Origin of the sequence: Micromonospora sp. SH-82 (assembly GCF_051132485.1) — a bacterium.
In the GTDB taxonomy this organism is placed as follows: domain Bacteria; phylum Actinomycetota; class Actinomycetes; order Mycobacteriales; family Micromonosporaceae; genus Micromonospora.
This window is the reverse complement of record NZ_CP148049.1, coordinates 1,026,083-1,083,753: the sequence shown is the minus strand read 5'-3', so window position 1 is coordinate 1,083,753 and position 57,671 is coordinate 1,026,083. Positions and strand designations below refer to the sequence as shown.

Sequence of the window (57,671 nt, the reverse complement as noted above, 5' to 3'; positions counted from 1 at the left end):
CGTCCCGGGGCTACCACGCGACGAGTGGGCGTCACGACGGCGGGCTGTTGCTGAGCGTGAAGGGTGCACCGGAGACGGTGCTGCCCCGGTGCGTGAACCGCCGTACCCGGACCGGGGTGGTGCCGCTGACCGAGGCCGACCGGAAGCGGGTCCAGCAGGAGCTGGACCGGCACGCCGGCTCCGGTCAGCGGATCCTCGCCGTGGCCGAACGCCCGGTCGACGGCGTCGACCCCGACGACGACCAGGTCCGGGAGCTGACCTTCGTCGGGCTGCTGGCCCTCGCCGACGGGGTACGCGCCAGCGCCACCCCGGCGGTGGCCGAGATCCGTCGGGCCGGTGTCCACACCATCATGATCACGGGGGACCACCCGGCCACCGCCGCGGCGATCGCCGGGCAGATCAGCCCCGGGGACGGCCAGCGGGTGGTGACCGCCACCGAGCTGGACGACCTCGACGACGCGGCGGTCGCCGCCCGCCTGGCCGCCACCGACGTGGTCGCCCGGTGCACCCCCGCCCACAAGGTACGGATCATCAAGGCGTTGCAGTCGCAGGGCCGGACGGTGGCGATGACCGGGGACGGGGCGAACGACGCCCCGGCGATCCGCCTCGCCGACGTCGGCATCGCCCTGGGTCAGCGCGGCACCCCTGCCGCCCGCGCCGCCGCGGACCTGGTGGTCACCGACGACCGGCTGGAGACGATCATCGCCACCCTGGCCGAGGGGCGGGCCATGTGGTCCTCGGTCCGGCACGGGTTGAGCATCCTCGTCGGCGGCAACCTGGGCGAGATCGCGTTCAGCATCGTCACCGCCGCCGCCACCGGTCGGTCCGCCCTCAACGGCCGCCAGCTGCTGCTGGTCAACCTGCTCACCGACCTGGCACCGGCGCTCGCCATCGCGGTCCGGCCCCCCGGTGCCGGGCACCGGGAGAACCTGCTCCGGGAGGGACCCGACACCTCCCTCGGCCGGACCCTGGACCAGGAGATCGCCCTCCGGGCCACCTCGACCGCGCTGGGCGCGACGGCCGGATGGACACTCGCCCGGTGGACCGGCACCCGCCGCCGGGCCGGGACCGTCGGGCTGGCGTCCCTGGTCGGCACCCAGCTCGGGCAGACGGTCCTGGCCGGCGGAACCAGCCCGGGGGTGCTCGTCGCCACCGCCGCCTCGGTCGGTGTCCTGGTGGTGGTGGTGCAGACCCCCGGCCTGAGCCAGTTCTTCGGGTGCACCCCGCTCGGCCCGGTCGGCTGGAGCATCGCCACCGGTTCGGCGATCGGCGCGACGGTGGCCAACGGGGCGCTGACCCGCCTCCTGGAACGCCTCCCCCCGCCCGGCAGCGACCGGGGCGACACCGCCCTGAACAGGCTCGTCGCACCCTTTCACCGGCCCTGACCGCCCGCGTACCGTCGACGGCACCGAGATCGAGGAGCAGTCGACATGCCGTGGGACGGTTCTTGGAACGATCGGCGAGGACGATCCTGGCCTCCCGACGCCGTGAGCGAGGGACTGGTCGAGTGGTTCTCCGACACCGAGCGGAAGAGGAACGCCAGGTTCACCGCGTACGACAGCACCGTGGAACTCTCCGACGGGAGTCGGTTCCCCGTCGGAGACTACGTCCGGGACCTGAACCAGGGGTTCGACCCGAACCGGGTGCCGCTCCTGGAACGCGGCACGATGCGCTCCCTCGAACTGCGGTTCGTCAGGCCCTACGCCGAGGTGTCCAGGCTCCACCTGCTCGACAACGGCGGCCGGGAGATCAGCCCCGACGACCGGACCCGCCCCCGGTTCGACACTCGATTCCAGCAGCTGGTGGACGTGGATGGCCGAGCGGCCCGCTGGCCCGCCGAACCGCCCGCCTACGTTCAGCACCAGGAGAGGTCGCACGCGCCCCCGGCGACGAGGCACGACACACAGCCACCGGGGTACGACGAGCCGCCGGGCACCCAGCAGCGCGGAGGACCGGAGGTGTCGGTCGCCGAGGTGGCGGCGATGCGCGCCCCGCAGTGGCGCGGGAACCGGAGTGAGCCCCGATCGCTCTCCCGGGCGATGCGGGACAGCTGGCAGGCGTTCCGCAGGCATCTGCCCGGCGGACAGCAGCCGGGCGCCGGGGTGCCGCAACAGCGCGGCCGGTGAGTGCCGGTCCTCCTCGGTTCAGCCGACCAGGCCGGCGCGGTGCACGAGCAGCGCGGCCTGCACCCGGTTCTCGCACCCCAGCTTGGTGAGGATCCGGCTGACGTGCGTCTTCACGGTGCCCTCCGTGATCCACAGCTGCTCGCCGATGGCGACGTTGGACAGCCCCTGGGCGACCAGGACGAGCACCTCCCGCTCCCTGTCGCTCAACACGGCGAGCCTCTCGCCGACGTCGGGCTCACTGTTCGTGGGCAACCGGTCGAGGATCTGCCTGGTGATCGACGGGGTCAGGAACGCCTCCCCGGCGGCGGCCACCCGTACCGCGCGTTCCAACTCGTCGACGGCCGAGTCCTTCAGCAGGAAACCGGCCGCCCCACCGGAGAGGGCCTCGGTGACGTACGCCGACTCGCCGAAGGTGGTGAGCATCAGCACCGTCGACGCCGGAGCCAGGACCCGGATCTCACGGAGTGCGGCGAGACCTGTCAGCACCGGCATCTGGATGTCCAGGAGGACGACGTCCGGTCGGAGCCGGACCGTCAGCTCGACCGCCTCCCGCCCGTTGCCCGCCTCCCCGACGATCTCGACATCCGCGAGCGGCTTGAGGATCAGTCCGATGCCGGCGCGGACCAGCCGGTCGTCGTCTGCGATCAACACCCGGATGGGTTCGGCCATGGCCAGACTCTAGGTGACTCCCGGCGTGCACCGAACCGGCGTCCGGCCACCGGCGGCGACGTCGGTGTCAACGAAAGTCGTAGTGACCACGTCTGCGGATACATCCGGGGCTGGTGTGCGGTCGGCGGAAGGTCTGTGAGTCTGGTGCGACACACGTCGGGCCGACACCTCGGTCCATCGTGTCCGGAACCCCTCGACCGAGTGAGTGAACGTGACCGACTCTTCCCCCTCGGCCCCGGTGGGGCCACGTGACCGACCCGTCGGACGGGTACGCCGAGTCGGCCGGGCCGTCGGCGTCCTGCGTACCGTGGCGGGACGGTGGCGTACCGAGGTCCGCTCGGCCGGTCCGCTTCGGCTGGCGTACGAGATCGCGCTGACCGTCGCGTTGTGCGTCATGGCCCCCCTGGGTCCGTACGTCTACGGAAGTACGTTGCTGCCCGTACCCGTGGCGGCGGTCCTCGCGGTGGTGACCGCCGCCGTCGTCGTACCGCTGCGCCTGGTGCATCCGCTGACCGCCCTGGTCTGCGCGGCGATCGTCGGGGTGTTCGCCGGCGACGGGGGCGGCCTGCTGGTGATGATGCTGTGCTTCTCGGCCGGCTACCGCCTGCGGCACCTCGGCCGTACCCTCCTGGCGCTCCTGGTGGTGGCGGGCTGCTGGATCGCCGCGGTCCTCCAGTTCGACGAGGCCCGGGACGTCCTCGGGCTGGCGGTGGCCGCCGCCTTCTTCGTCTCCGCCCACCTGTTCCTCGGGATCGTGGGCTGGACAGTGGGCCGACGTCGTCGGGTGGTCGGCGCGATGCACTGGCGCAACGTCCAACTCCACCACCAGCAGGTGGCGGTGGCCCGGCAGGCCCGGACCCGGGAACGGAACCGGATCGCCCGCGACCTGCACGACTCGTTGGGACACCGACTCACGTTGATCTCCCTGTACGCCGGGACGTTGAAGTCGGCCACCGGGCCGCAGCGGGACGAGAACGTGGCGTTGCTGCGGTCCACCGCGAGTGACGCGATGGCCGACCTCCGGCAGATCCTCGGCGTACTACGGCAGGAGGAGGACGGCGACGAGGTGGGCGTCGCCCAGCCGTTGGACAACCTGGACACCCTGGGCGAATCGGCACGGTCGGCGGGGGCCGAGTTCACCCTGACCCGCGAGGGAACGTCCCGTCCGCTGCCCCCGCTGATCGAACACGCGGCGTACCGGGTCGTCCAGGAGGGGCTGACGAACGCACTCCGGCACGCCCGGGGCGGCCCGATCGACGTCACCCTCCGGTACGAGCCGGACACCCTCGTCGTCGAGGTGGTCAACGGGCCGGGGAGCAGGCACACCTCGCCCACCACCGGGCAGGGTCTGATCGGGCTCGGTGAACGGATCCGCCTCGCCGGGGGGCTACTGCACCACGGCCCGACCCCCGACCTCGGGTTCCGCCTGGCGGCGATGCTGCCGTACCAGGTCACCCCGGCGGAGAACCCGGATCCGCACCCGGTTCCCGGGACCGTCCCGGGGGTGGACGCGGCAGGCGACTTCGACCTGCTGGTCCGCCGGTCGGCGCACCGTTCCCGGATCGCACTGGTCACCCTGACGGCAGCGATCGTGGCGGTGATCGGGGTCTGCGCAGCGGCGATGGTCTACGTCTCCGCCATACCGCCCGCGACGGTGCCGGCCGACCTGTTCGAGGCGGTCCGGCTGGGGCAGGACGAGGAGGAGGTCCGGAGACTGCTTCCCCCGCCCTCCTCCGCCGTCCTGAACTCGGCCACCGCCCCTCCCGCCGACGCCACCTGCGTCGACTACGCGGCGGGGCTGACCGAGCAGATCAAGGCCGGTGACGATCTGCTCGTCTACCGGTTCTGTTTCCGCGACGGGGTCCTGGTCGCCAAGAGGGAACTCCGTGAGTGACGGCATGCGACTTTCGCGTACGCCGGGGTCCTCTGACGCGTCATCGCCGGGCCGTACGGATGCGTCCCGTCGCAGACGCGCCAGGGGCGCCCGCGCTGCGATTCTTTCTCCCAGATCGGCCCACCGGGGCCGGAACGTCCAAGGGAGTCAGAAATGCAGTTCTCGGGTTGGTTCGTCCGCGCCGGTGCCTACCTCGTCGATTCCCTGGTCGCCGCCCCGTTCTTCCTCGCCGCAGGGCTGCTGCCCGACGGGAACACGCCCGCCTTCGTCGCCCTGGCCACCCTCGGCTTCGTCGTCTGGGGCGTCAACAGGTGGTGGCTGGCCGGGCGTACCGGGCAGAGCCTGGGCCGCAAGCTGCTCGGGATCCGGCTGGTGAGCGCCGGGACCGGCCGTCCGATCGGCCCCGTCAAGGCCGCCGCCCGGGACCTGGCGCACGTGCTCGACGGCGCGATCTTCTACATCGGATACCTGTTTCCGTTCTGGACCGCCAAGCGGCAGACCCTCGCCGACATGGTCACCCGCACCGTCGTCGCCCGCTGACGCTGAGTCGTCGAACAGTCGCCGGTCGACCCCCGATCTCGGGAGCCGACCGGCGACCGGCGTCCGGCAGATGGTTTCCGCCCGGCAAGTGTCGGGTACGTCAGCCACGACCCAGGCGGCCCGGCTCATCCCAAGGCGCGGTCGCCGAGACGGCACCGGATCGTCTCGACCGACGACCTGGGAGGACCGGATGCAACTGCTGGGAGGGCGTTACCAGCTCGTCGAGCCGGTCGGCGAGGGCGGCATGGCCGTCGTCTGGCGCGCCACCGACAAGGTGCTGCGCCGGACCGTCGCGGTCAAGCTCCTCGCCTCGCGGCTCGCCGCCGACGAGCGGTTCCGCAACCGGGTACGCCAGGAGGCGTACACCGCCGCCCAGCTCAACCACCCGCACATCGCCAACGTGTACGACTACGGCGAGACCCGCCACGGCCGGCAACGGCGCAAGGTCCCGTACCTGGTGATGGAGTTCGTCGAGGGCGGGACGCTCGCCCACCGGCTCCGCGAGTCGGGCGCGCTCGACTGGTCGGAGGCCGTCCTCATCGGTGCCGACGTGGCCGCCGCCCTCGCCGCCGCGCACGCCGCCGGACTGGTCCACCGGGACGTCAAACCCGCCAACATCATGCTCTCCCCGGCCGGGGTGAAGGTGGTGGACCTCGGCATCGCCGAGACGATCGGCGGCTCGACCACGGTGGGCACCGGAGAGGTCCTCGGCACCCCCCGCTACATGGCCCCCGAGCAGGCCCGTGGTGAGGCCGCCGGCCCCGGCAGTGACCTGTACGCCCTCGGACTGCTGCTGATCGAGTGCCTCACCGGTCGACCCCCGGCCCACGGATCGACCCCCACTGAACTGATCCGGCAACGCCAGGAGGGCGTCGGGCCGGAGGTGCCCACGGTGCCCGGCCTCCCGGAGTCGATCGCCGACCTCTGCCGACGCTGCCTGGCTCCGGCGGCGGCGGACCGCCCCGACGCCGTCGAGGCGTTCGAGGCGCTGGCCCGGGTCGTCGGCCCCCGGCCGTTGACGGTGAACGCCCACGTACCACCGGTCGCCGCCGTGCGGACCCCGAGCCCGCCGGGTGACCCGGCCGACGCCGACACCGGCGCGTTGACCGGCACCGGCGCGATGACCGGGACCGGGGCACTCACCGGCGCCGGTCCGGCCGACCGGGCAGGTGCTCCGGCACCGGTCCGGGCGGGCCGGGGCGGCGTACCGGTGGTCCGGACGGCGGCGGCCGACGGCGGTGCGGCGGACGGACCCCGTCGGAGACGGCCCCGGGCCGGTGGAGACGTCGGGCCGAGGCGCGGGACCGGACGACGGCCGCTGCGGCGACCCCTGTTGCTGGCCGCCGCCCCGATGGCGGTGCTGGTGACGGTCCTCGGCACCCAACTGCCCGGGAACTCGTCCGACGACCCCGGTGACGTCAACCGGGTGGAGGCCGCACCGGTCGCCCCCACCAGCGGCTGCGCCGCCAGGTACGTCGCCCGGCACGACCTCGACGGGAGCCTGACGGCGCAGGTCACCGTCACGAACGCCGGTACGGCGCCGCTGCCCACCTGGCAGCTCGGATTCGCCCTGCCCGCCGGGCAGCAGTACGCCGGCAGCACCGACGACGTCGAGGTCAGCCAGCAGAACCGGGACGTCGTCATCCGGGTCGACCGCCCCCTCGCCCCCGGTGAGACGACAGCGCTGTCGTTGCAGGGCACCCACGACCTGACCAGCGCCGCCGCCCCACGCGAGTTCAGCCTCAACGGGGCCACCTGCGAGCAGGCCTTCGCCACAGTGACCTCCGCCTCGGGCACCTCCGAGCCGACCTCCACGGTCGACAGCGGAGGCGTCGGTGCCGCCGACAGCCGGTCACCGGGCCGACCGGTCCCCGTGGAGCCCACCCCGACCGCCGGTGAGCCGTCGGTCAGCCCCTCCGAGTCCTCGACCGGCGACGACGACGGGGATCGGCCGTCGCCGACCGCCCCCAGCGCGTCCCCGTCCCCCAGCACCTCACCGTCGCCGATCACCTCCCCGTCGCCCCCCGAACCGAGCGCCTCCACCGACCCGGACGACGAGCCGACGCCGGAGCCGAGCAGGTCCGCCGACGCCTCGCCCAGCCGCGGCACCGAACCGGACGGCGACCGGTGAGCCCGGTCAGTCCTCCTCGGCCGGTGCTCCGGTGAGCACACCGTTGAGGTAGAGCGACTCACGGCAGGTGGTGGCGCGGGGTGCGTTCACCGGTTGACCCGGGCGACGGCAGACCACGGTCAGGGTCACCCGGCCCCGCTCGGGGACCCGGATCGGAGTGACCGAGTGGTAGTCCTGGTTGCGGAAGTTCTCCAGTGCGTAGGTGACCACCCGGACGCCGTTCGCGGTCACGGTGAGGGTGCCCTCGTCGCCCTGGACGTTGTCCACCAGGAAGTCGGTGAGCAGGAACGTCCGCCCCTCCGGGACCGTGTAACTCCGCTCGGCGGAACCGTTCGGGCTGGTCCGGAAGGTGATCGCGGCAGCGAACTGCTCCCCGCCGAGAGCCGGGCCGCCCGGCCCGCCCGGCGCACCCGGACCACCGGGCGGGACAGTCGATCCCGGGCCGGCACCCGGCGCCCCGTCACCCGGCGCCGACGGTGACGCACCCGGAGGAACCGGCTCGGCCGACGGGGACTGCGGACCGTCCTGCGCCACCCGGCGGGCGTTCTCCGCCTCCACCGCCTCCCGCGCCGCCGACTCCACCTGCGGACGCAGCAGCCCGAACCAGAGCGCGAGGAGCGCCAACAACAGGGCCAGCAACGCGGCGAGCAGCTTCAGGAGTCCGGGCGAGAAGATCGGCCGCTGGACGAAGAGGGCGTCGATCGTACGGCTCTGCCCGTCACCGGGCCGGACCTCGACGGTGAACGGGTACTCCCTCGGCGCGCCCCACCACAGGAGCCGACGGGCCCGGACCCGCAGTCGGGTCTCGACCCGGGTGCCGTTCGGGACGGACACCGGGGCGGCGGGCAGGGCGAACGTCACCTGGTCGGTGCCCTCGGTGACGGCGAAGGCGACCTGCTCGGTCACGTTACCCAGGTTGTCGAGGTCGACCCGGTAACGGGCACTGCGCAGCCCACCACGCGACGGGGGCTGCACCTGGGCGCCCAGCTCGGTGAAGGGCTCGACGGTGAGCACGCCCTCCTCCACCACCGCCGAGTCCGGGTACTCCGAGGGCACCACCCGTACGCCGAAGGTCCGGTCCCCGGCGTCGACCCGGGCCGACCGGGGCGGCCGGAACGCCACCACGACGGTGTCGGACCCGGCCGGATAGAGGGTGAGCGTCGGTGGCTGCACCGACACCCACTCGTCCGGCACCCCGAGGATCTCGATCTGGTACGCCTCGACCGTGTCCCCGGCGTTGCGCACCGTGACAGGGACCTCGACGGAACCGCCCGGGGCGACGCTCACGGAGGTGCTGGCCAGGTTCGCCGATGCCCGCATCTGCCCGAGCCTAGGCACGGGTCCACTCCGTGCCAGCGACCATCGGGGTACGCCGACGGGCACAGCTCACTGCCCCTCCAGGCGACGTTAAGTGAACGCGAAGACGTGGTGCGCATACTTGCCGCGCCGACGGCACGTGGGCCGACGGCCGGGCAGTGAGGAGTCGAGAATGCACCGGATACCGGTCTACGTGCACGCGACCGATCCGATCTCGTGGACGGGTGTGACAGGCCAGCTCGCGGGACGGCCGGAGATCAGGCTGCTGAGCGAATCGGACGCCGCCAACGCGGTGGTGACCCTCGTCGTCGCCGACGCCCTGACCGCCCAGACCGCCCAGACCCTCCGACGGCTCCGGCGCGAGCAGACCCGCCTGGTCCTGGTCCCGGCGACCATCGACGACAGCCAGCTCTCCACTGCCGTCGAATGCGGCGTGGTGGGGGTGGTCCGGCGTGGTGAGGCGTCCGGCAACCGCCTGGTGGAGGTGATCCTGGCCGCCTCCCGGGGTGAGGGCAGCGTCCCCGCCGACCTGCTCGGCCGGCTGCTGAACCAGATGCGCCGGCTCCAGCGGGAGGTCCTCGACCCCCGGGGGCTGACCCTCGGGGGCCTGAGCACCCGGGAGGTCGACGTGCTGCGCCTGGTCGCCGACGGGTTCGAGACCCGGGAGATCGCCACGAAGCTGTCCTACTCGGAGCGGACCGTCAAGAACGTCATGCACGGCATCACCACCCGGCTGCACCTGCGCAACCGGGCCCACGCCGTCGCCTACGCCCTCCGCCACGACCTCATCTGAGCGGCGAGGGGTGTCGGCCCGGGAGGGGACGGGATGCCCGTACCGGCGTCAAGGGTGCCCGTCTCCCTGCCCGGGTGTCCCTGTGCGGAGCCGTTCCGGGCGACGATGATGGGTTCCTGGCCCGTCCCGGCGACCACTGATCGCGTCCGAGGTGCCGATTGCGTTCCATCCGTAGGTTCCCGATTCCGCACAGCCCGGCCCGCACCGGGCTCGCCGTGTTGGCCGGTCTGGTCGTGCTGCTGGGCGGGGTGGCGGTGGCCGTCTCGCCCAGCGGGGTGTCGTACGCCGAGCCGTCCGCCCAGGAGGATCCGCCACCCCTGACCGAGCTGCGGGTCGGCTACCTGGCGACCGGGCACCGCAGCATCGGGCTGATCGAGGGCACCGGGGCGACGGCGGTCTCGGTGCCGTTCCTCGGCCCCGGACCGGCCCACTTCGACGACGAGGTCACCTCCACCGCCGGGGTGGTCGCCTGGGTGAGCCGACGCCAGTCCGAGCTGGCCCAGCTCTGGGTACGCCGCACCACCGGCGAGGTGACGGCGGTGACCGAGGACCCGGTGCAGGTGGCCGGTGAACCGGCGATCTCCCCCGACGGCACCCGGATCGCCTTCGAGCAGACCCGGACGGGGGTGAACAGTTGGCGGGACGTCTTCGTCGTCGGCGTCGACGGGACCGGGTTGCGGCAGGTCACCGATGGTGTCGGCGACTACCGTCACCCCACCTGGTCCCCGGACGGGACGGGGCTGGCGTTCGAGCGCAGCGACGGCGGCGTACCGCAGATCTGGCGGGTGCCCGTCGACGTCCCCGGCCCGGCGTTCCCGATCACCGGTCGTCCAGAGGGTGCCGGGGAGCCGGCCTGGGATCCGGATCCGGTCAACGACCGGATCGCGTACACGGTGGGGCCGGGGAGCGTCGACACCCGCCGGATCCACCTGATGAACAGCGTCGGCGGGGACGACCGGCCGCTCCTGGACGACCTGTGGGACAGTCACTCGCCGAGCTGGTCCCCGGACGGTGACACCCTGGTCTTCCTCAGTCGGACCACCGGGACCGACGGCACCCGAGGGCCGATCGACCTGGTCTACACCGGGCAGCCGCGCGACGACTGGTGTCCGTGCGAGGCGGTGCTGCGGCTCGCCGAGGACCGCCAGGTCGACCATCCCACCTGGTACGTCCCCACCCCCGGAGCCGAGCCGGAACTGCTCGTCGGCCGGACCACGGCCCCCGACCGGTACACGGTGACGTTGCAGGACATCCGCCCGGACGCCACGGATCCCCGGGACCTGGGGTTGACGGTGCTGCGTGAGGATCCCGGTGCCGAGACGAACCCGGACCTGCTCTGGCAGCCGGTGAACGGCGACCCGTGGAACGCCCGCCCCGACTATTCGCCGGACGGCCGGCGGATCGTGGTGAACAGGTTCGAGACGGTGGACGGTCAGCGGGTCTCCCGGCTGTGGATCGTCGGTGCCGACGGTGCCGACCCGACTCTGGTGCCGCTCGCCGACCGGGGCGCCACCGACGTGGAGACCGATCCGGCCTGGTCGCCGCAGGGTGACCGGGTGGCGTACGCGTCGGCCACCCCGGGGCAGCCCAGCCGGATCGTGGTGGCCGATCCGACCACCGGGGAGCGGCTGCTCACCGTGCCCGCGCAGGGGGATCTCTCCGACAGCCAGCCCGCCTGGTCCCCGGACGGGACCCGGCTCGCCTTCGTCCGTGGTCGGCCGGAGGGGGCGGGGGCGACGAGCCACGTCTGGACCGTCGACGCCTCCGACGGCGGTGATCCACTGGACCTGACCGACGTCGGTTGCCCGGACTGCACAGGTCCCGACTACGGGCCGACCTTCTCGCCGGACGGCACCCGGATCGCCTTCGGCCGGGGTACCGACGGGCTCCTGGTCACCGACGTGTCCGGCGCGGACTGCCAGGTGTTGGCCCCGCAGACGCCGGGTGCCACCTGTTCCGGCCCGCTGACCGGCCCGGACGACGGCCCGCACCGGCCCCGTGACGTGGCCTGGTCCCCGGACGGGAGCCGACTCGCCTACAACGCCCGCCGCTACGGTGAGGCCGCCAGCCCGGAGTACGTGAAGACGTACGACTTCGACACGGCCGAGCACGACGGGTTGACCTGGGAGTTGCCCCCGGGACGGCAACGGAAGCCCACCTGGCAGCGGGCCGTGGACGTGGCCACCGAGGTGTCGGCACCCCCCGCCCCGGTGCGGGTGGACGAGCGGACCTCGTTCACCCTCACCGTCACCGACCGGGGGCCGGTCGCTGCCGTCGAGGTCCGGCTCGACCTGCAGGTGCCGGCCGGGGTCCGGGTCACCGCCCTGGAGCCGGAGGTCGGTTCCTGCGACCTCGACCCGCCCGGCTGCTCGTTGGGGGCGATCGGGTTGGGCAACACGGTCGAGGTCCGGGTGGAGTTGACCGGGGTGGCTCCGGGGACGTACCCGCTGGAGTGGACGGTGGGCGGGTGGTCGGCGGACTCCCGGCCCTCCGACAACACCGCGACGACCCCGGTGACCGTCCTCCCCGCCCCGCCTCCGACCACGCCGCCCACCACACCACCCCCGACCACACCGCCGCCCACCACCCCGCCACCCACCACGCCCCCGCCGACCACACCGCCGCCGACAGTCTCCCCGCCGCCGTCGACCGGGCTGCGGATCACGGTCCGGGTCGAGCCCCGCCCCGGGTACGTGGGCGGCCGGATCACCGTCACCTACACCGTCCGCAACATCGGTGAGGTGCCCGCCACCGGGGTACGGATCACACCGTCCCTGCCGCCCGGAATCCCGGTACGCAGCCGACCCCCCGGGTGCGTCACCACCTGCCCGGTGGCCGACCTGCCCCCGGGGGCCACCCGGACCCTGACCTTCGTGCTGGTGCCGAGGACGGCGACGAGCACGACGGTACGCGGCTCCGTGGTCGGCGACGGCGGGCTCGACGACACCGACACGGCAGTCCTGCGGGTGCTCCAACCCCGGATCGTGGCGGTCCCGGAGATCGGGCCACCCGGCTTCGTCACCTCGATCCGGGGGGTCGACTTCCCCCCGGGCGTACGGGTCCGGCTGACCTGGGACGTCGGCATCACCGCCGCCGCCGACCCGGCCGTACCGGCGAGGAACGGCACTTTCGCCGCCCAGATGCTGGTGCTGCCCCGTGACGAACTCGGCCCCCGGGTGGTGTCGGCCACCGGTGCGGGTTTCGGGACGGTCCGTACCGACTTCCGGGTGGTCCTTCCCGCCCAGCAGCCCCCCGGCCTGGTGCGGCGCAGCTGGTGAGCGACCGGGCCGACAGGGGAGGACGGACGTGATCCACGAGGTGGACTCGATCCTGCACGCGCTGCTGACCGAGGAGGTCCTGGCCGGCGTGGACGTGCAGTTGGCCTTCGACGCGCCGACCCGGGAATGGGAGGCCAAGCGCAACGCACCGACGGTCAACCTGTTCCTCTACGACATCCGGGAGGAGTTGGCCCACCGGCGGGAGGGCCGGATCGAGGAGTACGACGCCGACGGGGTGGTCGTCGCCGAACGTTCCCCGCCCCGGTACTTCGCCCTGTCGTACCTGGTCACCGCCTGGACGGCCCGACCCGAGGACGAACACCGGCTGCTCTCCCTGCTGCTGACCGGGCTGCTCGGGTACGACGTCCTGCCCGGTCAGCGTCTGGTCGGCAGCCTCGCCGACCTGGGGCTGACGGTGCCGATGACCGTCGCGGTGCCGCCGAAGCGGGACCGGGGTTTGGCCGACATCTGGTCGGCCCTCGGTGGTTCGCTGAAGCCCTCGCTGGACCTGGTGGTGACCACTCCGATCGCCTCGGCCGCCGCCTTCGCCGCCCGGCCGGTCACCGACGGCCTGCTGCTGCGTACCGTCGACAGGTCCGGCGGTGACCCCACCGAGGCCCGGCGGCTGCGGTATCCGGATCCGGCGGACGGTGCCGACGCCACCCCGGTCGGGGTCCGCCGCATCAGGGGCACCGCCACCGACAGGCAGGGTCGCCCGGGCACCGGCGGGCCGATCCGGGACGGAAACCGGTGACCGCACCGCCGTACGTCCTTCCCGGGGCGGCCGATCCGGCGGAGCGTACCGGCCCGGGCACCGCGTACCTGCAGGCCCGACTCTTCCTGGTCGAGCAGCGGGTCCGGCGGGCTGTCGTGGCCACCCGGGCAGCCGACCCCACGCCCGACGACCACCTGCGCGGGCTGTACGTCTCCGACGAGGACGCCTGGCGGCTGGTGGCCGAAGCGTCGTCGGTCGGGCCGGACGACGTCGCGGCGGACGCGGTGCGAGCCGCCGACCGGTGGGCCGAGGACTCCCGGGCCGCCGGAGCCCGGATCCCCCTGCGTGACCTGGCCGAGGAGTTCGCCCTCACCCCGCTCGACGTGGAGCTGCTGCTGATCGCGCTCCTGCCCGACCTCGACCACCGCTACGAGAAGCTGTACGGCTATCTCAACGACGACGTGACCCGCCGCCGGGCGACGATCGGGCTGGCCCTGCGCCTGTGCGGACTCTCCCCGGTCGGCGCTGCCGGGCGGGCCGCGTTGAGCGCCGGTCCGCTCGTCGCCGACGGGTTGCTGCTGGTCGAGGAGGTGGACCGGCCCTTCCTGACCCGTTCCCTGCGGGTGCCGGACCGGGTCGCCGGGCACCTGCTCGGGGTGGCCGCCGTCGACCCCCGGCTCGACGGCCTGATCCGCCCGGACACCGACCCCGGTCCGGTTCCGGACGGGTCCCCGGCCGTGCCGGACCCTCCCCTCGACGGGTCCCGGGCCGTGCCGGATCGGGCACCGGAGGGGTTGGTGGCGGCGATCCGGGCCGGGGACGACCTCGTCTACCTGCGGGAGGAGCCGGGTGGCGCGGCGGACGAGCGGGCCGCCGACGCCCTGCACGCCGCCGACCTGTCGGTCCTCATCATCGACCTGCCGACGCTGCACGCCGACCCCGACCCGGTCCGGACCCTCGCCGTGGCGGTACGCGAGGCCCGGCTACGCCGGGCGGGGCTCGTCGTCGGGCCGGTCGACGCCCTGGACCCGCAGACCGAACCGGCCCACCTGCGGCTGCTGCGTCGGCTGACCACACTTCCCGTGCCGGTGCTGCTCACCGGGCGGATCCGGTGGGATCCGTACTGGTCGGACCGGTCGCCGGTGCTGGTGACCGCCCCGCCGACCGGGGCAGCCCGGCGGGTCCACCTGTGGCGGGAGGCCCTTGCCGCCCAGTCGGCGGTGCCGGCCGACGACGTCGATCCGGTACGCGAACTGTCGGCGTACGTCCTCACCCCGGGCCAGCTCCGGCGGGCGGCGGCCACCGCAGCCCAGCAGGCCCGGCTGGTCGGCTCCGACCGGGTCACCGTCGCACACGTACGGGCGGGCGTACGGGCGCAGAACGCGGCGGGTCTGGAGCGGCTGGCCCGTCGGGTGGAGCCCGCCGTCGGGTGGGACGACCTGGTGCTGCCGGACGCCGCCCGGGAACAGCTCACCGGGCTGGCCCTACGGGTCCGGCACCGGGAGCAGGTGCTCGGCCGGTGGCGGATGCGCCCCGGTGGCGGGCGGGGTCGAGGGGTGACGGCCCTGTTCGCCGGGGATTCCGGCACCGGGAAGACGATGTCCGCCGAGGTGGTCGCCGCCGACCTGGGCCTCGACCTGTACGTCGTCGACCTCTCCACAGTCGTCGACAAGTACGTGGGTCAGACCGAGAAGAACCTGGAACGGATCTTCACCGAGGCGGCCGGGGTGAACGGGGTCCTCCTCTTCGACGAGGCCGATGCGATCTTCGGCAAGCGGTCCGAGGTCAGCGACGCCCACGACAGGTACGCCAACCTGGAGAGCGCGTACCTGTTGCAGCGCATGGAGTCGTTCGACGGGGTGGCGGTGCTCACCACCAACCTGCGGGCCAACCTGGACGAGGCGTTCCTGCGCCGCCTCGACGTGATCGTGGACTTCCCGGTGCCGGACGTCGCGTTGCGGCTGGCGCTCTGGGACCGCTGCCTCGGCACGGTCCTGCCCCGCGCCGACGACCTGGACCTGGCCGCCTGTGCGCGGTCCTTCGAGCTGAGCGGAGGCGGGATCCGGGCGTGCGCGGTGAGCGCCGGCTATCTCGCCGCCGAGGCGGGTGGCCCGGTGACGATGGCGATGGTGGTCGCCGCCGCCGAGGCCGAGTACCGCAAGCTGGGCCGCCTGGTCCTGCCGACCGGCCCGACCCGACCCGGATCGCCGCCCCGACCGGGTTCTCCTCCCACAGCCGTCATGTCGACTTCCCGCTGACGAACTTCTTCCACCGCGCGAGCAGTTTGTCCGGATCCTTTTTCAGCCTCGCCGTCTCCACCGACTTCGGGTAGGCCACGCTGACCAGGTCGTAGTGGTGCTCGACGAGCATCTTCTGGTCATCCTCATTGTCGACCACGTTCAGGTCGAGCAGTTGCCACAGGTGGTTCTCCGCCTGGGACGGGGTGAGTTTCCCGTCCTGCTCGTGAGCCAGCAGGGCCTTGCGGGTCGTGCCCTCACCCTTGCCGCCGGTGTCGGCGGACTCCAGGGTGGCACCGGGGATGTAGTTCCACAGGGTCAGGAGCTCGTTGATCGCCGTCTGCAGCCGGATCGCCGCGAGTTGTCCGGTCGCTTCCTTGGCGTCGCTGACGGCCTCCTCCAGCCGATCTCTGGTCTCGCGCACCAGTTCCTTCAGTGGACCGGACTCCCCGAACTTGTCCTGGCGATCCACGTACGTGCCGACTGCCTCAGCGAACAGCGAGTCGATCCCGGCGGCGGCGTCGGGCACGGACTTGCCGACCACCTTCGCCCTGACGAGATCCAGGTAGACGGTCCAGGCGGTGGTGTGCGCCCCCATGGTCCCGCCGGGGAACGGTGACGGGGGACGTCCGGCGGACTCGTAGCCTTTGATCAGCTCCCCTTCGAGGGTGATCCTCGACGCGACCGGCGCGGCGCTCGTCTCCGCCATGATCGGATCGGCGTCGACTGTCGAACTCGCCCCGGCCGCCGTCTCCTCCACCGACTCGGCCACCCCGCCACCCTCAGCCGACGTCTCCCCGCCCGGGTCCTGCTCCGCTGAGAGCTTCACCGCTTCGAGGTCGGCAACCAGGTCCGCCGGGTCGGCCGACGTCGACTTCGCCTTGCTGCTCGCGCCGGACGACTTCGCCTTGCTGCTCTTGGCTGCCGACTTGGCTGCGCCGGTCCTGGCCGACGGCTCCGCTGCGCTCGGCTGCGAGGCCGGCTTGCGCTGCCTACGTCCCTCCAGCACACCCGTCGGCTCGGCGGGTGCCGTACCGCCGTTGCGTTCCAGCCCTTCCACCAACTCGGCGCGCTGCTCCCGCCACTCCGACCAGACCGCCTCTTTCTCCTTCTGGGTGGAGGTGCCCAGAAGTTTCAACTGGATCGTCTCGTCGACCTTCTTGAGCTTCTCCTCGTAGTGCACCCGATCCGCCGTCTTGCGTGCCTCGATCTTCGGCTGGAGCTGCTCTGTGAGCCAGGCCAGCGGCTCGGACAGCTCCGGCGAGTGGCCGGGCCAGGCGGTCGTCAGCGCGGTCGGGTACGCCTCCTCGATCGACTTCAGGTGTTGGAGCAGGATCAGCCGGACCCGCTCGTCGGACGACTCGTCCTTGAGGCCCGGGGCCATCTCGGGCAGTTGCGCCGACGAGGCGGTCGCCACCATGGTCACCGCCAGGTCACCGAGGAGCCCGAGGACTGCCTGCTGGATCTGGTCCGACGTGGCCGACGGATTCGTCAACACCCTGTGGTGGCCGGACTCACCCTGTCCCTTACCGGCCAGGCCCTGCGACCCCTCGTTGACCTTGATGGTGGTCAGCGGGACCAACTCGCGGTACTGGAGGAAGGTCTCCGCCATCGACTGGAGCGACAGCAGCCCTCCGTCACCCGTGGTGATCTCCTTGTGCTGCTCGTCGAGCTTCGTACGACTCTCGTCGAACCGCTCCTTGTGCTTGCCCTCCAGATTCGCGACCAGCTTCTGGCTCGGCAGCGCGTCGACGGTCTTGACCAGATCCATGATCGCCCCGGCCGCCTCGGTCGCCGACCTGCCCGCGACCGCCCGCCGCAGCGCCTCCTTGTGGACGACGAACCCGGTCGTGTGGTCCCCCATCGTCCCGCTGTAGGGGGAGTCCGGACGGCCGACGATGTTGAGGCCCTCCACCTGCGCCTCGGCGTTCGCGGTGACCTGGGCGATGAGCGCCCGTTGCACGGTCGGTCCGGCAGCGACGGGTGCCGGCGCGTCGGACGGCTCGGCGGTGGCCGCCCCGGTCGCCGACGTGGGAGTGGAGGCCAGGGCACGGTGGGCGTTCGCCTCGGCCTCCCGCTCGAACCGGTCACCCGGATCGCTGACCCGCAGCCCGGAGCCGTCGTCGGTGCCGGCCACCGGACCCAACCGCTGCTGGATGACGTGGGTCAGCTCGTGGGCCAGGGTGTGCCGGTCACCGCCACCCGCCCCGATCACCACGTGGTTGCCGGAGGTGTAGGCCCGTGCACCGACCCCGGTGGCCGACTCCCGGGCCGCCGCGTCGTCGTGGATGCGGACGTCGGAGAAGTCCGCCCCGAGCCGGGACTCCATGTCGGTACGGGTCGAGTCGTCCAACGGCCGCCCGGCCGAACCCAGCACCGAGGCGACCGACCGCTGCACGGGGTCGACCGACCGCTGCCCCGGATCGACCGTACGCTGCACCGGGTCGGCGGGGAGGTGCCCGCAGTCGGCACCGTGTTCGTGCTGGTCCCGGTCGCGCTGGAGGGTCAGCCCGACGGCACGGTTACCCACCGCTCGTTGCAGGGCGAGGAGTTCCCCCGGACTCCGGTCCACACCGGTGGCCCGCGGTGCGGCCTCCTCCCGGTCGGTGGTCGGGCCGGACCGGACCTGCTCGGGACGGTCCTGGCGCTGCGACCCCCGGTCGGATCCCTGTACACGCACGACCGGCCACCTCCTCGGCATCGACCCACAGGGTAGGTCCGTGGGAGCCGACCGACCGAGGTTCGTCCGGCCAGGATCACGGGCTCCACTGCCCCTGCGGTACGCAACAGTGCCCCGGCACTGGCCCGTAGGGACCTTCCCGCCGGTTCGAGGCCGCGCGAGGCTGGCCAGCGTCCGCCGACCTGGCAGAGGAGCTTGCATGCCGACGTACCTGTCCCCAGGCGTGTACGTGGAGGAGGTCCCGAGCGGTTCGCGTCCCATCGAGGGCGTCGGAACCGCCGTCGCGGCCTTCGTGGGGTTCGCCGAGAAGGGTCCCTTCCACACTCCGACCCTGGTCACCAACTGGAGCCAGTACGTCCAGCTGTTCGGTGGCATGGTCGAGGGCGCGTACCTGGCACAGGCGGTGTACGGGTACTTCGCCAACGGCGGCGGCATCTGCCACATCGTCCGCATCGGCGACCCCTCCACCAGTCGTAAGGGTGGCGGACGGGGCGGGCAGAAGGAACTGCCCGCCGGTGAGCCTTCCCAGCTGGGGACCTTCCGGGTGGCCGCCCTGCCCACCGCCGGGGGCGAGGTGACCGTCGAGGTCACCGACGTCGAGGGGGAGGGTGTCGGCGAGGACCGGTTCCGGTTGGTCGTCCGGGCGGACGGGCAGCCGACCGAGGAGTACGACGCCTCGTTCCGTAAGAGCAACAAGAGCTACGTGGTCAACCAGGTCCGGGAGCGGTCCAAGCTGATCGCCATGGAGGAGGCCACGGCGGCCAACGCGTTGGCCCGTCCGGCCAAGCAGACGGTCACCCTGGCGCCGCCGACCGCACCGGGTGAGGCCGTACCGGCCACCCTCTCGGCCGACGAGTTCACCGGGGACGTCGACTCCCGTACCGGCCTGGCCGGATTGGAGGCGATCGACGAGATCACCATGGTCGCCGCGCCCGACCTGATGGGGGCGTACCAGGCGGGGGTGATCGACCTGACCGCGGTGAAGGCCGGCCAACTCGCGTTGATCTCGCACTGCGAGCAGATGGGCGACCGGATCGCCCTGCTCGACCCGCCACCGGAGCTGACCGCCCAGCAGGTGCGCGCCTGGCGGCAGGACGAGGCCGGTTACGACTCCCGGTTCGCCGCGCTCTACTACCCCTGGATCAAGATCTTCGACCCGGCCACCGGTCGCGGCGTGTTCATGCCGCCCAGCGGTCACCTGGCGGGCCTGTGGTCGCGCAACGACACCGAACGGGGCGTCCACAAGGCCCCGGCCAACGAGGTGATCCGGGGCGTCGTCGACCTCCAGAACAACGTCACCAAGGGGGAGCAGGACCTGCTCAACCCGATCGGGGTGAACTGCATCCGGGCCTTCCCCGGCCGGGGCATCCGGGTCTGGGGGGCACGGACCCTCTCCTCCGACCCGGCCTGGCGCTACATCAACGTCCGGCGGCTGTTCAACTACGTCGAGGAGTCCATCCTCCTCGGCACCCAGTGGGTGGTCTTCGAGCCGAACGACCAGCGACTGTGGGGCACTATCCGGCGCAACATCACCGCCTTCCTCACCGAGGAGTGGCGGCGGGGTGCCCTGTTCGGGGCGACAGCGGCGGAGGCCTTCTACGTCAAGTGCGACCGCGAGACCAACCCGCCGGAGGTGGTCGACCGGGGTCAGGTGGTCTGCGAGATCGGCATCTGCCCGGTCAAGCCCGCCGAGTTCGTCGTCTTCCGCCTGTCGCAGTTCTCCGACAGCACCAGCCTGGTCAACGACTGACCAGCCGAAGGCGACGGGGTGGGCGACCGCCCCGACCCGGGTACGACGAACCGACGATGACGAGAGGCGGCCACGATGGCCACTGGTGACAGCTTTGTCGTGCACACCTTCCAGGTGGAGCTGGGCGGCATCCAGGTGGAGTTGGTGGAGGAGGTCAGCGGGCTGACCGTCGAGTTGGACTCGATCGAGGTCAAGCAGGTCACCCCGACCGGTGAGCTGATCATCCGCAAGATCCCCGGGGCCCGGAAGGCGGGCGAGGTGACGATCACCCGAGGGCTGGACCAGAGCAGCTCCTTCACCGAGTGGATCAAGGAGACGTTCCTCAAGGGCGCCGTCGAGGCCGCCCGGCAGAACATCAGCATCATCATCACCAACGCCGACAAGTCGCAGAACCGGCGGTTCGACCTGACCAACGCGTGGGTCAGCCGGTGGGAGGGACCGGCCCTGAAGGCCGGCGACACCACGGCGGCGACCGAGAAGGTCACCGTCGTGTACGAGGAGATCAGCACTTCATGAGGCGTCGTGGCGTCTCCGCCGGGACCCTCGACGTCCCCTCGGCCGACCCCGGCGGGCCGTCGGACGCGCCCGCGCAGCCGCTGCCCACTCCACCCGCGCCGGTCCGGCTCCAGACCGAGTTCACCTTCCACCTACCCCGGGGGTACGTCGACGAGGACGGCACCGTGCACCGGGAGGGGACGATGCGGCTCGCCACGGCACGCGACGAGTTGGCACCCCTCGTCGACCTGCGGGTCAAGCAGAACCCGGCGTACCTGTCGATCGTCCTGCTCAGCCTGGTGGTGACCCGACTGGGCACGATCACCCAGGTCCGGGCGGAGGTGGTCGAACGGCTCTTCGCCTCCGACCTGGCGTTCCTCCAGGACATGTACCGGCGGATCAACGCCGAGGGGCACACCCTCGCCGAGGTCACCTGCCCGTCCTGCGAGACGGTCTTCGAGGTGGACCTGGCCGGTGGTGTACCGGGGGAATCGTGACGTACGGGACCGACCGGCTCCACGAGGAGGTCTCGTACGTCGCCTACCACTTCCACTGGCCCCGAGCGGAGATCCTCGACCTCACCCACGCCGACCGGGCCCGGTACGTCTCGGAGATCGCCCGCATCAACACCCGGATGAACGAAGGTCAGTGAGGCGCGATGGGGCTACGCGACAGGCTGCGGCACCTGGCCACCCGTACCCCCCGCCGCCCCGCCTCCACCCCTGACCCCTCCACCCCTGCCGCTGCCGCTGGCTCCTTGGAGATCTTGGACAGTTCCGGTTCGCTACGAACGGAAAGTGTCCAAGATTCACCGAACGACGCCGTCGGCGGCGGGGGTGAGGGTGGTTGGCGGGAGGTGGTGCCGATCCAGCGGACCCTGGGGGACGGATCACCGCTCGTCAGCGAGGTGGCCCGGTTCACCGACCGGCTCGCCACCCACCAGGATCCGACCCTGCGTACCCCCCTCGACCACCTGGTCACCGACCAGGCCCCGCTCGGGGTCATCAGGGACCTGGTCCGTCCCACGTCCCGGGCACCGCAGCACCCGAGGTCCACCTCGACACCACCCACCCCCCAGCACCGGTCCGCCACCTCGGCAACACCGCCCACCTCCCCGCGCCAGTCCGCCACCTCGACACCACCCACCCCCGGCTCAGGTCGACGGGTCGACCGGCGACCCCAGCGCCCATCCGCCACCACGGAACCACCGGCCACCTCCCCGCGGTCCGCCACTTCGGCAACACCGCCGCCCACCCTCCCGCGACGAGCCGCCACCGACCCGTCCCCCGGTGCCGACCCGTCCCCCGGTGCCGACCCTGCCCCCGGTGCCGAACCCGGTCGGCCGCCCCGGAACACCCTCCACCCCCCGACCTCCACGGGGCGCCTGGTCACCGCCCGCCCGCCCGCACCGATCCGGCGACTGACCGGAACAGCGCGGACACCCCCTCCTGCCCGGCGTCCCGTACCCCCCGGTGACCGGTCCGGCGGGGCGGCCCCGACCACCGGCGTCCGCCCCGGTCCGGCCGAGGACCCGTCCCCAGTACGGCCCGACCCGGTCGAAGACCCGCCTCCGGTACGGCCCGACCTCCCGACGTTGCAGCGAGCCACCTCGACGCACCCCGGTGATCAGCCGTCGGGCCGGGAGATTCCCTCGACGCACCCCGGTGACCCGTCCCCGGGCCGGACCGCCCCCCGGACGCCCCCTGGTGACCCGTCCTCGGGCGGGGCGGACCGCCCGACGGGTTCCGGTGACCAGGCGTCGGGCCGGGCGGACCGCCCGACGGGTGCCGGGCCGGAGCACCGCCCACCTCTGCCGAGCCCCGGTGAACCGGCATCGGGCCGACGCCTGGCCGGGGCGGATCCCGGCACGGCACCTCCGGTCCGCCGCCGTCCCCGCCTCGGGCTGGGGGAACCGCTGACCGGGATGCCCGACACCGCTCGCCCCCCGGGGTCCACCGGCCGCAGTGGTTCACCGCCCCCGGTCTGGGCACCCGCCAGCTCTCCGCGCCGGACCCCATCGGATAAGCCGCGGGTCGATGGCGGGCAGCACTCCTCCACACCGGCTGTGCAGCGCACACCCAGCACAGCGTCCCCCGGACCGCATCGCCCCACCCAGCCGCGCCCGGCCGCCCCGACGGCACCGCCACCCTCCGGACGGGCGGGCGGACCGGTGACCGGCGGCGACGGCGTACCGGAAGCAGGTGACACGCCTCGACGAGGTGGCCTCGGCGCACCACTACCCACCGGTACCACTCCGCCGGTGGTCACGCCGCGCCCTCCCGCCCGGCCCGGTTCCGCAGGTGGTGGGATCGCGGGTGATGGTTCCGCCGACCGGTCCACGTCCGGGCGGTCCAACTCGGACCGGTCTCCGTCCGGGCGGTCCGACACCGACCGGCCCACGTCCGGGAGGGCGACCGACGACCAGCTGACGTCCAGGCGGGCGACCGACGACCGACTGACGTCCAGGTCTGTCACGCCCGGGCCGGTCATCAGTCGAGCCGCCGCCGGATCGGGCGACACGCGTTTTCCCCCGCAACCGGTGGTCCGGCGGCCCGTCGCGGATCCCGTGGTGCAACGATCGGAATCGACCACCTCCGAGCCCGTGGTGCAGCGGTCGGAGGTTCGACGGCCCGCTCCCGATCCGGTCACCGGCCGACCGGGTGCCGTCCGCGCCGACAGTCGAGAGGGCGGTGGCCCACCGAGTACGGGGCCGGAGCCGTCACCCGGGGCAGCCCGGTCCTCGGCAACAGCGGTGTCCCGGCCGGTCCGACTCGACAGGGTGTGGACTCGACCGACCTCGCCTGCTGCCCCTCCTCCGGTTCCTCCGACCGGGCCGGCGCATCCTCATGCCGGACCGGCGCATCCTCCGACCGGGCCTACGGATCGTCCGGCTCAGCGTGCGACCGGTGCGGTGGGGCTGGTGGCGGGGGGACTGGTGGCGGTCCAGCGTCTCCGCTGGCGTACCCGTCCGACGTCGACGGCAGGCGATCCTGCTGAGACGTTCACCGGATCGAACACCCGGCTCGGGTCAAGGGCGGACGCACCTCCCGGGTCAGGGTCGACTGCGGCTCCGGCTGCGGGGTGGGGCACGCCGACTGCGGCTCCGGCGTCGGGCACGCCGACTATCGCAGGCCGACCGGTCGACGGGCCGGACCCGGGAGGTCGATCGGTCGACACCGCCCCTACGCCGCTCCAGCGACGGGTCCCGCTCCTGGCCGAACGAGGGATTCCCCGCCGGATCGAGGTACGGCCGACAAGCCTCGGGTCCCCCGCCACCGCCGACGCCCGGCCCGGCCGACCGGGCGCCACCGCCCGACCCGCCGCCACTCGACCCGCCACTGCCCGACAGGCCGCCACCGACCGACTCGCTCCGGCGACCGGGTCGATCCTCCAGCGGACGGCTGCCACGCCACCGATCAGCCCGTCCCAGGCCGGACCGCTACTGGCCGGACCAGCCCAAAGCGGACCGCGTCCGGGCGGGCCGACAACGGGCAAAGGACCCGTGCCCGGAAGACAGTCGGTCGGGGCAGAGTCGGCGGGGTCGTCTCGGGTCGTGAGGCTGCCGGTTGACTCCGGGTCCCGGGTCCGACCGGACGCGCCGTCGGTCCGAGCACGGACAGCGGACGCGCCGTCGGTCCGAGCACGGACAGCGGACGCGCCGTCGGTCCGAGCACGGACAGCGGACGCGCCGTCGATCCAACGGGGGACAGCGGATGCGTCGGGCCGACGGGGGGCGGCGGGCACGCCGTCGATCCAGCGGCAGCCGGAGGGTGTCGGGACCTCCACCGGTACGTCGGCCAAGGCCCCGAACCAGGGCGGGGCCAACCAGGGCGGGGCCAAGAAGGACGGGGCCGGACAGGACGGCGGCCGGGAAGCACCGGACCTGGATGTGGCGGCCCTGATCAAGAGCTTCGACAGGCGACACCTGGACGCCCTGGCGTACCAGCTCGTCGAGCCGATCAGCCGGCTGGTCCGGGCGGACCTGCGGGCCAGCCGGGAGCGGTCCGGCCGGTGGCGGGACGGTACGCGGTGAGCCGGACGAAGGCGTACGAGAGGGGAGACCGGGATGGCGAGCGGTGACCCGGGGACCAGCGTCCACTTCCGGCTCCAGATCGACGGGATCGACCTGGGGGACTGGAACACCTGTGACGGGCTCGGCTGTGAGGTGGAGGTCGAGCAGTACCAGGAGGGCGGCAACAACGACTTCGTCTGGCAGCTGCCGTCCCGGCTGCGCTACTCGAACGTCACGTTGAGCCGACCGTTGACCCGGGACACCGCGAAGGTCTCCACCTATCTGGCGCAGCTGCCCAAGGGGGTACGCCGGGGCACCGCCCAGATCGCGGCCCTCCGCCCCGACCTGGCGCTGCTGGTCCAGTGGGGGCTCGCCGACGTGGTGCTGGTCCGCTGGTCCGGCCCCTCGTTCGACCCGAACCGCTCCGAGGTGGCCGGGGAGAGCATCGAGCTGGCGTACCACGGATTCCTGGAGGTGGGGTGATGCCCCGAGGTCAGAAGGTTCCCGCGCACATCCAGCGGTACCAGCCGCCCACCTCGGGCGGCAGCCAGCCGGGAGGTGCGCTGGGCGGGCCGATCACCTTCATGTTCAATCCCCAGCAGTTGGCCCTGACCAAGTCGGCGAACTGGATCCCGCACGTCGTACGCGGCGCGGAGAACGTCGGTGTCGCCGAGTTCACCGGCTCCGGCCCCCGTACGTTGAGCCTCGATGTCTTCCTCGACACCACCGACAACCACTCCCGGAGTGTGCAGGAGCGGGTGGAGGCGCTGCTGACCTGCTGCGTACCGACGAAGGCGAGCATCGCGGCGAAGGCCCCCTCCCCACCGTGGGTGAAGTTCGCGTGGGGGCAGTTCCAGACCGTCTCCTTCTACTCGTACGTCAGTCAGATCAACGCCACGTACCGGCTCTTCGACCCCGACGGCACCCCCCTGCGGGCCACCTGCTCGATGACGCTGAACGAGATCAGCGGCTCCACTCCGGGGCAGAACCCGACCTCGGGGAGCCGGACCGCCCGCCGGGTCCACCGCCTCGTCGCCGGGGACTCCCTGGAGCTGCTCGCCTATCGGGAGTACGGCGACCCGACGGTGTGGCGGGTGATCGCCGAGGCCAACGACATCGACGATCCGGTCCGGTTGCCAGTGGGTCGGCAGTTGCTGCTGCCCGCACCGGAGGAGCTGCGCGACGGGAGGGTCGACGATGCCCAGCGGTGACCACACCAACAATCTCGTCGTCGACCTGCCCGGCCGGTTGTCACGGAAGTGGACCGGACGGATCGTCTCGGCGGTGGTGGAGGACAGCACCAACCTGGCGGCCACCGCGACCCTGCGGGTCCGGGACCAGCAGAGCCGTTTCCTGAAGGAGACGGGCGCCACCATCGGCACCGAGATGATCGTGCAGGTCCGCACCGGGGAGCATCCGGCACCGCTGCCGTTGTTCACCGGCGAGGTGGTCACCGTGGAGTCGGAGTTCGACGGGTTGGGCACCTTCACCACCGTCCGTGCCCTGGACCGCTCGCACCGGCTGATGCGCGGTCAACGGGTCCGCAGCTTCCTCAACCGCAAGGCCTCCGACATCGCCCGGGAACTCGCATCCGCCGCCGGCATCCCGGTCGGCCGGGTCGACCCCACCCCCACCGTGTACGAGACGGTCACCCAGCCCAACGTCAGCGACTGGGAGTTCCTGAAGATGCTGGCGACGGAGAACGACGCCGAGGTGGTGGTGGTCGACGGGCGGTTCGAGTTCCGTCGGTCGGTACGGGCCGCCGCCGCCCCCGGGGCCGGGGTGACCGCCGAGCAGAGCCCGTACGTGGTGGAGATGGACGCCAACCTCCTCGCCGTACGGTCCACTGTCACCTCCGTCGGCCAGGTCGCCGGGGTGACGGTCCGGGGGTGGGACGTCCGGGCCAAACGGGCGGTCCAGACCGAGGTGCCCACCGACGCCAGTGACGAGGTGCAGATCGGCACCACCCCGGCGAAGGCCGCCGACCCGTTCGCCCCGGCCCGGATCTGCGTGGCCGACGTGCCGTACCGGACGGCGGCCGAGACCCGGGCGGTGGCCGGGGCGGTGGCCGCCGACGTGACGGCCGCCTTCGCCGAGCTGGAGGTCGGCATCCTGGGCAATCCCCGCCTGCGGGCCGGGGTGCCGCTGTCGTTGCAGCGGCTGGGGAAACCGTTCGAGGGCAAGTACACGACCACTTCCAGTCGGCACGTGTTCGCCCCCGGCGAGCACTACGAGACCTGGTTGACGGTGAGCGGCAGGCAGGACCGGTCGACCTGGGGGTTGAGCACCGCCACCGCCGCACCCGCCCGGGCGGTACGGATCCCGGGGCTGGCCGTCGGGATCGTCACCAACGTCAAGGCCGACGTCGACCGTCGACATCCGGAACGGGTCGGTCAGGGGTGGGTGAAGCTGCGCTTCCCGTGGCTCACCGACCGCAGCGAGTACGAGACGGACTGGGTACGCACGGTGCAGCTCGGTGGGGTCGGCGGCGGCGGGGTGTTCTGTCCGGAGGTCGACGACGAGGTGCTCGTCGGTTTCGAGCAGGGGCTGCTGGACCGGCCGTACGTCATCGGCGGGCTCTACAACGGGGTGGACCGACCGTCGACGCACGAGGGCGCCCTGGTGGACTCGTCGTCGGGGCGGGTCAACCGCCGTTCGTTCGCCTCCCGAAGCGGGGACCGGATCGAGTTCCTGGAGTCGCAGCTGCCGTCCGGCCCGAAGGGGATCCGACTGACCACCGCCCGGGACCGGCTCACCGTCCACCTGGACGAGCGGAAGACCTCGGTGGTCATCCACAGCGACGGCAAGATCGAGATCGACGCCCGGGACGAGATCAGTGTGAAGGGTCGGGGGATCACCCTCGACGCCGGCACCGGGGCGCTCCGGCTCGCCGGTCGGACCGTCGAGGTCGACGGCGGTTCCCTGGTCGACATCCACGCCACGCTCGTCAAGCTCAACTGAGGGGAGGGCACCATCATGCCGGCGGCCGCCCGGGTCGGGGACCAGATCAGTCACCTGGCCGTCAAGCCCCCGCCCGTCCCGGCCGGGTCGGTTCCGGTCGCCCTGCCGTCCGGGCCGCCCACCGGCACCGTCGGTCCCCCCTCCGGGCGGGCCCTGCCACCAGGTACGCCGACAGTCACCCCGATGCTCGGCGTCGCCAGCGTCCAGATCGCCGGACGACCCGCGGCCGTCGTCGGCACCGTCTGTGTCTGCCCGCTGCACGTCCCACTGCTGATGACGAACGTGGTGATCCCCGCACCCGTCCCACCGGTGCGACGGGTGCTGATCGGCGGGTTCCCGGCCGCCAGGCAGGGCGACTCGATCACCTGCCGGGCGACGGTCAGCAGCGGGGCCGCATCCGTACAGATCGGGGGTTGACCACCGATGGCCGAGCAGTTCATCGGACGCGGGTGGGCGTTCCCGCTGCGTACCGACGCGACCGGGGGGATCGCCCTGGTCGAGCGGGATCGGGAGATCGTCGAGGCGATCCGGCTGATCCTCGGCACCGCCCCCGGGGAACGGCCGATGCGACCGGAGTTCGGGTGCGGGGTGCACGACCACGTCTTCGCCCCGGCCGACGAGAACACCGCAGGTCGGATCGCCTTCGAGGTACGCCGGGCGCTGGACCGGTGGGAGCCGCGCATCGACGTCACCGACGTGGTGGTCGGCTTCGACGCCGAGGAGGCCGGTCTGCTCTACATCGACGTCCGGTACTCGATCCGGGGCACGAACGACCCCCGCAACCTGGTCTTCCCGTTCTACGTCATCCCGTCCCACGAGGACGGCACCGCCCCCGAGGACACCGCCACCATGTCGTCGTACCTGGAAAGCACCGCCTGATGCCGCTGCCCGCACCGAACCTGGACGACCGCCGTTTCCAGCACCTGGTCGACGAGGCGAAACGGTTCATCCAGCAGCGCTGCCCCGAGTGGAGCGACCACAACGTCTCCGACCCCGGGGTGACCCTGGTGGAGACCTTCGCGCACATGGTCGACCAGATGCTCTACCGGCTCAACCGGGTGCCGGAGAAGAACTACCTGGCCTTCCTCGACCTGATCGGGATCCGGCCGTTCCCGCCCACCGCCGCCCGGGGCGACGTCACGTTCTGGCTGTCCGGGCCGCAGACCCAGCCGGTGGTCCTGCGGGCCGGGACGGAGGTCGGCACCGAGCGGACCCAGACCGACGAGGCGATCGTCTTCACCACCTCGACCGACCTGACAGTGGTGCCCTGCGAGCTGACCCGGTTGCGCACCCACCCGGCGCAGGGGCCGCCGGTGGACCGGACCGAGGAACTGCTGGACGGGCGGGACGTGTCGTGCTTCCCGGCCGGCCCGTCGGTCGGTGACGCCATGCTCCTCGGGCTCTCGGCCGCCGTACCGTCCTGCGCGGTCCTGCTGAACATGGACAGCCGGGTGGAGGGGGTCGGCGTCGACCCCCGCCAGCCACCGCTGGTCTGGGAGGCCTGGACCGGGGAGGGCTGGTCGGCGTGCGTCGTCGACCACGACGACACCGGTGGGCTGAACAAGCCGGGCGAGGTGGTGCTGCACGTCCCCGCCGACCACGTCGGCTCGGTGGTGGCCGGGCAGCGGGCCGGGTGGCTGCGGTGCCGACTGGTCGAGGCCGCGCCGGGTCAGCCCTTCTACGCCGCCTCACCCACGGTACGGGCGATCGAGGCGGTGACCATCGGCGGGACCGTCGCAGCGGTGCACGCCGAGACGATCCTCGGTGAGCAGGTCGGGGAGGCGGAGGGGGTGCCCGGCCAACGGTTCGGGGTGGCCCGCCCGCCGATAGTGCCGGACGAGCATCCGCTGGTGGTGGAGAGCACCGACGGGGCGGGTTGGCTGGAGTGGACCGAGGTGGACACGTTCAGCGGCTCCGGCCCGGACGACCGCCACGTGCTGGTGGACCGGACCGCAGGGGAGATCCTGTTCGGCCCGGCCGTCCGGCAACCCGACGGGACCCTGCGTCGCTACGGGGCCGTACCGTCCGCCGGGTCGCGGGTCCGGGTCCGCCGTTACCGCACCGGTGGCGGACGCGCCGGCAACGTCGCCCGGGGTGCCCTCGCCGTCCTGCGCAGCTCGATGCCGTACGTGGCCCGGGTGGAGAACCGGGAACCGGCAGGTGGCGGGGTCGACGGGGAGACCGTCGCGGAGGCCCGGCTCCGGGGTCCGGTGCAGCTGCGGGCGCAGGACCGGGCGGTGACCGCCCGGGACTACGAGCTGCTCGCCCGACAGGCCTCCCCGGCCGCGGCCCGGGTCCGGTGCCTACCCGCCGGGGACGGCAGCGCGGCGGGCGGGGTCCGGCTGCTGGTGGTGCCGGAGGTGGTCGCCGACGCCGAGGGCCGACTGCACTTCGAGGACCTGGTCCCGCCGGACTCGATGCTCGCCACCATCGCCGAACACCTCGACGCCCGCCGCCCGGTCGGCACCCGGCTGGTCGTGGAGCCGCCGTTCTACCAGGGGGTGACGGTGGTGGCCCGGCTGGTCCCCCGCCCGGACGTGGCCGCCGGTCAGCTCCGGGCCGAGGCCACCGCTGCCCTGTACCGGTTCCTCGACCCGGTGCACGGCGGCCCGGAGGGCCGCGGGTGGCCGTTCGGCAGGCAGGTGCACTCCGGGGAGATCTTCGGGGTCCTGCAACGGATGCCCGGGGTCGAGGTGGTGGAGGAGGTACGGATGTTCCCCGCCGACCCGCTCACCGGACGTCGGGGCGACCAGGTCACCCGGATCGAGCTGGACCGGCACGCCCTCGTCTTCTCCCACCAACACCAGATCCGGGTCGACGACCGCCTGTCGGGCCGGTAGAGAACAGGAGGGTACGCCGATGCGCGCCGCAGTCGACGACGTGGCCACCCCGGACCCGCTGGGTCGGCGGCTGCCCGGCATCTACGCCGACGACGATCTCGCCCAGCGCCTCACCGGCGCGTACGACCAGGTGTTGGCACCTGTGCACGCCACCCTGGACAGCCTGTGGGCGTACTTCGATCCGGCGCTGGCCCCGCCGGACTTCGTGGACTGGCTGGGCTCCTGGGTGGCGGCCGGAGCGAGCCCCGACCGACCCGTCGACGAGCGCCGTCGGGTGGTCGCCGCCGCCGTCACCCGCCACCGGGTACGCGGCACCGCCGCCGGGATCGCCGAGGAGGTACGCCTCACCGTCGGGGTCCTCCCGGAGGTCGTGGAGAGCGGCGGGACCACCTGGTCGGCCACGCCGGGCAGCCCGCTGCCGGGGGCCGCCGAGCCGAGCCTGACCGTCCGGGTACGCGTACCGGAGCCCACCCCGGAGTTGGCCGCCCGGGTCCGGGCGGTCGTCGAGGCGAACCGGCCGGCGCACGTGCCGTACACGGTCGAGGTGTTGCCGTCGTCGGCCGACGATGTGGACGGTCCCCGATGAGGTTCTGCGACAACTGTGGTGCCCAGGTGACCCCTGGCGACGACTTCTGCGGCACCTGCGGTGCCTTCCTGGACTGGTCCACCGCGACCGACACCCCCGCCCCGGCCCCCCGCCCGACACCGGCACCGCCGAAGGAGGCCACCGCCACCCCGGCCCCCCGCCCCGAGCCCACGGACCCGGACGAGCCGACCGGCCCCCCGGCCCCACAGCCTAGGACGGCACGGCCGGACGGGACAGGCCTGCGGCCGACATCGGCACCGCCGGACGAGCCGACGGACACCCCGGCACCCCGCCCGGAGCCGACGGAGCCGGAACCGGCGACCGACACCTCGGCGCCCGGCCCGGAGCCGGCGGAGCCGGACGGGTCGACCGCCGGGAAGCCGGTCGACCCTGTCGAGCAGGCGCGGAGTCTGGGGCGGGCGGCGGCCCTGGTGGTGCCGGTCCGCCCGGCCGAGGAGGCGGACCCACAGGTGGGGCCGACCGTCGACGAGCCACCAGTCGAGGAGTCCCGCCCCGACCAGCCGGGTGCGGTGCAGCCGGGACGTCCGGTGGCACCCGCCCCGGTGGTCCGGGACTTCACCGGTGACCGGGTCGACGACCCCACCGACGTGACCTGCCTGGCCTGTGCCGCGCGCAATCCGTACGGCAGATCGTTCTGTCGCCGGTGTGGTCGGCCGCTCGCCGCCGACGCGGCGCCGACCACAGCCGTGCCCTGGTGGCGACGGATCCGGTGGCCCCGTCGGCGCTCCGGTGGTGGCCTGGTACGCCGCCTCCTGGCGGTCCTGCTCGTCCTGGCCCTGGTCGCCGGGCTGATCTGGGCCGGGGTCCGGTTCCTGCCGCCCCTGATCGAGACGATCCGGGACCGGACGGCGACGCCGGAGGCGATCCTGCCGGACGAGGTGACCGCCTCCAGCGCGGCCCGAAACCATCCGGCCGCCTCGGCTGTCGACGGTCTCAACAACCGTTACTGGGCACCGGCCACCGACCGACCTGCCGTCGGCGAGTACGTGGAGCTGGCCTTCGACCGGCCGATCCGCCTGTTGGACCTGATCGTGCACACCGGGGCGTCCCCCCGGCAGGACGACTTCGTCGAACAGCCGAGGCCGGCGGAGCTGACCCTGACCCTGGTCACCTCGGACGGGACGTCCAGCACCGTTCCGTTGCGGCTGACCGACCGGCCCGGCCCGCAGGCCTTCCACCACGTGGCGGGGGACGTGACCCGGATGCGGTTGACGATCGCCTCGGTCTACGGGCAGCGGGAGGCGGGACGGGTCGCGTTGGCCGAGGTCGAGGTGTTCAGGCGGCCGTGACCTGCACGGGCCGGGCCGGGGTGGACCTGTCGACGCCGAGGGAGCAGAGCACCCGCTCGTACGTCTGCTGGGTGCGTCGGGCCGCGGCGAGTTCTCCGGCCCGGCGCTGGGCGGTGATCAGCAGACGCCATCCGTCGTCGTGGTATCCGTCCAGCTCCAACGCCCGGCGGGCCACCGTCGCGGCGGGCCGCGACCGTCCCCGGGCGAGTTCCAGACCGGCCAGCAGGACCGCCGCCTCGGCGGCCCGGCACCGGTGCCGGTCCCGCAGGGCGAGGACCCACTCGGCGGCACCGTCCTCCGGGAGGAGGTCGCCGGTGTACTGGTCGAGGGCGTGACGCAGCGCCCGGATCGCCGTCACGTCCTCACCGTCGGCGCGGGCCTGCCGGGCGGTGGCCAGCGCCGTGCCGAAGGTGGTCACGTCGCTGCTCCCACCGATCCCCAGATCCAGCCGGTACGACGAGCCGTCCCGCAGGACGAACCGGGACGCGCCCCGGGCCACCCCCGGCTCCAGGAAGGTCCGCAGGGTCGAGATCCCGACGTGCAGGTTGTTGACCGCGGACCGGTCGGGTAGCTCCGGCCAGAGCGCGGCGGTGATCTGTTCCCGGTGCACGGACCGCCCACCGTGGACGGCCAGGAACCGCATGAGGGCACGGACCCGGGGGCGGATGCCGGACCAGTCGACGGGGGCGCCGTCCACCTGTACACGGAAACCACCGAAGCACCACAACCGCAGGTGCCGGGGACCCACCGATGCCACACGATCGTTCGAAGTCATGTGATTCGTCTCCCTTGTCGCCACGACCACGTGGACTGTCGGGGTCCACGTCCAACGTCCCGCATCAGGCTGCGTCGCGGGCATCGATGCCGGACGACGCAGGCGGGACGGCCTGTGCTGGGGAGAGGTGGGCGACTGGACGCCGCAGGGGGAATTCTTTCCCCGACTCGGGGGACACCGACAGCCGTTATTTCGGGGACACGTCGGAGACTTACTATTCGGTGGCGCCCGATGCACACCGTGGGGGTTGAGCGCCGAGCTATTCGGGAGCATTTCGATGCCGACGGCCGATCCGTCCGAATCCAGCGCATTGATGCTGGTATTGGTCTATTGGGACCGACTGGTCGGTGACCCCTGGGCGCACCTGGCCCAACTCGCCACCGACCGGCTGGTGCTGCTCGTCCTGCCCCCACAGGTGACGGTCGACCCTTTGGCGCTGCTGATGGCGGGGATCCGCGCCGTGGTCCGGGACGGCGACGGGAGCAAGGAACTCGCCCTGGCCCGCGCCGCAGTCCTCTCCGGCGGCTCCTACCTGTCGCCGAGCGTGTCCGCGCTGGTCGGCACCGGAGCACCAGGGGTGAGCCGGCGGGCGTCGGCGGCCCTCGGCCCCCGCGAGGTGGAGACCCTGCGGTGCATCGCCCAGGGGCTCACCCACCGGCAGGCCGCCCACCGCCTCGGCGTCACCGAACAGACCGTCAACACGTACGCCAAACGACTGCGGCGCAAACTCGGTGCGACGAACAAGGCCGAACTCACCCAACGGGCCGTCGAACTCGGCTACTTCCCGGCGTGACCCATTCTTGCCGGTCTTCTTGCCTCGCGTTCCGACAGGGACGATAGTTGACTGCTCACCGAGAGGTGGGCGATGTTCGACGTGTGCGTGGTGGTCGCCGAGCCGCTGGCCCGGCGTGGGGTGCACCAGCTGATCGCGGGAGACCCGCGGATCCGGCGCTGCGTCACCGTCGACGCGGTCGACCAGATGGCCGCTGCCGGTGCCGGTCCGGAGACCGTCGTCGTCCTGGTGGATCCGCTGCCCCACGCTGTGCACTGGTCCTGTGTCCGACATCCGACCCTGGTGATGGTGCCGGAGTCGGCGACGACCGCGACGTACGACGCCATCCACGCTGGAGCCCGCTCGGTGGTCAGCACCGCCACCGAGCGCACCCAGCTACGCATCGCCCTCGCCGTCGCGGCCGCCGGGGGCTTCTACCTCTGTCCGATGCTCTCCGCCCGGCTCCGGGAGGCGGCACCGCCCCGGTGCCCGGCGTCCGGCGGTGCACCGGCCGAGACCGAGACTCCCCCACCCTGCACGCCCGGACCCGGCCCGATCCGGGACCGGACCCGGGCTCGCCCCTTCCGGCGACCGGCACTCGCCCCTCGGGAGGCGCAGACCCTGGCACTGATCGCCGGCGGGCTCACCCACGCCCAGACCGCCCGTCGCCTCGGCATCACCGAGGCCACCGTCAACACCTACCTGACCCGGATCCGCACCAAACTGGACGCCGGGAACAAGGCCGAGCTGACCCGCCAGGCGATCACCCTCGGACTGGTCCACCGCCGTGACGGTGCCGGCCCACTCAGCTGACCTGCTCGTCCAGGATCGTCCGGACCCGCTGCGCGTGCTGCGTCGACGAGAGGTCGTGAGCCGCGGCGAGGATCTCGGTCGCCCGGTCCAGCATCGACCGGGCCCGTCCGGGATCACCCCGACGCAGCAGCACCTCCGCCAGACTCAGATAGACCCGACCTGTCGCGTTCGGGTCGTCCCCGGTCACGAAGTCGTCTATCGCCTCGGTCAGCGTGGCCTCGGCGTCGTCGAACCGGCCGAGGTCGGCCTGGAGCACCCCCAGGCGTACCCGCATCCAGCCGCGTAGCGGCCGACTGGAGAGCCGGTCCGGCAACGCCGTCGACCACCCGGCGTACGCCTCGGTCACCAGGTGCAGCGCCTCGTCGAACCTGCCCAGCGACCGCAACTGGTCCGACAGGGAGTACGACGCCACTATCCAGCCGAGCTTGTCACCGGCCTCGGCCAGCAGCTCCCGGCCGGCACGCAGGTGCTCCGCCGCCTGCTCCGCGCTCCCCGGATCGGACCGGCACCGCACCAGCCCGGCCAGATAGCACCGGGACCACCCGACGGTCCGCAGGTCACCGGCCGCCTCCCCGAGCGCCAGGGCGGTCCGGTACTCGGCGTACGCCTCGTCGACCCGCCCCTCGACCAGGTGCAGTGCCCAGCCACGGCTGTTGCGGTGGGTCGCCTCGGCGACCGGGTCCGCCACTGCCTGAGCGGCCCGGACCGCGAGACCGAACAGCTCCGCCCACGGCACCGCCAGGTGTCGACGGTCCGAATACCAGTACAGCTGCCCGGCTGCGGCCATCACCCGGCGGTGGCAGCCCCGGGCGGCCGCGTACCGGATCGCCCACCACCAGCCGGGACGGTCGGTGTCCAACCAGCTCAACGCCGAGGTGGCGGTGGGGAACCCGGGGGGCGGTTCGGCGCAGGTCGGATCGAGCCACCCCTCCGCCTGCGCCAGCCGCCCGAACAGGTGACGGGCGAGCCGGTCCCGGGCCGCACCCTGTTCCGACGTCGACTCCTCGCCGGTGAACCGCTCGGCGGCGAAGAGCGCCAACAGGTCGTGCAGGACGTAGCGGCCGGCGGTGGTGGCGACGGTCAGCAGACCCGCGTCGGCCAACGCGTCGAGCCGGTCCTCGGTGACCCCCACCGGTTCACCGGTGAGCGCCGCGACGACGGGGGCTGAGTACTGCGGCAGGCAGACCGCGCCGAGCATCCGGAAGGCCCGCCGGGTCGATCCGTCGAGCAACCGGTACGACAACTCGAAGGCGCTGCGCACCTCGATGTCCCCGGCCCGCAGCAGATCCAGTCGGCGCTGTTCGTCACGGAGCCGGTCGACGAGCGCCTGCACACTCCACTCGGGTCGGACCGCCAGCCGGTTCGCCGCCACCCGCAGGGCCAGCGGCAGCCGGCCGCAGAGCCGACCCAGCTCCGCCGCCGCCGCACTCTCGTCGGCGATCCGCCCGACCCCGACCGCCTCGGTGAGCAGGGTGTGCGCCTCGGCGTCGGAGAGCACCCGCAGCGGCAACCGGTGCGCGCCGGCCAGCCCGGCGAGGACACTGCGGCTGGAGACCAGCACCAGCCAACCCGGTCCGCTCGGCAACAGCGGTCGTACCTGGGTCTCGTCCCGGGCGTTGTCCAGCACCAGGAGACCGCGCCGGTCGGCGGTGAGCGCCCGGTAGAGGGTGAGCCGGGCGTCGGTGGACGAGGGCGGCTGCGCCACGCCCAGAGTGGTCAGCAACTGGTCGAGGGCCTGCGCCAGGGTGGTCGGCTCGTCGTCCATCCCCCGCAGGTCGACGAAGAGCGGCCCGCGCGGGAACCGCCCCGCCTGCTCGTACGCCGAGTGCACCACCAGGCTCGTCTTGCCCACCCCGGGTGGTCCGCTGACCACCACGACCCGGCCGGTGCCGTTGCGCCCGGCGAGTTCGGCCTGCTCGCCGAGGCGGGCCAGTTCGTGGGTGCGACCGGCGAAGTCCGCCAGGTCCCCCGGGAGCGAGCCGGCCGGCGGTCCGTCGGGGTCGTCCACGTCCCCGCCGCCCCGGGCGACGGCGAGCAGGTGGGACCGGTCCGGCTCGGACAACCCGAGCCGGTCGGCCAACTCCACCACCGTCCGACGCTGGGGCCGGGCGACCCGGTTCAGTTCGAGATTGCGGACGGTACGCACGGCGACCCCGGCGAGGTCGGCGAGCTCCTCCTGGGTCAGGCCGGCAGCCGTACGGTGCCGCCGCAGCAGGGCACCCAACCGCCCGGTCATCCCCGGCTCCCCCGACCTGCGTGGCGTGAGGTCAACTGCACGACACGGATGGTTACAGACCCGTCGTTCGATCCCCAAACCCCGAGGTCAGTACGGAACCATCCCGTTCTGGTACGCCCACACCACCGTCTGCAACCGGTCCCGTGTCCCGATCTTGGCCATCGCCCGACCCAGGTGCGACTTGACGGTGCTGGTCTCGATGAACAGCTCGGACGCGATCTCCACGTTCGCTCGCCCCGGACTCCAACGCCGGGTCCACCGGGACGGCGTCACGAGCGCCGCCGGCAACCGGGCGGTACGGGAGGTGAAGCGTCTGGCTGCGTCGTCGTGGGTCATGTCGTGCTGCCGCCTTCCGACGCCGTCGGATGTCCGGAGGGGGTCCGGTCTGCGGCACCCGAGGCATGGCACCAGCCTTCCGATTCCACCTTCCCGGGACATCTGACGCAGGACGGCAATCGACCTCCGACCTAGGTCGGAGACTCCCTCCGGTCGGCGGTCGGTACCCCGGCGAGGAGGTCTGCGGTGGTGTGGGCCCGGACCTCGGGTGACGCCCCCTCGGCGAACCGGGCGACGACGGCTCGGACGTGCCGTTCGGCGGTGGGGGCGAGCCCGTCGTACACAGCGACGAACGTCTCCCGGGCGGGCTCCCGGAGCCATCCGGCCGGGAGGAGCCGGAGGGGGAGCTGCGGATCGAGGGTGGGGAAGCGCCGGAAGGTGTCCATCACCTCCGTCCGCGTCCGCACCGCCTCCGCCCCGCCCACCTCCCCGGATGCGATCCTCGGCAGCACCGGCCGCCACCGGTCGAGGAAGTTCTCGTACCGCTCGGCCAGCCCCGCGACGTCCCAGGCGGCCAGGGGGTCACGGTCGGAGGCCGCGTCGAGTCCGACCCACCGGCCTCGGAACACCGCGACGGCGCCGAGGTCGAACTGGGCCAGGTGAGCCCGGGCCTCGACGGTCAACTCGTGCGGCGAGATCCACATTCCGTCGAACAGGGGGGCGAATCCCAGCCACCGGAGCTGACCGCGCAGGGCTCGACGCTGGGTGCTTCGCTCCTGGGGCAGCGAGAAGGCGACGACAGTCCAGGACTCGTCCCAGGAGCGGGTCGTGGCGGTGGCGGTGAGGATCCACCCACCCCCGACGGACAGGTTGACGGCCGCCGACCGGCTGAGCCGGTAGAAGCTGTGGCGCCCCTCTCGACGTCCCTCCAGGACGCCCCGGCGAGCGAGTCGGCTGATCGCGGTGCGGGCGCTGGCGTTGCTCACCTCCGACTCGGCGAGCAACGCGACGATGGCTCCGGAGGGCAGCCACGCCCGGGTCCGCAGGGTGTAGTCGGCCAGCAGGGTCACCGCCGTCCCCTGGGGCGACCTTCCGGTCTGCTGCCGAGGCAGCCGCACCGGATCGTCCCCGTCGTCGGGAAAGATCTCCTCGATATCGAACGGGCTGTTCACCGCAGGCGCTCCGGGTTCGACTCGGGGGCGGGGAGAACGACTGTAGACCGGCCCGGCGCCGAGTCACCGGGAACACCACGGAACCCGCTCCGCTTAATCGAAGTTCGTCGATTGACACTTGTGTGACCGAGGAGAACACTAAGTGCTACACGAAGCCGGTCCGGCCCTGACGTACCAGCGAAGGAGCAACATCGATGAGGACCACACGAAGACTCACCCTCGCCCTGGCGGCAGCCCTCACGGCAGCGGTCGGCCTCGTCGTACCCGCGCTCAGCCCCGCGCACGCGGCGTCACTGGTCGAGGTGACCAGCTTCGGCGACAACCCGGGTCGGATGCGGATGCACGTCTACGTCCCGGACGCCCGCCCGCCCAGTCCCGCGATCGTGGTGGCGATGCACGGCTGCGGCGGATCGGGTCCCGGGTTCCACGCCGGCAGCGAGTTCGCCGCCCTGGCCGACCGGCACGGGTTCGTGGTGGTCTACCCGACCGCCACTCAGCAGGCCGGCTTCGGCAACTGCTTCGACACCTGGTCCGACGTGGCCAAACGGCGTGGGGGCGGCAGCGACCCGGTGTCCATCGTCTCGATGGTCGACCACGTCAAGCGCCAGTACGGCGGCGACCCCCGCCGGGTCTACGCCACCGGCAGTTCCTCCGGCGGAATGATGACCAACCACCTGCTCGCCGTCTACCCCGACGTGTTCGCCGCGGGCGCCGCCTTCATGGGGGTCCCCTACAACTGCTTCTCCGGCGCGGCCGACTACCCGCCCGGCACCAGCCAGTGCACCGGCGGAAACATGAACCGCACCCCTCAACAGTGGGGCGACGCGGTCCGCCAGGCGTACCCCGGCCACTCCGGTCCCCGCCCCCGGGTGCAGCTCTGGCACGGCACCAACGACACCCTCGTGCCGTACACACTCCTTCAGGAGTCGATCGAGCAGTGGACCAACGTGTTCGGGCTCAGCCAGACACCCACCTCGACCGACACTCCACAGCCCACGTGGAACCGCCGCCGGTACGCCGACGCCACCGGCACCGTCCAGGTCGAGGCGTACGCCGTCCAGGGTGCCGGCCACAGCCTGCCCTCGACCGGCATGGCCGCCGCCGCCATCCAGTTCTTCGGCCTGACCAACCCCTCGGTCCCCACCACCCCGCCCACCCCGACGACGCCCCCACCGACCCCGACGACGCCCCCACCGACCCCGACGACCCCGCCACCGGTCCCGACCACGCCACCGGCGTCGGGCGCCTGCCACGTCGCTGTCACCGTCAACGCCTGGAACAACGGACTGACCGCGAACCTCGCCGTCACGAACACCGGGTCCGCTCCCGTCAACGGCTGGTCGTTGGCCTTCACCCTGCCCACGGGGCAGACCCTCACCTCCGGCTGGAACGCCTCCTACACGCCCTCGTCCGGACAGGTGACGGCCCGCAACGTCGCCTACAACGCCGCGATCCCCGCCAACGGAACGATCACCATAGGATTCCAGGCCACCCACACCGGCAACTCCGGCCGACCGACCTCGTTCACCCTCAACGGCGTACCCTGCACGGCCGCCTGACCACCAGTCGACGACGAAGGAGCAGAGCCGTGCAGGCTCTGCTCCTTCGTCGTACGCCCGGGGCACCGTGAAGTTCAGGTACCCCGGGATGTCGGCGTCGAGTTCGAGTCGACCGCCGCGCACCGACTGCATGGCGGCGCTGACAGTGGCCGGCTTCGACACCGACCCCACGCGGGAACACCGTCGGCCCACACCCCGACGACGGATAGCCGACACGTGTCGCCATTTACGTCACTTTGACAAAAAGCTACGGTGAATCCATGTCCGACGATCAGTGGGTGCCACCCACAGTGCTCCTCGCCGTGGACCTCGTCATCCTGACCCTGCGGGAGTCCCGCCTCCAGGTGCTCCTGGTCGAGCGGGGCATCGAGCCGTACCAGGGGGCACTCGCCCTGCCCGGCGGATTCCTCAACCACGCCGAGGAGGACCTGCCGGCGGCGGCGCACCGGGAGTTGGCGGAGGAGGCCGGACTGGACGCCGACCACCTCCACCTCGAACAACTCGGCGTGTACGGCACCCCCGGACGGGACCCCCGAGGACGCGTCGTCTCCGTCGCCTACCTGGCGATCGCACCCCGGCTCCCCGAACCCGTGGCAGGCACCGACGCCGCCCACGCCCGGTGGACTCCGACCGAACAGGTGCTGCCGGACCCGACCCGCCTCGCCTTCGACCACCACCGGATCGTCACCGACGGGGTCGAGCGAGCCCGCACCAAGCTGGAGAGCTCCGCCCTCGCCACCGCCTTCTGCGGGCCGACCTTCACCATCACCGAGCTTCAGGCCGTGTACGAAGCGGTCTGGGGCACCCCCCTCGATCCACGCAACTTCTACCGCAAGGTCCAGGGCGTCGCCGGATTCATCGTGCCTACCGGCCGTACCCGCAGGACCGAGACCGGACGCCCCGCCAAGTTGTTCCGCCCCGGCCCACGCCAGGCACTCCACCCCGCGATGACCCGCCCCACCGTCCTGTCGAACGAGGAGAAGCCACAGACATGAGCAGCGAGGTCGTCGTGATCCTCACGGCACTCAACCTGGAGTACGCAGCCGTCCGTGAACGGCTCACCGATCTGAGAGTCCACCGGCACCCCGCCGGCACCCGCTTCGAGGTCGGACGCCTCGGCCACCGGGGATGTCGCGTGGCGTTGGGACTGGTGGGGAAGGGGAACAATCCGGCGGCGGTGCTCGCCGAACGCGCCATGGCCGAGTTCTCCCCGGCGGCGGTGCTCTTCGTCGGAGTCGCCGGAGCCCTGTGGCCGGACATCGGGCTCGGCGACGTGGTGGTGGCCTCCAAGGTGTACGCGTACCACGGCGGGACAGGTGAGGACGACGGCCTGAAGGCGCGGCCCCACGCCTGGGAGATCGCCCACGGTGCCGGTCAACTCGCCCAGCACCTCTCCCGTACCGGTGACTGGGCTCGCGGTCTCGGTCCGGGCGACGTGCCGCAGGTGCACTTCGGTGCGATCGCCGCCGGAGAGGTCGTCCAGGACTCGGCCGTCTCCGACCAGGCACGGTGGCTGCGTCAGCACTACAACGACGCCCTCGCCATCGAGATGGAAGCCGCCGGGGTGGCCCAGGCCGCGCACCTCAACCGAGCCCTCCCCGTGGTCGTGGTCCGGGGTATCAGCGACCGCGCCGACGGCACCAAGACCAGCACCGACGGACAGAACTGGCAGTCCCGGGCGGTGGCCCACGCCGCCGCGTTCGCGGTGGCACTCGCCCAGGAGTTGGCGGACGACGCCACCACCGAGAACCCGGCTCCGCTGCGCCGAGACGGAAGGAACACAGGTATGACCACCTACAACACGGCGAACGGCAACGCGCGGATCGGCGTCCAGGCCGGACAGATCCACGGCAACGTCACAGTCGGGGCCGAACCGCGGGACCGCCCGGTCGACCTCGCCGCCGCCCTGGCCGAACTCCGCAGCCAGCTCAAGCAGGCCCACCGCGACGGTCACCTCGACGAGGTCACGTACGCGGCGGCCGAGACGGAACTCGACGCGGCAGGCGACTGCCTCCGGGAGGACACGCCCCGCAGTCGCAGCACCCTGGTGGTGACCCTCAAACGGCTGGGCGGCCTGGTAGCCGACGTCGCCGAGTTGGCCACTCGGCTGGCTGCGCTGACAGCCTTGGCAAAGGAGCTGTCATGACGGGACCGGTCACCAACACCGCCGGCGACAATTCCCAGGTCAACGTCCAGGCCGGGGTCGTTCACGGCGACGTCGTCTACTACCAGCTGGCGGCGGACGCCACCCCGGAGAAGAAATTCCGGGTCGGAGTCAGGTACCTCGATGCCAACGTGCTGAAAAGGGCCGGTGCGCTGATCGAGGAAGCCGCCGCCGAGGGCTACCAGACCGACGAGGTGCAGTTCCATCGGCTGCTGGCGCTCCTGAGCAAGCGTCCCCTCAGCCAACTCGAAGGCAAGGACTTCGACCGCCTCGACGCGATCCGCGCCGGCATCTCCAGATTCGACGGCAACGGCCGGTGGACTCTCGGACTACGGGCCGTGGAGAAGCTGCTGACCTCGACCCACAGCCCCGGGGCCGATCCGCTCGACACCACGCTCGACGCCCTGGACCCGGAGGTCCGATTCAAAATCGACTACCACCTCGGGGTACTCCTCGACGGGCCGCAACAGGACCGGCTCTGGTCTCGGTCGATCGAGCAGGCCACCGCCGGCCGGCAGGCCGGTGGCCGGAACGACCGGATATGGATGTTCTTCGAACCCGAGCCGGCCGCCCCACGCGTCGGCGCGGTACGGCCCGCCGCCGTACCGCCCGGCGACTGGCTACGGACGACCGTCGGCGCGATCGGAACCGTCCTCGCCACCGGATACCTCGGGTGGCTCCTCGTCCGGCACGGTGACCCCTTGGCGATGCTCGCCGGGCTGGCCTGCGTCGCCGGGCTCGTCGCCGTCACCGTCGGCGGTGCCGACCGCCACTTCCGGCGGGTACGGCGGCAAGCCAAGGACGCCGCACTGGTACCGCCCGCCAGATCGGGTCGGCGCGCACCGGCCGGAGGGTTCGTCCGCACCGTCGACAGGCACTTCGACCACTACTTCCGGCGGTACGTGCCGCAGCACACCGACCGTGCCCGGTGGATCGACCAGACCGCCGGGATCCGTCGACAGCTCCGCGACGAACTCGTCGACCTCTATCGGGAGCAGCGCATCGACGCCGGGCGGATCCGCTGGCTCGTCCGGCACACCGTCGCCGACGTACGGCACCGGTGGGAGCACGACACCCTGACCGCGTACCGCCGTCAGCTCCGCACGCCACCACGGATCCTGGCCCAGTACCTGGGCGGGCTCGCAGCCATCGCCCTCGGCGCCTGGTCGGCGGTCCCCGCCGCCGTCCGCGAAACCCCTCTCCACGGCACCTTGTGCCTCCTACTCGCAGTGGTCTGCGCGCCGATCGGGATACGAGCCTGGTTCCGGGTCACCGCCGAACGTCGCCGGGTGGAAGCCGACGAGGCCGAGGAGGTCCAGAAGTACAGCGCCCGACGCGAGGCGTACGACAGGTGGCAGGTGAAGCTGCGAACCCGGCCCACCGACGTGGAGGTCGCCGGATGGCTCGAATGCGACCGACGGATCCTCGTCGACGACGCCATGCGCCACTACCGGCTCAAGCCCAGTCAGGTGATCGCGCACGCCTTCATCGAAGCCCCCGCCGAAGGCGCCAAGAAGGCCCGAGTCCCACACGGCCCCCCGCGCTACTCCCGCTACCAGCTGCTGCTGTTCCTGCTCACCACGGACGGGGTACGTCAGGTCGACATCGACCTCGACTTCGAGGCGTGCAACGCCTCGGTCGCACAACGACTCAACTACCGGTTCGACGCCGTTACCTCCGTACGCATGACCGGGATCGCCACCCGGCAGCAGACCTTCGAACTGACGCTGGTCAACGGCGCCCCCATCACGGTCGACGTCACCGAGTCCAGCGACGAGAACCTCCAGCCGGGAGAGGATTCGAAAACCCTCTCCGACGTCGCGCTCGACGCCTCCGGGCTGTCGCCGACCCTCCACGTTCTCGAAGGCATCGCGGCCGAGGGCAAGGAGTGGATCAGACACCAGCGCAAACGGGCCGACGAGCGGTTGGCCACACCGAACCCGTCGGGCAACCAGCGAGAGCACCCCCGGGCGACCAAACCTTCGCCGCCGCCCCAGCGGGACAGGAACCGTCGACCGAAGCCGCACCGCCGTACCGAGAGCGGCGGCAGCGGCCCGCACCCGAGGAAGACCCGGGAGACCCCACCGGAATGACGCCCGCCGACCCGTTTCGGGGACGTCGATCGGCTGCTCGACGAGGAGTGGTCGACCGGTCGGATGCTGTGCCCGGACCAGGATCAGCCGGAAAAGTGCTGGTGGAGCCCAGGGGACTCGAACCCCTAACCCCTGCCTTGCAAAGGCAGTGCTCTGCCAGTTGAGCTAGGGCCCCGTCGGGCGGCGGACGCGCCGCCCGGAATCACCGCAGGTCGGGGGCGGTGGTCGCCTCGTGCCAGAGGGCACGCTCGTCACTGGCGTCCTTGACCTTCTTGGCCACCAAAGCCGCCACACCCACGATGCCGACCAGGAACAGAACCTTCTTCACCATGGGGTTACCCCTAGCGCTCGACTGAAGTCGGACGACGTGCGGTGGGGCTAGCTGGAATCGAACCAGCGACCTCAGAGTTATCAGCTCTGCGCTCTAACCGACTGAGCTATAGCCCCGCAAGCGACGAGCAAGATTAACCCATCTGCCCACCGCTTCCCAAACCGGGGGTGGCGGTGGCGCCCGTCGTCCACGAACCTACCCGGCGGGCCGGGGCGGCGACCACCGCTTTGCCACCCGGGCACCCGGCGGACACCGGGACAGGACCCGCTCGACCAGCACCGGAACCGGGTCCGGGACGGACGATGCCGGGGCCGCACTGGGCGGCCCCGGCATCGTTCGACGGAAGATCAGTCGCGCTCGGCGAGGGTGAGCTCGATGCCGCCGACCAGGTCGGCGCAGACGTTGTAGACGAACGCCGAGAGCGTGGCCAGAGCCGTGAACAGCACCATGTTCACCAGGCCGATCAGGGCCGAGGTGATGATCACGCCCCCTGCGGTGATCTGGAAGCCCTCCTGCCCACCACCGACGTTGACCAGGTCGGTGAGGCTGTCGTTGACGCTGGCGAACACGCCCATCGCGTCCAACGCCAGATAGAGCACCGACGTGGCCACCACCACGACGATCAACAGGACGAAGGAGACCGCGAAGGCGAACTTCATCACCGACCACGGGTCGATCCGCTTGAGGTTCAGCCGGGCCCGACGCGGTCCACGCGACGCGGCCGAGCTGACCGACGTACGCGCGGAGCGAACAGCCTCACCGACCCGGGCGGCACCGACTGCCGACGCCCCACCACCGACGCCCGCCGGCAGTCCACCGCCGTTGGCCGGCCGGGCGTTCGGACCCGGACGGGCCTCTCCGGGCTTCGTGCCGGTACCGGGCGCGCTCACCCGGGGCAGGGTGCCGGTCGCCGCCGTGGAGGGGCTCGGACGGTTCGGTGTGGCGGTGCCTGTGCTCGGCTTGGCTCCGGTGCCGGTGCCGGTGCCGACCTTGATCGGCTGGGTGGCGTTGGGACGGGCCGCAGCAGCCGCAGCCGTCTTGTTCTCCGCACCGGCGGACTCCGACTTGCTGCCACCCCCGGTGCCCGCGTCCTCGGGCTTGTCCGGCGGCGGCGTCATGCCCGGTGCCCGGGTGAACTTCGGGGCAGGCGCGTCGGCGGGGACCGTCGCCCGGCCCACGGCCGCACGGCCGGCCGCCGGTGCCCCGCTCTTCGCGGAATCCTCGTCGACCGGTTTGGCCGAGGTCCCCTTGTTCCCCGACTTCGCCTGTGTCTCCGTCATTCAACTAGTCCTGTTCGTCAGGCTCGTCGGCATTGCGAGCAATCGCCACGATAGTCACACCGTCCGGGAGGTCCATCAGCTTGACCCCCATTGTGTTCCGGTCACGCGTACGGCGTACAGGCTTCACCGGAGTCCGGATGACACCACCGTTGCTGGTGATCGCGAACAGCTCGTCGTCCGGGTCGATCACCACAGCGCCGACCAGACCACCGCGGCGCTCGGTGATCTTTGCGGTCAGCACCCCCTTACCTCCCCGGCCCTGGACCGGATATTCCTCGATCGGGGTGCGTTTCGCGTACCCGCCGTTCGTCGCGACCAGAACGTCCAATCCCTCACGGACCACCTCGATGGCGAGCAGGGCGTCCTCGCCGGTGAACCGCATCCCGATCACGCCCGAGGTGGCCCGGCCCATCGGCCGCAGCGCCTCGTCGACGGCGTTGAACCGGATGGCCTGGGCGTTCCTCGACACCAGGAGGAGGTCGTTCTCCGGGGCGCAGAGCACCGCACCGACCAGCTCGTCCTCATCGCGCAGGTTGATGGCGATGATGCCGCCGGACCGGTTGGAGTCGAACTCCTCGAGCCGCGTCTTTTTCACCAGGCCGTTTCTCGTGGCCAGTACCAGGTAGGGCGCCACCTGGTAGTTCGGAATCTCGATGATCTGTGCGATCTGCTCGTCGGGCTGGAACGCGAGCAGGTTCGCCACGTGCTGCCCCTTGGCCACCCTACTGGCCTCCGGAAGCTCGTACGCCTTCGCCCGGTACACCCGACCCTTGTTGGTGAAGAACAGGATCCAGTCGTGGGTCGAGCATACGAAGAAGTGGCTGACGATGTCGTCCTGTCGGAGTGTCGCGCCGCTGACTCCCTTGCCGCCACGCCGCTGCGAGCGGTACAGGTCCACCTTGGTCCGCTTGGCGTACCCGGTACGGGTGATGGTGACCACCACGTCCTCGCGGGCGATGAGGTCCTCCATCGAGACCTCGCCGTCGAACGGCACGATCTTCGTCCGCCGGTCGTCGCCCCACTTGGCGACGATCTCCCCCAGCTCCTCCGAGACGATCTTCCGCTGCCGCTCCGGCTTCGCCAGGATGTCCTTCAGGTCGGCGATCTCGATCTCCAGCTTGGCGAGATCGTCGAGGATCCGCTGCCGCTCCAGGGCGGCCAGCCGGCGCAGCTGCATGTCCAGGATCGCGGTGGCCTGGATCTCGTCGATCTCCAGCAGCCGGATCAGGCCCTGCCGGGCGTCCTCCACCGTGGGCGACCGCCGGATCAACGCGATCACCTCGTCCAGGGCGTCGAGCGCCCGGGACAGACCCCGCAGGATGTGGGCCCGCTCCTCGGCCTTGCGCAGCCGGAACGCGGTCCGCCGACGGATCACCTCGATCTGGTGCTCGACGTAGTACCTGATGAACTGCGCCAGGTTCAGCGTCCTCGGCACCCCGTCGACCAGGGCCAGCATGTTGGCACCGAAGGTCTCCTGGAGCTGGGTGTGCTTGTAGAGGTTGTTCAGCACCACCTTCGCGACCGCGTCGCGCTTGAGGACCAGGACGATCCGCATTCCGGTACGCCCGGAGGACTCGTCCCGGATGTCGGCGATCCCGCCGAGCTTGCCCTCCTTGATCAGCTCGGCGATCCGCTCCGCGAGGTTGTCCGGGTTCACCTGGTACGGCAGCTCGCTGACCACGAGCGCCGGGCGACCCCGCTTGTCCTCCTCGACCTCCACCACGGCGCGCATCCGGATCGAACCCCGGCCGGTCCGGTACGCGTCCTGGATCGCCTGGGTGCCGACGATCAGGCCGTGGGTCGGGAAGTCCGGCCCCTTGACGATCCCCAGGAGGGCTTCGAGGGTGGTCGCCTCGTCGGCCTCCGGGTGCTCCAGGCACCACTGCACGGCCGCGCCGATCTCCCGCAGGTTGTGCGGGGGGATCTTGGTGGCCATACCGACGGCGATGCCCTCGGACCCGTTGATCAGCAGGTTCGGGATCCGGGCCGGCAGGATGGTGGGCTCCTTGGCCCGACCGTCGTAGTTGTCCTGGAGGTCGACGGTGTCCTCGTCGATGTCCCGCAGCATCTCCATCGCCAGCGGGTCGAGCTTGCACTCGGTGTTGTGGCTGACGAAGCCGTCGGAGACGAAGGAGTGGTCTTCGGTGTCCACCCGGATGCTGTAGACCGGCTGGACTCCGGCGTCGGTGAGCTCCGCCACCTCGGCGTAGTAGAACCGCCCGTCCACGAGGGGCTCGACCACGTCGAGCACCTCGGTCTCGGTGATCCGGGCGGTGATCTCCTCCCGGTCCCGCTCCCAGCGCTCGATCCGGTCCACGTTGTGTCGGCGCAGCCAGTCCTGCTCGGTCCACCGGGTCGCCCCGTGCGCCCGGATGAAGTCTCCGACCAGCGGCACGTGGTCGCTGGAGAGCGCCGTGCTGGTCGCCGGCACCGACCCAAGCTCGGACTCCAGCTTGGCCTGCTTACGACCGAGGAACCCGACCCGGGCGGCGAAGATCCGAGCGTCCCGGCGGTTGGTCACCACGACCTTGAACTCGCCGTCGTCGTACCGGCACTGCCGGCTGACCACCCCGAACTCCAGCAGGAGCTGCTGCACCTCACGGGCCAGCCGCTCGCTGCGGGTCGAGTACGAGATCTGGATGGTGTTGCGGGGCAGCAGCGAGGAGGAGCCGTCCCCCTCGAAGATGGCTTGAAGGAAGGCACGCTTGATCGCCGCCGACCCCTGCCAGACGAACTCCGGCACGAACTTCGCCGCGCTCCGCGCCCCGAGCAATTCGCCGAGCACACTGCCCCGCAGGGCGGTGAGGTTCTGCACGTCCAACTCGTGCAGGATGCTGCCGGAGGCGATGACCCGCTCCGAGACGTAGCGGGGACCGCCGACCGCCAGGTCGTAGGCGGCGAGAACCCGGACGAAGAACTCCCTGTCGACGTTGTTGAAACCGGCGCGCCCCTCGGAGACCCATCCCTCGCTGACGAAGGCACCCGCGAGGACGGCCGCCTCGACCTCCTCCAGCATCGGGTAGCCGATCTCGTCGGGCACGGTCCGCTGGAGGACCACCCGGTCACCGGGGGCGATCTCCGCGAGCAGCTTCCAGAGGAGGGTCGGCACCCCGGCCACGTCCACCAGGCAGAGCACCGGGTGGTTGTGGGTGCCTGTCAGCTCGTACCCCTCGCGGGTGCGCAGCCGCAATGTCGGGTGCTCGCCGGAGTGGAAGAACTTCGAGGCGCGGACCGGGTCGCCGTTGCGGTCCCGGACTTTCAGGTCGATGTCGGTCTCGCTGTTCGGCGCGGCACCGGGCACCACGTCGCCGACCCGGACGCTGCCGCCGAGGGTGCGAACTCGGACGTCTGCCGTGATGCAGTAGCGCATGGCCGCGGCCGGATCGTTTCCGGGGGAGCCGAAGTTGCCGTTGCCGTCGACCAGGGGGTACCGCAGCGACCAGGGCTGGGCCATCCGGACCAGCGCGTCGTAGATGGCGGTGTCGCCGTGTGGGTGGAACTGACCCATCACGTCGCCGACCACCCGGGAGCACTTCACGTACCCCCGGTCCGGGCGGTACCCGGAGTCGAACATGGCGTAGAGGATCTTGCGGTGAACCGGCTTGAGACCGTCCCGGACGTCCGGCAGTGCCCGCCCGACGATCACGCTCATCGCGTAGTCGAGGTAGGAGCGCTGCATCTCCACCTCGAGGCCGACCGGTTCGATCCGGTCGTGCGCCACGACGGCGGCGCCAGTCTCCGGGTTCTCCGGCTCGCTCGGTGTGGACTCGGGGATATCGGTCACTGTTAACCCTTATCAGACTCAGAGTCGCTTTTGTGCTGTGGATAACTGCTGTGGATACCGGTCCACCTGTGGATAACTCTGTGGACCGTCGACCGGGCGGTGACTACTCCGCCCGGTCGAGCAGGCCGATCAGATATCGAGGAACCGCACGTCCTTGGCGTTGCGCTGGATGAACGACCGGCGCGCCTCGACGTCCTCACCCATCAGCACGGTGAAGAGCTCGTCGGCGGTCGCGGCGTCGTCGAGGGTGACCTGACGCAGCGTACGGGTCGCCGGGTTCATCGTGGTCTCCCACAGCTCGGGATAGTTCATCTCGCCGAGACCCTTGAACCGCTGGATGTCGTCCGGCTTGGCATTGGGCTTCTTCTGCTGCCGCAGGGCGATCAGCCCGTCCCGCTCCCGGTCGGAGTAGGCGTACTGGGCGTCGTCGCCCTTCTTGTTCCACTTGATCTTGTAGAGCGGCGGGGCGGCCAGGTAGACGTGCCCCAGCTCGACGAGCGGACGCATGAACCGGAACAGCAGGGTGAGCAGCAGGGTCTGGATGTGCTGACCGTCGACGTCGGCGTCGGCCATCAGCACCACCTTGTGGTACCGCAACTTCTCCATGTCGAAGTCGTCGTGGATACCCGTACCGAGCGCGGTGATCAGCGCCTGGACCTCGTTGTTCTTGAGGACCCGGTCGATGCGGGCCTTCTCCACGTTCAGGATCTTGCCGCGGATCGGCAGGATCGCCTGGGTACGCGGGTCCCGCCCCTGCTTGGCCGAACCACCGGCCGAGTCGCCCTCGACGATGAAGACCTCGGACTCCCGGGGGTCGGTCGACTGGCAGTCGGCGAGCTTGCCCGGCATCGATCCGGACTCCAGCAGCGACTTGCGTCGGGCCAGCTTGCGAGCCTGCTGGGCGGCGATCCGAGCCCGGGCCGCCTGGGACGCCTTGGTGATGATGATCTTCACCTCGGCCGGGTTCCGGTCGAACCAGTCGACCAGCCACTCGTTGCAGACCCGCTGCACGAAGCTCTTCACCGGGGTGTTGCCCAGCTTGGTCTTGGTCTGCCCCTCGAACTGCGGGTTGGCCAGCTTGACCGAGATGATCGCGGCCAGCCCCTCCCGGATGTCCTCGCCGGAGAGCTTCTCGTCCCCCTTGAGGAGCTTCTTCTCGGTGCCGTACCGGTTGACGATCCCGGTCAACGCGGCCCGGAAGCCCTCCTCGTGGGTGCCGCCCTCGTGGGTGTTGATGGTGTTGGCGAAGGTGTAGACCGACTCGCCGTACGACTCGTTCCACTGCATGGCGATCTCGACCGACATGCCCTCCTCCTCGGCGCCGAACTCGACCACGGACTTGTGGATCGGGTTCTTCGAGGCGTTGAGGTGTCGGACGAAGTCGGCGATGCCGCCCTTGTAGCAGAAGGTGACCTCCCGCTGCTTGCCGTCCTCCTCCTCGGCCACCCGCTCGTCGAGCAGGTGGATGGTGAGGCCCCGGTTGAGGAAGGCCATCTCCTGGATCCGCCGGTAGATCGTCTGGAAGTCCAGGTCGACGGTCTCGAAGACGTCCGGGTCGGGCCAGAAGGAGACCGCCGAACCGCTGCGGTCGGTGGTCTCGCCCTTCTCCAGCGGACCGGGCTTCGAGTTGGTGTACTGCTGCCGCCAGACGAAACCGTCCTTGTGGATCTCCACAGCCATCCGGGTGGAGAGGGCGTTCACCACCGACACGCCCACCCCGTGCAGACCGCCGGAGACGGCGTACGCCTTCCCGTCGAACTTGCCGCCCGCGTGCAGCACGGTCAGGGCGACCTCGACGCCGGGCTTCTTGAGCTTCGGGTGCAGGTCGACCGGGAAACCCCGGCCGTTGTCGGTGACCCGGACCCCGCCGTCGGCCAGCAGCACCACGTCGATGGTGTCGCAGTGGCCGGCCAGGGCCTCGTCCACCGCGTTGTCCACGACCTCCCAGACGAGGTGGTGCAGGCCGCGCTCACCGGTCGACCCGATGTACATACCGGGCCGCTTGCGGACCGCCTCGAGCCCCTCGAGGACGGTGATCGACTCGGCGCCGTACTCCTGCTTGTCTGCCACCCTCGGCCACTTTCTCGCGCCACCCGCGCCGTGGGGGCGCGTGGGGCGCGGGTTCGGCGGACAGGACGCGACGTCGGCGCGCGGGCTGGACCGGGTCTGTTTCCGGGGTACGGCCGAACGCGCCGGTCGCCGCGGTTCGCCCGCGGATCGCGATCGGCTCGACCCGACGTGGAGGAACGACCACGGGTGTTCGGCCCGTCATCGGTCCCTTCGCTTCAGGTCTTCGTCTCACCGCCAATCCTACTGTGCGCGGCCGACAGAACCACCACTCGGCACCCCTGCGCGGCGGCTGAGAAGTACGTAGCGGCCCGTATCTCGCTGTCCGCGACCCCCCTTACACGCCAAGGGTCGTTCGAACGCGGCACCGGCCGTCGAGTCGGATTCGACGAAGAGCGGGCCGGACACCGGACAGCTGGCGTCGTACCGTACGTTTGCGACACCGTCCGACCGGTCTTGATCTTTCCCGCCCGGAACCGGACGATCGACACGGACGGCTCGACACGTGGTGTGAGGAGTGACGCCCGATGGGGCTGGACAACGTCGCGGTGCACTGGCCGCGGACCGGTCGCTTCTACGACCCGGTGGCACCGGCGGAGTTCGTGGACTTCGGCGAGATCGTGGAGATGCCCCAGGTCTCCGCGCCGACCGCGGCGCTCGCGGAGCTGATCGCGCAGAGCGGCACGGTACGGGCGACCGCGTACACCGAACTCGTCGACCTGATCCTCGGGTTGGAGAATGTGCTGTACGCCACGGAGGCCGCCGCCGAGGACGAGGACCCGGTGATCGACCCGGACGGGTGCGCCTGGGTGGCCGGCGGGGTCGAACGGTTCGTCGAGGCGCACCGACCGCACGGCGACGCCGTCACCTTCGACTCGGTGAGCACCGTCCTGCGCTCCCTGATGGCCGACGGCCGCCTCGCCGAACAGCAGCTGCGGTGGCTCGACAGCCGCCTCGACGGGCTGCGTGACGAGGCGGGCGCCCCACCCCAGTGGAGCTTCACCTGCCCCGAACTGAGCGTGCTGGCCGCCTTCTACCGCCGCTGCGCCGAGCGCGGGTACGCCGTCTACGCCTCCGCCTGACGCCCACCCCGGGGCGCGGCGGCCCTGCCGTCGCCGCGCGCGTTCGTCGGCCGGGCCGCACGCGACGCGGCCTTCGCCGACTGTCAGCCGTAGGTGTCCCGGGGACCCCGACCCCGGACCCGGCGGGGACCCCGGGACCACGACGGCGCGGCGGGGCCGTGGATGTGCAGCTTGCGGACCACGTTGTGGCCGACCTCCTGGGCGATCTGTTTGAGCAGCGACCCGGCCAACAGCCGCAGCTGGGTCGCCCAGGCCGTGGATCGGGCCTCCACCGTCAGCTCGCCCTCTTCGAGCTTGACCGGCCGGCTGTGCTGGGCGACCTCCGGACCCACCACCTTCTCCCAGGCCCCGAAGACCGTCGCCTCGGCGGCCGGCTGGGCCCAGCCGCGTGCCTTGACCAACCGGCCCAGGACCACACCGAGTGGTTGCGGGTCCCGGGGGTCCGGTCCCGGGCCGGAGTAGCCGCGCAGCCGTCGCTCGGGGCCGTCCCCGGTGCCCGTCCCGCCCGGGGTACGCCGTCGCTGCCGTGCCGCCGTCTCCCGGCGGGACCTGGCCGCGTCGAGGACCGCACGGGCCAGTTCCGGGCCGCGCGGTCCGTCGGTGCCCTCAGCGCCCCCGTTCTCACCCGCAGCGCCCCGTCCGGCGGCTGCCGGTCTCCCGTCGGCGGTCCGGACCCGGCCGGGTCCGGCCCGGCGGGGGTGGGGTCCGGCCGGGATCCCGTCGGTGGACGGCGGCCGGACCGGCGGGGCGGCAGCCGGTCGCCCGGCGTGTCCGGTGTCTCGTCAGGCACGGGTCACCGCCCCCTCGCGTACCTCGTACCGGGCGCCGTCGAGGGCCGTCGGGACGTCCTCGGGCACCGCACAGGTGACGATCAACTGGCTGGCGCCGCCGACCAGTTCGGCCAGGCGTTCGCGCCGACCGGCGTCGAGTTCGGCGAAGACGTCGTCGAGCACCAGCACCGGCTCGATGCCGTCGGCACGCAGCAGGTCGTAACCGGCCAGCCGCAGGGCCAGCGCGTACGACCAGGACTCGCCGTGGCTGGCGTACCCCTTGGCGGGCAGCGGGCCGAGGGTGAGCGACAGGTCGTCACGGTGTGGGCCGACCAGGGTGGTGCCCCGCTCGATCTCCGCGTTGCGGGCCTCGGCGAGGGCGGCGGTCAGCGCCGCACCCAGTGCCTCCCGGTCGGCGGAGGGGTCGTCCAGGTCGACCGAGGGGCGGTAGGCGACGGTGGCGGCGCCCCGACCGGCCGCCACCGCGTCGTACGCCTTGGCCACGTGCGGAGCGAGTGCGGCGACCAACTCCAGCCGTCCGGCGAGCAGCTCCGCGCCGTGCCGGGCCAGGTGCGCGTCCCAGACGGCGAGGGTGGACAGGTCACCGCCCCGGGTGCCACCGGTCTTCCGGGCCAGGTACGCGGTCCGCAGCAACGCGTTGCGCTGCTTGACCACCCGTTCGTAGTCGGCGCGGACCCCGGCGTAGCGGGGCTGGCGCAGCACCAGCAGGTCGTCGAGGTAGCGGCGACGTTCCGACGGGTCGCCCCGGACCAGTTCCAGGTCCTCCGGTGCGAAGAGCACCAGGCGCAGCGCCCCGAGCACGTCACGGGCCCGGCGGGCCGGAGAACGCCCGAGCCGGGCCCGGTTCGCCTTTCCCGGCACGATCTCCAGTTCGACGAGGAGCTGCCGACCGTCGTGCACCACCTCGCAGCGGATCACCGCCGCGTTCGCCCCCATCCGCACCAGCGGGGCGTCGGTGGCGACCCGGTGCGAGTCGAGCGTCGCCACGTAGCCCAGGGCCTCGACCAGGTTGGTCTTGCCCATGCCGTTGGCCCCCACCAGGACGTTCGGACCGGGCTCCAGGTCGACACCGACCCGTTCGTACGAGCGGAAGTCGACGAGTTCGAGCCGGCGCACGTACACCTGTGGGATCGCCGCTCAGGCCTTACGGACGGCGTGCCCGCCGAACTGCTGACGCAGCGCGGAGACGGCCTTCATCGCCGGTGAGTCGTCCTGACGGGAGGCGAAGCGGGCGAACAGGGAGGCGGCGATGACGTTCAGCGGCACGCCGAGCCGGACCGCCTCGTCGACGGTCCACCGCCCCTCCCCGGTGTCCTCGGTGTAACCGCTGATCGCGGCCAGCTCCGGGTCCTCGTCGAGAGCCCGGTCGAGCAGGTCGAGCAGCCAGGACTGGACCACCGTCCCGTCCCGCCACGACTTCACCACCCCCGGGACGTCGGTCACCAGCTCGGAGGCCGAGAGCAGCTCGAAGCCCTCGGCGTAGGCGTGCATGAGGCCGTACTCGATGCCGTTGTGCACCATCTTGGCGTAGTGACCGGCACCGACCGGACCGGCGTGCACGAACCCGAACTCGCCGGCCGGCTTGAGCGCGTCGAAGACCGGCATCAACCGGTCGACGTGCTCCTGGGCACCGCCGACCATCAGGCCGTACCCGTTCTGTCGGCCCCAGATGCCGCCGGAGACGCCGACGTCGACGTACCCGATGCCCTGGGCGGCGAGGCGCTCGGCGCGGAGGGCGTCGTCGCTGAACCGGGAGTTGCCACCGTCGACGACGATGTCCCCGGCGGAGAGGACGGCGGCGAGGTCGTCGACGGTGCTGTCGGTGACCCCGACCGGGACCATGACCCAGACGGCGCGGGGCGCGTCGAGCTTCTCGACCAGTTCGGCCAGGTCGGCGACGTCACTCAGCCCCGGGTCGCGGTCGTAGCCGACCACCTCGTGGCCGGCGGCGCGCAGCCGCTCGCGCATGTTGCCGCCCATCCGGCCGAGTCCTACCAGGCCGAGCTGCATGGGGTTCCACCTCCGGTGGGGTCGAGGTCTAGGGGTGTGACACGCCGGTCAGCGGGAGACCCGGATCGGCATGATGAGGTACCGGTACCCCGCAATGACCTCGCCATCCTCCCCGGCGGGAGAAATCACCGCCGGCTTGAAGGCGTCGACGAACTGGAACACGGCGGTCTGTGCACCCAGGTTGGCAAGGCCGTCGATGAGGTACTGCGGGTTGAACCCGATGGTGAGTTCGTCACCGGTGAAGGTGGCCTCCATGGCCTCGCTGGCCCGCGCCTCCTCGGTGCCGCCGGCCTCCACCACCAGTCCGTCGGTGCTGAAGCTGAGCAGCACGGGGGTGGTCCGCTCGGCGACCAGGGCGACCCGCTTGACCACCTCGATCAGGGTGCTGACCGAGATCCGGGCCTCGGCGTTGTGGCTGGCGGGGAAGAGCGAGCGCACCGGCGGGTAGTTGGCGCCGTCGAGCAGGCGGCTGGTGGTACGTCGGGTGCCACCGGCGAAGCCGATCATCCCCTCACCGGCCGAGCCCTGGGCGAGGGCCATCGTCACGTGACCGCCGAGGGGTCCGAGGGCCTTGGCGGTGTCGTGCAGCGTCCGGGCCGGGACGAGGGCGTTGATGCTCACCTCGGCGTCGTCCGGGTTCCACTCCATCTCACGCAGGGCCAGCCGGTACCGGTCGGTGGCGAGCATGGCCAGGGTGGTCCCGGAGAGTTCCAGCCGGACCCCGGTCATCATCGGGAGGGTCTCGTCGCGGCCGGCGGCGATGGCGACCTGGGCGACGGCGGCGGCGAAGGCCGCCGAGTCGACGGTCCCGGCGCTCTCCGGCATGTCCGGCAGGGTCGGGTAGTCCTCCACCGGCATGGTGGGCAGGGTGAACCGGGCGCTGCCGCAGACCAGCTCCAGATGCGCGCCGACGGCGGCGATGTCCACCGGCTTGGCGGGCAGGGCCTTGGTGATCTCGGCGAGGAGCCGCCCGGAGACGAGGGCCGCGCCGTCGGCGTCACCCTGGACCTCGACGGTGACCTGGCTGGAGACCTCGTAGTCGAATCCGGAGACCTGCAGGTTGCCGTCGGTCACCCGGAGCAGCACACCGGCGAGCACGGGTACGGATGGTCGGTTGGGCAGGCTCTTCGCGGTCCACGCCACAGCCTCGGCGAGCGCGTCGCGCTCCACTCGGAACTTCATCAATGCCTCCGCGTCGACGTCAGCGACAACTCTCTCATGCCGACCGCTGCCTACCGACCCGCCTGACCGGGCGGGTACCCATCGAACCTTAGGGCTCGTGGGCATCGGTCGTGCGTCCGCCCCCGGGCATCGGTTGCTGCCTGTGGGCGGGCGACGGCCGGTTCGGCCGGCGATCCACAGGAAGCTCAACGGTGATGATTGGTTTTTGTTGTCTTAGAAGAACTAACTCATCGTCTTCATCGGTCCTGTGCAAACTGTGGAAAACCCGCTTTTTCGCAGCTCAGACCCGTTATCCACCGGTGGGTTACCTGTGGAGAACCCGGGGTATAACTCGCGTTCTTATCCACAGGCCGCTGCGGACGGCAAGTTATCCACCGTCGTCCACCGGTTATCCACCGGTTATCCACCGACTTTCTCCCCAGCCCTGTGGATGACGCCGAGCGATCCCTGACCAGTTATCCCCAGAACCTTCAACAGGCCGTACACAGGCGGGCCCGAACCTGTGGACCACGGCCGGAGTCGTCCACAGCCGTCCACAGCTTTTCCCCAGGGTTTCTCCACAGCCTGTGGGTAACCGGGCCGGGACTGACCGTGGTTGTCCACAGTCGGTGGACAACTGCCTGTGGACAGGTTGTGGATACTGTGGATGAACACAGCCCGATCCTGAGGGGTGAACCGGGTCGAGGCGCAAGCTGTGGACGCTTTCCGGCTCAGTCGAGGGCTCGTACGGCGTCGTTCGGGGCCATGTCCGGCACCGTCCGAGGGCATGTTCGGCACCGTCCGAGGGGTCCCGGGGGCGGTCGACGGGTCGTTCGAGGGCTGTCATGGGGTTGGTTCGGGGCGGGCCGAGGGTCTTACCCACAGTCGAGGTGACCCACTCCACAGTCCGATCGCCCGTTTCTCCTCCGAGTGGGCACCGGCGTAGCCGGTCCACGGACACGAGAACGCCC

At 71.8% G+C, this 57,671-nt stretch carries 44 protein-coding genes and 2 tRNA genes (1 of these 46 cut by a window edge); 29 read left to right on the top strand and 17 right to left on the bottom strand.

Annotated elements, in window-relative coordinates; translation table 11 throughout:
* Together WHN02_RS04985 and WHN02_RS04980 are read left to right on the top strand one after the other, a co-directional pair.
* On the top strand, window positions 1-1,385 hold the 3' portion of the coding sequence (locus WHN02_RS04985) for an HAD-IC family P-type ATPase (protein ID WP_434742263.1). It extends 3,097 nt beyond the left edge of the window; 1,385 of the gene's 4,482 nt are visible here — the last part of the coding sequence; the start codon falls outside the window, past its left edge; the stop codon is at window positions 1,383-1,385.
* A gap of 102 nt (window positions 1,386-1,487) precedes the next feature.
* Entirely contained in the window at window positions 1,488-2,126 is a 639-nt protein-coding gene (locus WHN02_RS04980) for a hypothetical protein (RefSeq protein ID WP_434742262.1), read from the top strand.
* An 18-nt stretch (window positions 2,127-2,144) separates the two neighbouring features.
* Here WHN02_RS04980 and WHN02_RS04975 read toward each other — a convergent pair whose 3' ends face one another.
* Window positions 2,145-2,795, bottom strand: a complete 651-nt coding sequence (locus WHN02_RS04975) for a response regulator (RefSeq protein WP_434742261.1) — start codon at window positions 2,793-2,795, stop codon at window positions 2,145-2,147.
* 211 nt (window positions 2,796-3,006) lie between these two features.
* On the opposite strand from WHN02_RS04975, the gene WHN02_RS04970 reads away from it, so the two are divergent.
* The 3 genes from WHN02_RS04970 (at window position 3,007) to WHN02_RS04960 (ending at window position 7,360) form a co-directional block, all read left to right on the top strand.
* Window positions 3,007-4,689: a sensor histidine kinase gene (locus tag WHN02_RS04970; protein ID WP_434742260.1), complete on the top strand. Its 1,683-nt coding sequence runs from the start codon at window positions 3,007-3,009 to the stop codon at window positions 4,687-4,689.
* A gap of 153 nt (window positions 4,690-4,842) precedes the next feature.
* Window positions 4,843-5,229, top strand: a complete 387-nt coding sequence (locus WHN02_RS04965) for an RDD family protein (RefSeq protein WP_434742259.1) — start codon at window positions 4,843-4,845, stop codon at window positions 5,227-5,229.
* A 190-nt stretch (window positions 5,230-5,419) separates the two neighbouring features.
* Window positions 5,420-7,360, top strand: a complete 1,941-nt coding sequence (locus tag WHN02_RS04960) for a protein kinase domain-containing protein (RefSeq protein WP_434742258.1) — start codon at window positions 5,420-5,422, stop codon at window positions 7,358-7,360.
* Window positions 7,361-7,366: 6 nt separating this feature from the next.
* On the opposite strand, the gene WHN02_RS04955 is transcribed toward WHN02_RS04960, so the two are convergent.
* Window positions 7,367-8,680: a COG1470 family protein gene (locus tag WHN02_RS04955; protein WP_434742257.1), complete on the bottom strand. Its 1,314-nt coding sequence runs from the start codon at window positions 8,678-8,680 to the stop codon at window positions 7,367-7,369.
* Between the two features lie 169 nt (window positions 8,681-8,849).
* On the opposite strand from WHN02_RS04955, the gene WHN02_RS04950 reads away from it, so the two are divergent.
* The 4 genes from WHN02_RS04950 (at window position 8,850) to WHN02_RS04935 (ending at window position 15,721) form a co-directional block, all read left to right on the top strand.
* Window positions 8,850-9,470, top strand: a complete 621-nt coding sequence (locus WHN02_RS04950) for a response regulator transcription factor (protein WP_434742256.1) — start codon at window positions 8,850-8,852, stop codon at window positions 9,468-9,470.
* A gap of 158 nt (window positions 9,471-9,628) precedes the next feature.
* Window positions 9,629-12,748: a hypothetical protein gene (locus WHN02_RS04945; protein WP_434742255.1), complete on the top strand. Its 3,120-nt coding sequence runs from the start codon at window positions 9,629-9,631 to the stop codon at window positions 12,746-12,748.
* Window positions 12,749-12,776: 28 nt separating this feature from the next.
* A complete protein-coding gene (locus tag WHN02_RS04940) occupies window positions 12,777-13,502 on the top strand; it encodes a DUF4255 domain-containing protein (RefSeq protein WP_434742254.1) in 726 nt (241 codons plus the stop codon).
* Window positions 13,499-15,721: an ATP-binding protein gene (locus WHN02_RS04935; RefSeq protein ID WP_434742253.1), complete on the top strand. Its 2,223-nt coding sequence runs from the start codon at window positions 13,499-13,501 to the stop codon at window positions 15,719-15,721. The genes WHN02_RS04940 and WHN02_RS04935 overlap by 4 nt, the downstream gene beginning before the upstream one ends.
* Here the strand turns inward: WHN02_RS04935 and WHN02_RS04930 are convergent.
* Complete coding sequence (locus tag WHN02_RS04930; RefSeq protein ID WP_434742252.1) at window positions 15,702-18,380, bottom strand: eCIS core domain-containing protein; 2,679 nt, start codon at window positions 18,378-18,380, stop codon at window positions 15,702-15,704. The two genes, WHN02_RS04935 and WHN02_RS04930, sit on opposite strands and share 20 nt — an antisense overlap.
* 199 nt (window positions 18,381-18,579) lie before the next feature.
* Between WHN02_RS04930 and WHN02_RS04925 the strand changes: the two genes are divergently transcribed.
* From WHN02_RS04925 to WHN02_RS04865, 13 genes are all read left to right on the top strand, one after another.
* Entirely contained in the window at window positions 18,580-20,130 is a 1,551-nt protein-coding gene (locus WHN02_RS04925) for a phage tail sheath family protein (RefSeq protein WP_434742251.1), read from the top strand.
* A gap of 75 nt (window positions 20,131-20,205) precedes the next feature.
* Window positions 20,206-20,646 (top strand): phage tail protein, encoded by a 441-nt coding sequence (locus WHN02_RS04920; RefSeq protein WP_350896998.1) that lies wholly within the window; start codon window positions 20,206-20,208, stop codon window positions 20,644-20,646.
* Complete coding sequence (locus WHN02_RS04915; RefSeq protein WP_434742250.1) at window positions 20,643-21,122, top strand: hypothetical protein; 480 nt, start codon at window positions 20,643-20,645, stop codon at window positions 21,120-21,122. The genes WHN02_RS04920 and WHN02_RS04915 overlap by 4 nt, the downstream gene beginning before the upstream one ends.
* Complete coding sequence (locus WHN02_RS04910; RefSeq protein WP_350897000.1) at window positions 21,119-21,277, top strand: DUF6760 family protein; 159 nt, start codon at window positions 21,119-21,121, stop codon at window positions 21,275-21,277. Before WHN02_RS04915 ends, WHN02_RS04910 begins: the two co-directional genes overlap by 4 nt.
* A 2,901-nt stretch (window positions 21,278-24,178) precedes the next feature.
* A complete protein-coding gene (locus tag WHN02_RS04905) occupies window positions 24,179-24,658 on the top strand; it encodes a hypothetical protein (protein WP_434742249.1) in 480 nt (159 codons plus the stop codon).
* A gap of 33 nt (window positions 24,659-24,691) precedes the next feature.
* Window positions 24,692-25,120, top strand: coding sequence for a phage tail protein (locus WHN02_RS04900; RefSeq protein ID WP_350897721.1), 429 nt, complete (start codon window positions 24,692-24,694; stop codon window positions 25,118-25,120).
* The gene (locus WHN02_RS04895) at window positions 25,120-25,848 is read left to right on the top strand and encodes a peptidase M23 (RefSeq protein ID WP_434742248.1); all 729 of its coding nucleotides are present in this window, start codon (window positions 25,120-25,122) and stop codon (window positions 25,846-25,848) included. The genes WHN02_RS04900 and WHN02_RS04895 overlap by 1 nt, the downstream gene beginning before the upstream one ends.
* Window positions 25,835-27,598 (top strand): VgrG-related protein, encoded by a 1,764-nt coding sequence (locus WHN02_RS04890; protein ID WP_434742247.1) that lies wholly within the window; start codon window positions 25,835-25,837, stop codon window positions 27,596-27,598. The genes WHN02_RS04895 and WHN02_RS04890 overlap by 14 nt, the downstream gene beginning before the upstream one ends.
* 15 nt (window positions 27,599-27,613) lie before the next feature.
* Window positions 27,614-28,015, top strand: coding sequence for a PAAR domain-containing protein (locus WHN02_RS04885; RefSeq protein WP_434742246.1), 402 nt, complete (start codon window positions 27,614-27,616; stop codon window positions 28,013-28,015).
* Between the two features lie 6 nt (window positions 28,016-28,021).
* Window positions 28,022-28,477 (top strand): GPW/gp25 family protein, encoded by a 456-nt coding sequence (locus tag WHN02_RS04880; RefSeq protein ID WP_350897725.1) that lies wholly within the window; start codon window positions 28,022-28,024, stop codon window positions 28,475-28,477.
* The gene (locus WHN02_RS04875) at window positions 28,477-30,438 is read left to right on the top strand and encodes a putative baseplate assembly protein (protein WP_434742245.1); all 1,962 of its coding nucleotides are present in this window, start codon (window positions 28,477-28,479) and stop codon (window positions 30,436-30,438) included. The genes WHN02_RS04880 and WHN02_RS04875 overlap by 1 nt, the downstream gene beginning before the upstream one ends.
* A gap of 19 nt (window positions 30,439-30,457) precedes the next feature.
* A complete protein-coding gene (locus WHN02_RS04870) occupies window positions 30,458-31,024 on the top strand; it encodes a phage tail protein (protein WP_434742244.1) in 567 nt (188 codons plus the stop codon).
* Window positions 31,025-31,050: 26 nt separating this feature from the next.
* Window positions 31,051-32,334: an NADase-type glycan-binding domain-containing protein gene (locus tag WHN02_RS04865; protein WP_434742243.1), complete on the top strand. Its 1,284-nt coding sequence runs from the start codon at window positions 31,051-31,053 to the stop codon at window positions 32,332-32,334.
* On the opposite strand, the gene WHN02_RS04860 is transcribed toward WHN02_RS04865, so the two are convergent.
* Window positions 32,321-33,031 carry an AfsR/SARP family transcriptional regulator gene (locus WHN02_RS04860; protein WP_434742242.1) on the bottom strand — a complete coding sequence of 237 codons (711 nt, stop codon included), beginning with the start codon at window positions 33,029-33,031 and terminating at the stop codon, window positions 32,321-32,323. The two genes, WHN02_RS04865 and WHN02_RS04860, sit on opposite strands and share 14 nt — an antisense overlap.
* Window positions 33,032-33,422: 391 nt before the next feature.
* Between WHN02_RS04860 and WHN02_RS04855 the strand changes: the two genes are divergently transcribed.
* Both WHN02_RS04855 and WHN02_RS04850 read left to right on the top strand, forming a co-directional pair.
* Entirely contained in the window at window positions 33,423-33,902 is a 480-nt protein-coding gene (locus tag WHN02_RS04855) for a response regulator transcription factor (protein WP_434742241.1), read from the top strand.
* Between the two features lie 72 nt (window positions 33,903-33,974).
* Window positions 33,975-34,694 carry a helix-turn-helix transcriptional regulator gene (locus WHN02_RS04850; protein ID WP_434742240.1) on the top strand — a complete coding sequence of 240 codons (720 nt, stop codon included), beginning with the start codon at window positions 33,975-33,977 and terminating at the stop codon, window positions 34,692-34,694.
* Here the strand turns inward: WHN02_RS04850 and WHN02_RS04845 are convergent.
* From WHN02_RS04845 to WHN02_RS04835, 3 genes are all read right to left on the bottom strand, one after another.
* Entirely contained in the window at window positions 34,687-36,930 is a 2,244-nt protein-coding gene (locus WHN02_RS04845; RefSeq protein WP_434742239.1) for a tetratricopeptide repeat protein, read from the bottom strand. The genes WHN02_RS04850 and WHN02_RS04845 overlap by 8 nt on opposite strands.
* An 87-nt stretch (window positions 36,931-37,017) precedes the next feature.
* On the bottom strand, window positions 37,018-37,266 hold the full coding sequence (locus WHN02_RS04840) for a response regulator transcription factor (protein ID WP_434742238.1): 249 nt from the start codon (window positions 37,264-37,266) through the stop codon (window positions 37,018-37,020).
* A 131-nt stretch (window positions 37,267-37,397) separates the two neighbouring features.
* Window positions 37,398-38,378 carry a PaaX family transcriptional regulator gene (locus WHN02_RS04835; RefSeq protein ID WP_434742237.1) on the bottom strand — a complete coding sequence of 327 codons (981 nt, stop codon included), beginning with the start codon at window positions 38,376-38,378 and terminating at the stop codon, window positions 37,398-37,400.
* Window positions 38,379-38,572: 194 nt separating this feature from the next.
* On the opposite strand from WHN02_RS04835, the gene WHN02_RS04830 reads away from it, so the two are divergent.
* The 4 genes from WHN02_RS04830 to WHN02_RS04815 all read left to right on the top strand — a co-directional run bounded on the left by WHN02_RS04830 (window position 38,573) and on the right by WHN02_RS04815 (window position 44,194).
* Entirely contained in the window at window positions 38,573-39,937 is a 1,365-nt protein-coding gene (locus WHN02_RS04830; RefSeq protein WP_434742236.1) for an extracellular catalytic domain type 1 short-chain-length polyhydroxyalkanoate depolymerase, read from the top strand.
* Window positions 39,938-40,197: 260 nt separating this feature from the next.
* Entirely contained in the window at window positions 40,198-40,932 is a 735-nt protein-coding gene (locus WHN02_RS04825; RefSeq protein WP_434742235.1) for an NUDIX hydrolase, read from the top strand.
* Window positions 40,929-42,083 carry a purine phosphorylase gene (locus WHN02_RS04820; RefSeq protein WP_434742234.1) on the top strand — a complete coding sequence of 385 codons (1,155 nt, stop codon included), beginning with the start codon at window positions 40,929-40,931 and terminating at the stop codon, window positions 42,081-42,083. Before WHN02_RS04825 ends, WHN02_RS04820 begins: the two co-directional genes overlap by 4 nt.
* Entirely contained in the window at window positions 42,080-44,194 is a 2,115-nt protein-coding gene (locus tag WHN02_RS04815) for a hypothetical protein (RefSeq protein WP_434742233.1), read from the top strand. Before WHN02_RS04820 ends, WHN02_RS04815 begins: the two co-directional genes overlap by 4 nt.
* Window positions 44,195-44,293: 99 nt before the next feature.
* On the opposite strand, the gene WHN02_RS04810 is transcribed toward WHN02_RS04815, so the two are convergent.
* The 6 genes from WHN02_RS04810 to gyrB form a co-directional block, all read right to left on the bottom strand.
* Window positions 44,294-44,369 (bottom strand) — tRNA-Ala (locus WHN02_RS04810).
* Window positions 44,370-44,396: 27 nt separating this feature from the next.
* Complete coding sequence (locus WHN02_RS04805) at window positions 44,397-44,525, bottom strand: DLW-39 family protein (RefSeq protein ID WP_350897735.1); 129 nt, start codon at window positions 44,523-44,525, stop codon at window positions 44,397-44,399.
* Window positions 44,526-44,567: 42 nt separating this feature from the next.
* Window positions 44,568-44,641, bottom strand: a tRNA-Ile gene (locus tag WHN02_RS04800).
* Between the two features lie 231 nt (window positions 44,642-44,872).
* On the bottom strand, window positions 44,873-45,805 hold the full coding sequence (locus tag WHN02_RS04795; protein WP_434742232.1) for a DUF3566 domain-containing protein: 933 nt from the start codon (window positions 45,803-45,805) through the stop codon (window positions 44,873-44,875).
* Between the two features lie 4 nt (window positions 45,806-45,809).
* Window positions 45,810-49,457 carry an intein-containing DNA gyrase subunit A gene (gyrA, locus tag WHN02_RS04790; RefSeq protein ID WP_434743822.1) on the bottom strand — a complete coding sequence of 1,216 codons (3,648 nt, stop codon included), beginning with the start codon at window positions 49,455-49,457 and terminating at the stop codon, window positions 45,810-45,812.
* Between the two features lie 261 nt (window positions 49,458-49,718).
* Complete coding sequence (gene gyrB, locus WHN02_RS04785; RefSeq protein ID WP_434742231.1) at window positions 49,719-51,659, bottom strand: DNA topoisomerase (ATP-hydrolyzing) subunit B; 1,941 nt, start codon at window positions 51,657-51,659, stop codon at window positions 49,719-49,721.
* A 524-nt stretch (window positions 51,660-52,183) separates the two neighbouring features.
* Here gyrB and WHN02_RS04780 point away from each other — a divergent pair.
* Window positions 52,184-52,738 carry a hypothetical protein gene (locus WHN02_RS04780; protein ID WP_434742230.1) on the top strand — a complete coding sequence of 185 codons (555 nt, stop codon included), beginning with the start codon at window positions 52,184-52,186 and terminating at the stop codon, window positions 52,736-52,738.
* A gap of 83 nt (window positions 52,739-52,821) precedes the next feature.
* Here WHN02_RS04780 and WHN02_RS04775 read toward each other — a convergent pair whose 3' ends face one another.
* The 4 genes from WHN02_RS04775 to dnaN form a co-directional block, all read right to left on the bottom strand.
* A complete protein-coding gene (locus WHN02_RS04775) occupies window positions 52,822-53,454 on the bottom strand; it encodes a DUF721 domain-containing protein (protein ID WP_434743821.1) in 633 nt (210 codons plus the stop codon).
* 66 nt (window positions 53,455-53,520) lie between these two features.
* Entirely contained in the window at window positions 53,521-54,651 is a 1,131-nt protein-coding gene (gene recF, locus WHN02_RS04770) for a DNA replication/repair protein RecF (RefSeq protein ID WP_434742229.1), read from the bottom strand.
* Between the two features lie 15 nt (window positions 54,652-54,666).
* Window positions 54,667-55,539 (bottom strand): phosphogluconate dehydrogenase (NAD(+)-dependent, decarboxylating), encoded by an 873-nt coding sequence (gene gnd, locus WHN02_RS04765; RefSeq protein WP_434742228.1) that lies wholly within the window; start codon window positions 55,537-55,539, stop codon window positions 54,667-54,669.
* A gap of 48 nt (window positions 55,540-55,587) precedes the next feature.
* Window positions 55,588-56,721 (bottom strand): DNA polymerase III subunit beta, encoded by a 1,134-nt coding sequence (gene dnaN, locus WHN02_RS04760; protein WP_350897742.1) that lies wholly within the window; start codon window positions 56,719-56,721, stop codon window positions 55,588-55,590.
* Window positions 56,722-57,671 lie beyond the last annotated feature (950 nt).

Excerpts from the sequence above, each read along its gene's own strand:
- WHN02_RS04870 (WP_434742244.1), top strand. The coding sequence starts at position 30,458 with ATGCGCGCCGCAGTCGACGACGTGGCCACCCCGGACCCGCTGGGTCGG.
- WHN02_RS04925 (WP_434742251.1), top strand. The coding sequence starts at position 18,580 with ATGCCGACGTACCTGTCCCCAGGCGTGTACGTGGAGGAGGTCCCGAGC.
- WHN02_RS04965 (WP_434742259.1), top strand. The coding sequence starts at position 4,843 with ATGCAGTTCTCGGGTTGGTTCGTCCGCGCCGGTGCCTACCTCGTCGAT.
- WHN02_RS04880 (WP_350897725.1), top strand. The coding sequence starts at position 28,022 with ATGGCCGAGCAGTTCATCGGACGCGGGTGGGCGTTCCCGCTGCGTACC.
- gnd (WP_434742228.1), bottom strand. The coding sequence starts at position 55,539 with ATGCAGCTCGGCCTGGTAGGACTCGGCCGGATGGGCGGCAACATGCGC.
- WHN02_RS04895 (WP_434742248.1), top strand. The coding sequence starts at position 25,120 with ATGCCCCGAGGTCAGAAGGTTCCCGCGCACATCCAGCGGTACCAGCCG.
- WHN02_RS04955 (WP_434742257.1), bottom strand. The coding sequence starts at position 8,680 with ATGCGGGCATCGGCGAACCTGGCCAGCACCTCCGTGAGCGTCGCCCCG.
- WHN02_RS04845 (WP_434742239.1), bottom strand. The coding sequence starts at position 36,930 with ATGACCGGGCGGTTGGGTGCCCTGCTGCGGCGGCACCGTACGGCTGCC.
- dnaN (WP_350897742.1), bottom strand. The coding sequence starts at position 56,721 with ATGAAGTTCCGAGTGGAGCGCGACGCGCTCGCCGAGGCTGTGGCGTGG.
- WHN02_RS04960 (WP_434742258.1), top strand. The coding sequence starts at position 5,420 with ATGCAACTGCTGGGAGGGCGTTACCAGCTCGTCGAGCCGGTCGGCGAG.
- WHN02_RS04975 (WP_434742261.1), bottom strand. The coding sequence starts at position 2,795 with ATGGCCGAACCCATCCGGGTGTTGATCGCAGACGACGACCGGCTGGTC.
- WHN02_RS04885 (WP_434742246.1), top strand. The coding sequence starts at position 27,614 with ATGCCGGCGGCCGCCCGGGTCGGGGACCAGATCAGTCACCTGGCCGTC.
- WHN02_RS04805 (WP_350897735.1), bottom strand. The coding sequence starts at position 44,525 with ATGGTGAAGAAGGTTCTGTTCCTGGTCGGCATCGTGGGTGTGGCGGCT.
- WHN02_RS04875 (WP_434742245.1), top strand. The coding sequence starts at position 28,477 with ATGCCGCTGCCCGCACCGAACCTGGACGACCGCCGTTTCCAGCACCTG.
- WHN02_RS04820 (WP_434742234.1), top strand. The coding sequence starts at position 40,929 with ATGAGCAGCGAGGTCGTCGTGATCCTCACGGCACTCAACCTGGAGTAC.
- WHN02_RS04915 (WP_434742250.1), top strand. The coding sequence starts at position 20,643 with ATGAGGCGTCGTGGCGTCTCCGCCGGGACCCTCGACGTCCCCTCGGCC.
- WHN02_RS04840 (WP_434742238.1), bottom strand. The coding sequence starts at position 37,266 with ATGACCCACGACGACGCAGCCAGACGCTTCACCTCCCGTACCGCCCGG.
- WHN02_RS04950 (WP_434742256.1), top strand. The coding sequence starts at position 8,850 with ATGCACCGGATACCGGTCTACGTGCACGCGACCGATCCGATCTCGTGG.
- WHN02_RS04850 (WP_434742240.1), top strand. The coding sequence starts at position 33,975 with ATGTTCGACGTGTGCGTGGTGGTCGCCGAGCCGCTGGCCCGGCGTGGG.
- WHN02_RS04815 (WP_434742233.1), top strand. The coding sequence starts at position 42,080 with ATGACGGGACCGGTCACCAACACCGCCGGCGACAATTCCCAGGTCAAC.
- WHN02_RS04900 (WP_350897721.1), top strand. The coding sequence starts at position 24,692 with ATGGCGAGCGGTGACCCGGGGACCAGCGTCCACTTCCGGCTCCAGATC.
- gyrA (WP_434743822.1), bottom strand. The coding sequence starts at position 49,457 with ATGAGCGTGATCGTCGGGCGGGCACTGCCGGACGTCCGGGACGGTCTC.
- WHN02_RS04855 (WP_434742241.1), top strand. The coding sequence starts at position 33,423 with ATGCTGGTATTGGTCTATTGGGACCGACTGGTCGGTGACCCCTGGGCG.
- WHN02_RS04920 (WP_350896998.1), top strand. The coding sequence starts at position 20,206 with ATGGCCACTGGTGACAGCTTTGTCGTGCACACCTTCCAGGTGGAGCTG.
- WHN02_RS04890 (WP_434742247.1), top strand. The coding sequence starts at position 25,835 with ATGCCCAGCGGTGACCACACCAACAATCTCGTCGTCGACCTGCCCGGC.
- WHN02_RS04825 (WP_434742235.1), top strand. The coding sequence starts at position 40,198 with ATGTCCGACGATCAGTGGGTGCCACCCACAGTGCTCCTCGCCGTGGAC.
- WHN02_RS04830 (WP_434742236.1), top strand. The coding sequence starts at position 38,573 with ATGAGGACCACACGAAGACTCACCCTCGCCCTGGCGGCAGCCCTCACG.
- WHN02_RS04795 (WP_434742232.1), bottom strand. The coding sequence starts at position 45,805 with ATGACGGAGACACAGGCGAAGTCGGGGAACAAGGGGACCTCGGCCAAA.
- WHN02_RS04780 (WP_434742230.1), top strand. The coding sequence starts at position 52,184 with ATGGGGCTGGACAACGTCGCGGTGCACTGGCCGCGGACCGGTCGCTTC.